The organism is Bradyrhizobium sp. 179, assembly GCF_023073535.1.
Lineage (GTDB): Bacteria > Pseudomonadota > Alphaproteobacteria > Rhizobiales > Xanthobacteraceae > Bradyrhizobium.
The window spans coordinates 57672-114001 of the sequence record NZ_JADPJR010000036.1 but is presented as its reverse complement, the minus strand read 5'-3'; the positions used below and the strand labels follow the sequence as shown (position 1 = coordinate 114001).

At 64.0% G+C, this 56330-nt stretch carries 54 protein-coding genes (2 of these 54 cut by a window edge); 27 read left to right on the top strand and 27 right to left on the bottom strand.

Annotation, left to right across the window (positions count from 1 at the left end; translation table 11 throughout):
* From IVB12_RS09155 to cobS, 4 genes are all read right to left on the bottom strand, one after another.
* Positions 1-4, bottom strand: the start of a protein-coding gene (locus IVB12_RS09155) for an NADH:flavin oxidoreductase/NADH oxidase (protein WP_247297879.1). The gene continues 1109 nt to the left of window position 1, outside the view; only the first 4 of its 1113 coding nucleotides appear in the window; the start codon lies at positions 2-4; its stop codon lies off the left edge, out of view.
* Between the two features lie 163 nt (positions 5-167).
* Positions 168-1265, bottom strand: a complete 1098-nt coding sequence (locus IVB12_RS09150) for an esterase-like activity of phytase family protein (protein WP_247297878.1) — start codon at positions 1263-1265, stop codon at positions 168-170.
* The gene (gene cobT, locus IVB12_RS09145) at positions 1262-3163 is read right to left on the bottom strand and encodes a cobaltochelatase subunit CobT (RefSeq protein ID WP_247297875.1); all 1902 of its coding nucleotides are present in this window, start codon (positions 3161-3163) and stop codon (positions 1262-1264) included. Before cobT ends, IVB12_RS09150 begins: the two co-directional genes overlap by 4 nt.
* A gap of 47 nt (positions 3164-3210) precedes the next feature.
* Positions 3211-4209 carry a cobaltochelatase subunit CobS gene (gene cobS / locus IVB12_RS09140; protein ID WP_247276300.1) on the bottom strand — a complete coding sequence of 333 codons (999 nt, stop codon included), beginning with the start codon at positions 4207-4209 and terminating at the stop codon, positions 3211-3213.
* A 296-nt stretch (positions 4210-4505) separates the two neighbouring features.
* Here cobS and IVB12_RS09135 point away from each other — a divergent pair, with 296 nt between their 5' ends.
* Positions 4506-5165, top strand: coding sequence for a DedA family protein (locus IVB12_RS09135; RefSeq protein ID WP_247297871.1), 660 nt, complete (start codon positions 4506-4508; stop codon positions 5163-5165).
* A 135-nt stretch (positions 5166-5300) separates the two neighbouring features.
* Here the strand turns inward: IVB12_RS09135 and IVB12_RS09130 are convergent, their stop codons facing one another.
* Entirely contained in the window at positions 5301-6527 is a 1227-nt protein-coding gene (locus IVB12_RS09130) for a citrate synthase family protein (protein ID WP_247297869.1), read from the bottom strand.
* A 76-nt stretch (positions 6528-6603) separates the two neighbouring features.
* On the opposite strand from IVB12_RS09130, the gene IVB12_RS09125 reads away from it, so the two are divergent.
* Complete coding sequence (locus tag IVB12_RS09125; RefSeq protein WP_247297867.1) at positions 6604-7713, top strand: citrate synthase/methylcitrate synthase; 1110 nt, start codon at positions 6604-6606, stop codon at positions 7711-7713.
* A 157-nt stretch (positions 7714-7870) separates the two neighbouring features.
* Positions 7871-8914, top strand: coding sequence for a sensor histidine kinase (locus IVB12_RS09120; RefSeq protein ID WP_247297864.1), 1044 nt, complete (start codon positions 7871-7873; stop codon positions 8912-8914).
* Between the two features lie 103 nt (positions 8915-9017).
* Here IVB12_RS09120 and IVB12_RS09115 read toward each other — a convergent pair whose 3' ends face one another.
* On the bottom strand, positions 9018-9653 hold the full coding sequence (locus IVB12_RS09115) for a DnaJ domain-containing protein (protein ID WP_247276295.1): 636 nt from the start codon (positions 9651-9653) through the stop codon (positions 9018-9020).
* A 157-nt stretch (positions 9654-9810) separates the two neighbouring features.
* On the opposite strand from IVB12_RS09115, the gene IVB12_RS09110 reads away from it, so the two are divergent.
* The gene (locus tag IVB12_RS09110) at positions 9811-10080 is read left to right on the top strand and encodes a BolA family protein (RefSeq protein ID WP_247298010.1); all 270 of its coding nucleotides are present in this window, start codon (positions 9811-9813) and stop codon (positions 10078-10080) included.
* 46 nt (positions 10081-10126) lie between these two features.
* Here IVB12_RS09110 and IVB12_RS09105 read toward each other — a convergent pair whose 3' ends face one another.
* The 3 genes from IVB12_RS09105 to IVB12_RS09095 all read right to left on the bottom strand — a co-directional run bounded on the left by IVB12_RS09105 (position 10127) and on the right by IVB12_RS09095 (position 13297).
* Positions 10127-11479, bottom strand: coding sequence for a hemolysin family protein (locus IVB12_RS09105; RefSeq protein ID WP_247297861.1), 1353 nt, complete (start codon positions 11477-11479; stop codon positions 10127-10129).
* Between the two features lie 67 nt (positions 11480-11546).
* The gene (gene aroB, locus IVB12_RS09100) at positions 11547-12689 is read right to left on the bottom strand and encodes a 3-dehydroquinate synthase (protein WP_247297858.1); all 1143 of its coding nucleotides are present in this window, start codon (positions 12687-12689) and stop codon (positions 11547-11549) included.
* Positions 12686-13297 (bottom strand): shikimate kinase, encoded by a 612-nt coding sequence (locus tag IVB12_RS09095; RefSeq protein WP_247297855.1) that lies wholly within the window; start codon positions 13295-13297, stop codon positions 12686-12688. The genes aroB and IVB12_RS09095 overlap by 4 nt, the downstream gene beginning before the upstream one ends.
* 158 nt (positions 13298-13455) lie before the next feature.
* Between IVB12_RS09095 and IVB12_RS09090 the strand changes: the two genes are divergently transcribed.
* The 5 genes from IVB12_RS09090 (at position 13456) to IVB12_RS09070 (ending at position 18988) form a co-directional block, all read left to right on the top strand.
* Entirely contained in the window at positions 13456-13602 is a 147-nt protein-coding gene (locus IVB12_RS09090; protein ID WP_247276291.1) for a histidine kinase, read from the top strand.
* A gap of 16 nt (positions 13603-13618) precedes the next feature.
* Entirely contained in the window at positions 13619-14575 is a 957-nt protein-coding gene (xerD, locus tag IVB12_RS09085; RefSeq protein ID WP_247297852.1) for a site-specific tyrosine recombinase XerD, read from the top strand.
* Between the two features lie 306 nt (positions 14576-14881).
* A complete protein-coding gene (locus IVB12_RS09080) occupies positions 14882-15844 on the top strand; it encodes an acetyl-CoA carboxylase carboxyltransferase subunit alpha (protein WP_247276289.1) in 963 nt (320 codons plus the stop codon).
* A 386-nt stretch (positions 15845-16230) separates the two neighbouring features.
* On the top strand, positions 16231-17748 hold the full coding sequence (locus tag IVB12_RS09075) for a murein L,D-transpeptidase family protein (RefSeq protein WP_247297843.1): 1518 nt from the start codon (positions 16231-16233) through the stop codon (positions 17746-17748).
* A gap of 79 nt (positions 17749-17827) precedes the next feature.
* Positions 17828-18988, top strand: coding sequence for a LuxR family transcriptional regulator (locus IVB12_RS09070; RefSeq protein WP_247297841.1), 1161 nt, complete (start codon positions 17828-17830; stop codon positions 18986-18988).
* A 549-nt stretch (positions 18989-19537) separates the two neighbouring features.
* Here the strand turns inward: IVB12_RS09070 and IVB12_RS09065 are convergent.
* From IVB12_RS09065 to IVB12_RS09035, 7 genes are all read right to left on the bottom strand, one after another.
* Complete coding sequence (locus IVB12_RS09065; RefSeq protein WP_247297838.1) at positions 19538-20233, bottom strand: ABC transporter ATP-binding protein; 696 nt, start codon at positions 20231-20233, stop codon at positions 19538-19540.
* Positions 20226-20960, bottom strand: a complete 735-nt coding sequence (locus tag IVB12_RS09060) for an ABC transporter ATP-binding protein (protein WP_247297836.1) — start codon at positions 20958-20960, stop codon at positions 20226-20228. Before IVB12_RS09060 ends, IVB12_RS09065 begins: the two co-directional genes overlap by 8 nt.
* Positions 20947-22032 (bottom strand): branched-chain amino acid ABC transporter permease, encoded by a 1086-nt coding sequence (locus IVB12_RS09055; RefSeq protein ID WP_247297834.1) that lies wholly within the window; start codon positions 22030-22032, stop codon positions 20947-20949. Before IVB12_RS09055 ends, IVB12_RS09060 begins: the two co-directional genes overlap by 14 nt.
* Positions 22033-22049: 17 nt before the next feature.
* Positions 22050-23267, bottom strand: coding sequence for a substrate-binding protein (locus IVB12_RS09050; protein ID WP_247297832.1), 1218 nt, complete (start codon positions 23265-23267; stop codon positions 22050-22052).
* 4 nt (positions 23268-23271) lie between these two features.
* Positions 23272-24129, bottom strand: coding sequence for a branched-chain amino acid ABC transporter permease (locus tag IVB12_RS09045; RefSeq protein ID WP_247297830.1), 858 nt, complete (start codon positions 24127-24129; stop codon positions 23272-23274).
* Positions 24130-24165: 36 nt separating this feature from the next.
* Entirely contained in the window at positions 24166-25680 is a 1515-nt protein-coding gene (locus IVB12_RS09040; RefSeq protein ID WP_247297828.1) for an amidase, read from the bottom strand.
* A gap of 167 nt (positions 25681-25847) precedes the next feature.
* Positions 25848-27032, bottom strand: a complete 1185-nt coding sequence (locus IVB12_RS09035) for a substrate-binding domain-containing protein (protein ID WP_247297826.1) — start codon at positions 27030-27032, stop codon at positions 25848-25850.
* A gap of 179 nt (positions 27033-27211) precedes the next feature.
* Here IVB12_RS09035 and IVB12_RS09030 point away from each other — a divergent pair, with 179 nt between their 5' ends.
* The 3 genes from IVB12_RS09030 to IVB12_RS09020 all read left to right on the top strand — a co-directional run bounded on the left by IVB12_RS09030 (position 27212) and on the right by IVB12_RS09020 (position 29365).
* On the top strand, positions 27212-27655 hold the full coding sequence (locus IVB12_RS09030; RefSeq protein WP_247276280.1) for a MarR family transcriptional regulator: 444 nt from the start codon (positions 27212-27214) through the stop codon (positions 27653-27655).
* Between the two features lie 780 nt (positions 27656-28435).
* Positions 28436-28822 (top strand): cupin domain-containing protein, encoded by a 387-nt coding sequence (locus tag IVB12_RS09025; protein WP_247297824.1) that lies wholly within the window; start codon positions 28436-28438, stop codon positions 28820-28822.
* Positions 28823-28996: 174 nt separating this feature from the next.
* Complete coding sequence (locus tag IVB12_RS09020) at positions 28997-29365, top strand: phospholipid-binding protein (protein WP_247297822.1); 369 nt, start codon at positions 28997-28999, stop codon at positions 29363-29365.
* 272 nt (positions 29366-29637) lie between these two features.
* On the opposite strand, the gene IVB12_RS09015 is transcribed toward IVB12_RS09020, so the two are convergent.
* Positions 29638-30120, bottom strand: coding sequence for a hypothetical protein (locus IVB12_RS09015; protein ID WP_247297820.1), 483 nt, complete (start codon positions 30118-30120; stop codon positions 29638-29640).
* Between the two features lie 165 nt (positions 30121-30285).
* On the opposite strand from IVB12_RS09015, the gene IVB12_RS09010 reads away from it, so the two are divergent.
* A complete protein-coding gene (locus IVB12_RS09010) occupies positions 30286-30723 on the top strand; it encodes a DUF4440 domain-containing protein (protein WP_247297818.1) in 438 nt (145 codons plus the stop codon).
* 675 nt (positions 30724-31398) lie between these two features.
* On the opposite strand, the gene secA is transcribed toward IVB12_RS09010, so the two are convergent.
* On the bottom strand, positions 31399-34239 hold the full coding sequence (gene secA, locus IVB12_RS09005) for a preprotein translocase subunit SecA (RefSeq protein WP_247297816.1): 2841 nt from the start codon (positions 34237-34239) through the stop codon (positions 31399-31401).
* A gap of 353 nt (positions 34240-34592) precedes the next feature.
* Between secA and IVB12_RS09000 the strand changes: the two genes are divergently transcribed.
* Both IVB12_RS09000 and argJ read left to right on the top strand, forming a co-directional pair.
* Positions 34593-35504 carry a peptidylprolyl isomerase gene (locus tag IVB12_RS09000; RefSeq protein ID WP_247297814.1) on the top strand — a complete coding sequence of 304 codons (912 nt, stop codon included), beginning with the start codon at positions 34593-34595 and terminating at the stop codon, positions 35502-35504.
* Between the two features lie 101 nt (positions 35505-35605).
* Positions 35606-36847: a bifunctional glutamate N-acetyltransferase/amino-acid acetyltransferase ArgJ gene (gene argJ, locus IVB12_RS08995; protein WP_247297812.1), complete on the top strand. Its 1242-nt coding sequence runs from the start codon at positions 35606-35608 to the stop codon at positions 36845-36847.
* A gap of 171 nt (positions 36848-37018) precedes the next feature.
* Here the strand turns inward: argJ and IVB12_RS08990 are convergent, their stop codons facing one another.
* Positions 37019-38344, bottom strand: a complete 1326-nt coding sequence (locus IVB12_RS08990) for a TadE/TadG family type IV pilus assembly protein (protein WP_247297810.1) — start codon at positions 38342-38344, stop codon at positions 37019-37021.
* Positions 38345-38479: 135 nt separating this feature from the next.
* Here IVB12_RS08990 and mutT point away from each other — a divergent pair, with 135 nt between their 5' ends.
* Entirely contained in the window at positions 38480-38890 is a 411-nt protein-coding gene (gene mutT, locus IVB12_RS08985; RefSeq protein ID WP_247276276.1) for an 8-oxo-dGTP diphosphatase MutT, read from the top strand.
* 121 nt (positions 38891-39011) lie between these two features.
* Here the strand turns inward: mutT and IVB12_RS08980 are convergent, their stop codons facing one another.
* Positions 39012-39881, bottom strand: coding sequence for a methyltransferase domain-containing protein (locus tag IVB12_RS08980; protein WP_247297808.1), 870 nt, complete (start codon positions 39879-39881; stop codon positions 39012-39014).
* Between the two features lie 190 nt (positions 39882-40071).
* Here IVB12_RS08980 and IVB12_RS08975 point away from each other — a divergent pair, with 190 nt between their 5' ends.
* Genes IVB12_RS08975 through IVB12_RS08960 form a run of 4 tightly spaced genes read left to right on the top strand, consistent with a single transcriptional unit; the run spans position 40072 to position 42552 of the window.
* Positions 40072-40881, top strand: a complete 810-nt coding sequence (locus IVB12_RS08975) for a ComF family protein (protein ID WP_247297807.1) — start codon at positions 40072-40074, stop codon at positions 40879-40881.
* 35 nt (positions 40882-40916) lie between these two features.
* Positions 40917-41192, top strand: a complete 276-nt coding sequence (gene grxC, locus IVB12_RS08970; protein WP_247276437.1) for a glutaredoxin 3 — start codon at positions 40917-40919, stop codon at positions 41190-41192.
* Positions 41189-42067 (top strand): carbon-nitrogen hydrolase family protein, encoded by an 879-nt coding sequence (locus tag IVB12_RS08965; protein WP_247297805.1) that lies wholly within the window; start codon positions 41189-41191, stop codon positions 42065-42067. The genes grxC and IVB12_RS08965 overlap by 4 nt, the downstream gene beginning before the upstream one ends.
* Positions 42064-42552, top strand: coding sequence for a DUF1178 family protein (locus tag IVB12_RS08960; protein ID WP_247276274.1), 489 nt, complete (start codon positions 42064-42066; stop codon positions 42550-42552). The genes IVB12_RS08965 and IVB12_RS08960 overlap by 4 nt, the downstream gene beginning before the upstream one ends.
* On the opposite strand, the gene IVB12_RS08955 is transcribed toward IVB12_RS08960, so the two are convergent.
* The 3 genes from IVB12_RS08955 to IVB12_RS08945 all read right to left on the bottom strand — a co-directional run bounded on the left by IVB12_RS08955 (position 42549) and on the right by IVB12_RS08945 (position 44965).
* A complete protein-coding gene (locus IVB12_RS08955; RefSeq protein WP_247297802.1) occupies positions 42549-43448 on the bottom strand; it encodes an EamA family transporter in 900 nt (299 codons plus the stop codon). The genes IVB12_RS08960 and IVB12_RS08955 overlap by 4 nt on opposite strands.
* A gap of 267 nt (positions 43449-43715) precedes the next feature.
* Positions 43716-44483, bottom strand: a complete 768-nt coding sequence (gene ubiG / locus IVB12_RS08950; RefSeq protein ID WP_247297800.1) for a bifunctional 2-polyprenyl-6-hydroxyphenol methylase/3-demethylubiquinol 3-O-methyltransferase UbiG — start codon at positions 44481-44483, stop codon at positions 43716-43718.
* Positions 44484-44497: 14 nt separating this feature from the next.
* Positions 44498-44965, bottom strand: a complete 468-nt coding sequence (locus IVB12_RS08945) for a PH domain-containing protein (RefSeq protein ID WP_247297798.1) — start codon at positions 44963-44965, stop codon at positions 44498-44500.
* A gap of 152 nt (positions 44966-45117) precedes the next feature.
* Here IVB12_RS08945 and IVB12_RS08940 point away from each other — a divergent pair, with 152 nt between their 5' ends.
* From IVB12_RS08940 to IVB12_RS08920, 5 genes are all read left to right on the top strand, one after another.
* On the top strand, positions 45118-46374 hold the full coding sequence (locus IVB12_RS08940) for an aspartate kinase (protein ID WP_247297796.1): 1257 nt from the start codon (positions 45118-45120) through the stop codon (positions 46372-46374).
* 286 nt (positions 46375-46660) lie between these two features.
* Positions 46661-48928: a phosphoenolpyruvate--protein phosphotransferase gene (gene ptsP / locus IVB12_RS08935; protein WP_247297795.1), complete on the top strand. Its 2268-nt coding sequence runs from the start codon at positions 46661-46663 to the stop codon at positions 48926-48928.
* 58 nt (positions 48929-48986) lie between these two features.
* Positions 48987-50072: a peptide chain release factor 1 gene (prfA, locus tag IVB12_RS08930; RefSeq protein ID WP_247297793.1), complete on the top strand. Its 1086-nt coding sequence runs from the start codon at positions 48987-48989 to the stop codon at positions 50070-50072.
* A gap of 3 nt (positions 50073-50075) precedes the next feature.
* Complete coding sequence (gene prmC / locus IVB12_RS08925; RefSeq protein WP_247297791.1) at positions 50076-50957, top strand: peptide chain release factor N(5)-glutamine methyltransferase; 882 nt, start codon at positions 50076-50078, stop codon at positions 50955-50957.
* A 460-nt stretch (positions 50958-51417) separates the two neighbouring features.
* The gene (locus IVB12_RS08920) at positions 51418-52179 is read left to right on the top strand and encodes a DUF4167 domain-containing protein (protein ID WP_247276266.1); all 762 of its coding nucleotides are present in this window, start codon (positions 51418-51420) and stop codon (positions 52177-52179) included.
* A gap of 54 nt (positions 52180-52233) precedes the next feature.
* Here the strand turns inward: IVB12_RS08920 and IVB12_RS08915 are convergent, their stop codons facing one another.
* Complete coding sequence (locus IVB12_RS08915) at positions 52234-52980, bottom strand: methyltransferase domain-containing protein (protein ID WP_247297789.1); 747 nt, start codon at positions 52978-52980, stop codon at positions 52234-52236.
* 108 nt (positions 52981-53088) lie between these two features.
* Here IVB12_RS08915 and gloB point away from each other — a divergent pair, with 108 nt between their 5' ends.
* Both gloB and IVB12_RS08905 read left to right on the top strand, forming a co-directional pair.
* A complete protein-coding gene (gloB, locus tag IVB12_RS08910; RefSeq protein WP_247297787.1) occupies positions 53089-53856 on the top strand; it encodes a hydroxyacylglutathione hydrolase in 768 nt (255 codons plus the stop codon).
* Between the two features lie 23 nt (positions 53857-53879).
* Positions 53880-54302 (top strand): cupin domain-containing protein, encoded by a 423-nt coding sequence (locus IVB12_RS08905; protein ID WP_247297785.1) that lies wholly within the window; start codon positions 53880-53882, stop codon positions 54300-54302.
* A gap of 6 nt (positions 54303-54308) precedes the next feature.
* On the opposite strand, the gene IVB12_RS08900 is transcribed toward IVB12_RS08905, so the two are convergent.
* The 3 genes from IVB12_RS08900 to IVB12_RS08890 all read right to left on the bottom strand — a co-directional run.
* Positions 54309-55178, bottom strand: a complete 870-nt coding sequence (locus IVB12_RS08900) for an EamA family transporter (RefSeq protein WP_247297784.1) — start codon at positions 55176-55178, stop codon at positions 54309-54311.
* Positions 55179-55292: 114 nt separating this feature from the next.
* A complete protein-coding gene (gene phbB, locus IVB12_RS08895) occupies positions 55293-56018 on the bottom strand; it encodes an acetoacetyl-CoA reductase (RefSeq protein ID WP_247276261.1) in 726 nt (241 codons plus the stop codon).
* 248 nt (positions 56019-56266) lie between these two features.
* On the bottom strand, positions 56267-56330 hold the final stretch of the coding sequence (locus IVB12_RS08890; RefSeq protein ID WP_247297782.1) for an acetyl-CoA C-acetyltransferase. It continues 1115 nt past the right edge of the window; only the last 64 of its 1179 coding nucleotides appear in the window; its start codon lies beyond the right edge, outside the window; its stop codon occupies positions 56267-56269.

Sequence of the window (56330 nt, the reverse complement as noted above, 5' to 3'; positions counted from 1 at the left end):
ACATGCGGGGAGGTTCCGAAGGATGGAGGGGCAATGGCAGGAGTGTAGTGACCGACGTGCGGATTGCTAGGCGCGCGGCGGAATGGCGGATAGTGATGCCACGCATTGCGCTGTTGGCTCGGTGCGAGCCCGCCTCCGCATCGGCAATGAGGGGGAGAGACCGCCGGCTACTCCACAAGCGTAAACTGCAGCAGCAGCGTCCGCTGGAGCATCGAGAAATTGTCGTCGGAGATCAGGGTCAGCACGGTCTCGCCCCCGGCCGTGACGTGGGCGTCGATGCCCTCCATGTTGTCGATCTCGTGGCCGAGATCGGCGGCGAACAGCGTGAGGCCGTCGACCAGCGCACCCGGCGCGATTGCCTTGAGCGGGATCGCGCGGATGCGGATGTTGACGCCGGTGAACCAGGAGAATTTGCGCTCGAGGATGAGGAGATCGCCCGAGGGCAGCAGCACGGCGTCGCTGATGTCAAAATTTTCGGAGCGCCGCACGCTGAACTGGCCCGGCGTCGGGCCGCCGATCAGGAAGGCTATGAGGTTGCCGTCGGCATCGAGCCCCCGCTCTGAGAAGGCGATCAGCGTGCCGGCGAGCGGCTGGCTCTGGCCTTGCCCTCTCGGCACCATGACCATCGCCTCCAGCCCCTTGTTGGAGGGCAGCTTGCGCAACGCCGGCGGCACCGCAATCACCTCGCCGCGGGCGCGGGTGCCGCCCTTGGCGAAATCGTAGCGCAGGATCTGGTTAACGCGCTCGAGGCCGACATAGACGAGGTTGCCGTCGCGCGCGAGCGCCTCGGTGTCGTACCAGAGCCGCTTGTCCGTGATCGGCCGCCCGTCCGCACCGAGCAGCGGCGCGGCCTCGACGTCTGCGAGCCCAACCATCTCGCGGCCGGAATAGCGGATGGCGCCGGTGAACCAGCCGCCCTGGTCGGAGATCGCGAGGAAGCGTTCACCTTTGTTGTCGAGGAAGCGGATACCGGACAGGCCGCCAAAACCGCGATAGGGCGAGGTCAGCACCAAGCCGCTGCGAAAATCCAGCGAGCCGAAGCGCGTGCGCGCGCGGTCGCGCGGCTCGAAATTGGGGATGGTGCGCGCGTTGACCTCGACGCTGACGGGCGCGGCGACGGCGTGATCGAGGTGGAGCGCGCGCGGCGGCGGCTCGGTCGCGGGCTGCAATTGCGCCTGCGCTCGCGCCAATCGCGGCATCGTCAGAATGGAAAATCCCGCCGCCGCGTGGCCGAGAAAGCTGCGGCGGGATGAAGCTGCGCTCACGAATGCAGTTTGCGGCGCAGCCGGCTGGCCGGCTGGCTTGGCGCGGTGTTGGTCTCGCTGAAGAGTTCGGCGAGCTTCTCGGTGATGGCGCCGCCGAGCTCCTCGGCGTCCACGATCGTCACCGCGCGGCGGTAATAGCGCGTCACATCATGGCCGATGCCGATCGCGATCAGCTCGACCGGTGAGCGGGTCTCGATCTCCTCGATGATGTGGCGCAGGTGCCGCTCGAGATAGTTGCCGGGATTGACCGACAGCGTGGAATCGTCGACCGGCGCGCCGTCCGAGATCATCATCAGGATCTTGCGCTGCTCGGCCCTCCCCAAGAGGCGCTTGTGCGCCCAGTCCAGCGCCTCGCCGTCGATGTTCTCCTTGAGGAGCCCCTCGCGCATCATCAGGCCGAGATTTTTCCGCGCACGACGCCAGGGGGCGTCGGCGGATTTGTAGATGATGTGGCGAAGATCGTTGAGGCGGCCGGGATTGGCGGGCTTGCCGGCGGCAAGCCAGGCCTCGCGCGATTGCCCGCCCTTCCAGGCGCGCGTGGTGAAGCCCAAAATCTCGACCTTGACGCCGCAACGCTCCAGCGTGCGGGCGAGGATGTCGGCGCAGGTGGCGGCGACCGTGATCGGACGTCCGCGCATCGAGCCGGAATTGTCGAGCAGCAGCGTCACCACGGTATCGCGGAACGTCGCCTCCTTCTCGTGCATGAAGGACAGCGGGTGATAGGGATCGGTGACCACGCGCGACAGCCGCGCGGGATCCAGGATGCCCTCTTCGAGATCGAACTCCCAGGCGCGGTTCTGCTGCGCCATCAGGCGGCGCTGCAGGCGGTTTGCGAGGCGGGCAACAATGCCTTGCAGGTGCGCGAGCTGCTTGTCGAGATAGGCGCGCAGCCGCTCCAGTTCGTCATGGTCGCAGAGGTCTTCGGCGGCGATGACCTCGTCGAATTTCGGCGCAAACGCATGGTATTCCGGCCCGCGCGGCTCGTTGGCTCCGCGCGAATTCGGCCGCGTCGCCTCGCCCGGCGTCTCATCGTCGCCGAGCTCGCCGTCGTCGAAGGTGTCCGAGGTCGAGGCCTGCGCGCTCTCCATCGCGCTCTCGCTCATCTCCTCCGACGTCGCCTCGGCCTGATCGGCGCTCATCTCCTGCGCGGCGTCGGAATCGGGCGAGCCTTCGGCGCCGGACTGGTCGTTGTCGCCGTCCTGGTTCTCGTCGTTCTCGTCATTGTCCTCGGGGTCGGCGTTGCGTTCGTCGCCGAGCTCGAGCGCCGACAAGAGATCGTGCACGGCATCGCCGAACCGGGTCTGGTCCTCGAGTACGCCGTCGAGCCGGTCGAGCCGCTTGCCGATCTTGTCTTCGAGAATGGGACGCCAGAGGTCGACCATCTTCCTGGCGGCCGCCGGCGGCGCCATGCCGGTCAGGCGCTCGCGTACCAGCATCGCCAGCGCGTCCGCCAGCGGTGCATCGGCGCGGTCGGTGATCTCGTCGAACTTGCCGCGATGGAAGTGATCGTCGAGCATCGCGGTGAGGTTTTTCGCAACGCCCGCCATGCGGCGCGCGCCGATTGCCTCGACCCGCGCCTGCTCCACCGCCTCGAACACGCCGCGCGCCTGCGGATTGCCGGGCATCAGCTTGCGATGCACTTTCGGATCGTGACAGGCGAGCTTGAGCGCGATGGAATCAGCGTGGCCGCGCACGACCGCGGCGTCCCGCTTGGTCATCTTGCGCGCAGGCTCGGGCAGCCGCGCCTTGCCGGGCGCAAGGCCCGGGCGCTCAGCGGCGAAGGAGACGTCGAGCTCGGGCGTCTTCGCGATCGCCTTGAGACAGGAGGCGACCGAGCGCTTGAACGGCTCGGTGGGCGCTTCCTTGCTGCTGCGGAATTTGGAGTTGGAGGTGGTCATCTCACCCTATCCGTCGTCCCGAAAGGCCGGGACGACATCTCAAACCTTTAGCTCAGCGCCACGTTCACCGCCGATTCCGGCAGCTCCGCATTGAAGCAGCGCTGGTAGAACTCGGCGACAAGCGGACGCTCGAGCTCATCACATTTGTTGAGGAAGGTGACGCGGAAGGCAAAGCCGATGTCGCCGAAGATGTCGGAGTTTTCCGCCCAGGTGATCACCGTGCGCGGGCTCATCACCGTCGACAGATCGCCGTTGGCGAAGGCGTTGCGGGTGAGGTCAGCGAGACGCACCATCTTGTTGACGATGTCGCGGCCCTCCTGGGAGCGATAGTGCTTGGCCTTGGCCAGCACGATCTCCACTTCCTCGTCGTGGCTGAGATAGTTCAGCGTGGTGACGATCGACCAGCGGTCCATCTGGCCCTGGTTGATCTGCTGGGTGCCGTGATAGAGGCCGGAGGTATCGCCGAGGCCGACGGTGTTCGCCGTGGCGAACAGCCGGAACGCCGGATGCGGCTTGATCACCTTGTTCTGGTCGAGCAGGGTCAGGCGCCCCGAGACCTCGAGCACGCGCTGGATCACGAACATCACGTCCGGGCGGCCTGCGTCGTATTCGTCGAACACCAGCGCGACGTTGTTCTGCAGCGCCCAGGGCAAAATGCCGTCGCGGAATTCGGTGACCTGCTTGCCGTCGCGGACCACGATGGAGTCCTTGCCGACCAGGTCGATACGGCTGATGTGGCTGTCGAGGTTGACGCGCACGCAGGGCCAGTTCAGCCGCGCGGCGACCTGCTCGATATGGGTGGATTTGCCGGTGCCATGATAGCCGGTCACCATCACGCGGCGGTTGCGGGCAAAGCCGGCGAGAATGGCAAGCGTGGTGGCGCGGTCGAAGCGGTAGTCGGAATCGACTTCGGGCACGTGAGGATCGACTTCGGAATAGGCCGGGACTTCGAGATCGCTGTCGATCCCGAACACCTGGCGCACCGACACCTTCATGTCGGGCAGACCGGAAACTTCCTCAACTTTGGACAGAGCGGCGGTCGTCATCAATCCTCCGAGGTCCCGGGCGGTCCCGAAACCGGTTATTTGCACGTTGGCTGCGGCTGGGTGCTGAAAATCAACCTATCAGAGACAACGAGCGGGCAGAAGCCCGCCCACTTATCAAAGTTCCATTGTCTTTTCATTTAGATAGGCAAGGAACGCAGTTTTTGGAGGGCTGCCTTGCGAATCATGCTCGAATTTCGGGCGGTTGACCCCTCTGCCGGCGCGGACGCCACTGTTGCCGCATGCACTGACCCATGTAGGGTCTGACTTCCAGTGCTCCAGTCCACCATCGAGACGACGTGACATCCTTCCTCGATCCCCTCATCGCCTTCGTCTCGGCCCATGCGTGGCTGGCCTATCTGACCCTGTTTCTCGCCGCGCTGCTCGAAGCGGTGCCGGTGGTGGGATCGGTGATCCCCGGCTCGACCATCATCCTGGCACTGAGCGCGCTGGTTCCGGGCGGCGAGCTGAAGCTGCCATGGGTGTTGCTGGCGGCCGCACTCGGGGCAGTGCTCGGCGACGGATCGGCCTATTGGATCGGGCACCGGCGGCAGCGCGAGATCCTCAACACCTGGCCGCTGACCAGCTACCCGCGCGTGGTCGAGCAGAGCGAGAATTTTTTCCATCGCTTCGGCACCTGGGCGGTGTTCTTCGCCCGTTTCGTGCCCCCGGTCCGCGCCTTCGTGCCTGTTACCGCCGGCGCGCTCGGCATGGCGCCGGCGAAATTCTACGCGGTCAACATCCCGGCGATCCTGGCCTGGGCGCCCGCGCATGTGCTGCCCGGCGTGCTGGCGGTCTCAGCGCTCCACGAATATGCCGGGCTGCATCATCACGGCCATATCGGCAAGCACATCTGGATTTTGACCGTAATGGCCGTGGCGATCGTGGTGGGCGTAACGGTGTGGTTCTCCCGCCGCCGGCACGGCGGCGGCGTCGCGAAGGCCAAGCCTCGGGAATAGGGGCCGCCAAGCTCTCCGCCCTCATCCTGAGGGCGCGCGAAGCGGGCGTCTCGAAGGATGGCCGCGGGCGAGAGGCGGGCCTTCATGGTTCGAGACGCGCGCGAAGGGCGCGCTCCTCAGCATGAGGGTCTAGATTTAGCTCCTGGGCTCAGCTCCCGCCCGCCGTCCCGGTGCCGGTCCCACATACCTTGCCCTTGGCCTGATCAGCTTGCCGAACTGCAATTGCTCGCTGGAATGGGCGATCCAGCCGACGCTGCGGGCCATGGCGAACAGAGCGAGCTCGCTGCCGGCGGGCAGGCGCAGGGCATGCACGAGCACGGCGAGTGCATAGTCGATGTTGACGAACTCGCCGGTCGCTTCCGCGATCCGCTCCGGCACCTCGCGGGTGAACTTCCGCGGTGCGCCTGCGCGCGACAAGGCATTGAGCAGCGATTGCGCGCGGGGATCGCCGCGCTTGTAGACGCCATGGCCGAAGCCGGCAAAGCGCTCGCCGAGCGCGACGCGCTCGCGCACCATCGGCTCGACGTCGCGATCGATCAGCGTTTTCACGAGCTGCGAGGCCAGCACGCCGGCGCCGCCATGCTTGGGCCCTTTGAGCGCGGCGAGCCCGGCGATCACCGAGTCGTAGAGATTGAGGCCGGTCGATGCGGCACAGCGCGCTGTGAAGGTGGAGGCGTTCAGTTCATGGTCGGCAAGCAGCACGAGCGCGCGGCGGATCAGATCGCTCGCGTGCTTGTTGTCCGCGGCCCACGCCTTCGCAACCTGCTGATGCAGCGGCTCGGCCGACGGCTCGGCATTGAGCATGGTCGCGACCAGCAGGCGGACGATGCGCGCGCCGACCATGGCACGGCCATCGGGCGCGCGGGTGAAGGCGCGGGGATCGGCGCTCGCGGCCAGCGCGAGCACCGCAATGGCGCGGTCGATCGGCGCGGCGCGACGCGCGGCTTGCCCGATCATGCGCATCTCCTCGGAGAGGAGCGGCTGATTCTCCTGATCGAACGGATCGACGCCGGAGACGTCCCACAGCAGCGTCGCCGTATGCTCGAGCGTGTCGTTCTCGGCGAGATCGACGCAATTCACCCCGCGGTAGATCGCGCCGTCCTCGGTGATGGTCGAGATCTCCGTGTCCATCACCGGCAAATCGGCGTCGAAGCTGCGCAGGCCCCTGGGCTCCGGCGACGGCACCCGGCGCTCCTTGAGCGCGCGGACGTCCTCGGCCCGGTAGCGATTTTTTCGCGAATCCTGCGTCGGCTCGGAGCGGATCAGACCGCGGCTGACATAGGCATAGAGCGTGGCCGGCGAGATCGCGAGCTCGGCGGCGGCTTCCCGGGCGGAGAGGTAGAGCTCGTTGGAATTTTTCATATTGATTTATGTAATCAAGATTGATCAATCTGTCGACAGGTCTGACCTTCCCCTGCATCAAACGGGAGATTGGGCCATGAACATCCACCTCACCAAAAGCCAGATCGGACTGGACGGCGTTCCCGCCGCTGAGACCGTGCTGAGCCATGTCGACGGCGAGCGCGGCGAGCTGATCATCGCCGGCGAGCATGTCGGCAGTCTCGCCGCCAGATCGAGTTTTGAGGGCGTCACCGCCCGGCTCTGGAACGGCGCCAACAAGACCAGCTTAAGCGAGGCCGATGTGCGGGCGAGCCTGGGGGCCGCGCGGGAGCGCGCCTTCGCGCGATTGCCGGACCTGTTGCCGGCAACCCGCGGCATGGGCATCGTCGACGGGTTTCGTGCGGCCGTCGCGGGCCTTCGCGCCGAACACGGCCTGGAGCATGAAGCAACTATCGTCGGCGCGTTTCCGGTGATTGCGGGCGCGCTGGCCCGCCGCGCCGGGGGGCTCGAGCCGGTGGCGCCCGATCCCAGCATGAGCCACGCCGCCGACACGCTGCGCATGCTGCACGGGCGGGCGCCTGCAACGCGCGAGGTCACCGCGCTCGATGCGTATCTCGTCACCGTCTGCGACCACGGCATGAATGCCTCGACCTTCACGACGCGCGTGGTGGCCTCGACGCAAGCCGATCTGTTCGCCGCCGTAACCGCGGGCTATTGCGCGCTCACCGGCCCCTTGCATGGCGGCGCGCCGGAGCCCGTGCTGGAAATGCTCGACGCGATCGGCTCGCGCGAACGCATCCAGAGCTGGGTCGACGCGGCACTGGCACGCGGCGAGCGGATGATGGGCTTTGGTCACCGCGTCTATCGCGTCCGCGACCCGCGTGCCGACGTGCTGAAGACCGCGATCGAGGCCCTGGCTTCCAACGGCGCCGACCTGCCCTTTGCCGGCGAGGTCGAAGCCTATATCCGCAGCGCGCTGCGCAAGAAGAATCCGGACCGGCCGCTGGAGACCAATGTCGAGTTCTTCACCGCCATCCTGCTCGATGCACTCGCGATTCCGAGGCAGGCCTTCACGCCGATCTTCGCGGTGGCGCGCGCGGCAGGATGGACCGCGCATGCGCGCGAGCAGCAGCGCACGGGACGGCTGATCCGGCCGAGTTCGTCCTATGTGGGCGCCATGCCGAAGGCTCCAGCGACTAAAGACTAAAAGACTAAGGGAAAGGCGACAGCGGAGCTCCCACTCCGCTGTCGTGCGGGCGAAGTCCTGATCTATGCTGGTTGACGAGATCTGCACGTCCCGGGCGAGCACTGTGGAACGTATACGCGGCCGGCGAATTAGCTGATCTGGCCCGTAGAGGAACGCGATGCTGGACTTGCTTGGACATTCGGACGAGGCCAGGATCGGCGAGATCGCGAGGCAAGCAGCGAGCAGGAGCGCTGCCGGCGGGGATTCCGAGAGGCGATTCCGGGACTTGCTCCAGGCGCTGCCCGCCGCGATCTACACCACCGACGCAGAGGGCCGCATCACCTTCTTCAATCAAGCCTGCATCGAGTTCGCCGGACGCACGCCAAAGATCGGCGAGATGTGGTGCGTGACATGGAAGCTCTATCTGCCGGACGGCACGCCGCTTCCCCACGATGAGTGCCCCATGGCCGTCGCGCTCAAGCAGAACCGGCCGGTGCGCGACGTCGAGGCTGTGGCCGAACGGCCGGACGGCTCAAGGATTTGCTTCATGCCGTATCCGACGCCGCTCCGCGACGAAGGCGGCCGCCTGGTCGGCGCGGTGAACATGCTGGTCGACATCACGGCTCGCAAGCAGGCCGAGCAGCGGATGATGCTCCTGGCTTACGAGGTCGATCATCGTTCGAACAATCTGCTGGCGGTGACCCAGGCGATGCTGCGGCTGACGAAGGCCGAGACCGCTGCAGAATTCCAGGCCGCGTTTCAAGGCCGGCTCAGCGCGCTTGCCAATGTGCAGAGGCTGTTCTCGGAATCGCGCTGGACCGGTGCGAGTCTGAAGACCATCGTCGAAGAGGAACTCCGGCCCTACGCAGGCGCAGACGGCGAACGTATCAGCATCGCTGGAGACGACCTCCGGCTGCCGGCGACGCTCGCCCAATCGATCGCGGTCGCCGTGCACGAACTTGCGACCAACGCCGCCAAATACGGGGCGCTGTCGACGCCTTCGGGCACGCTGGAGATCCGCTGGGAGACCAATGGTGCAGACCCTCTCGTACTGCACTGGTCAGAGCGCGGCGGTCCCCCGGTCAACGAACCGCCGACGCGCAAGGGCTTTGGCATCGGCGCGGTCGATGGCATCATCCGGACCTTGCGCGGGAGGATCACCCGGCGGTGGAAGCCGGAAGGGCTGGTGTGCCAGATGGCGTTCCCGGACGTCACCAAGTAAGCGCGACCAGATCCGGATGCATCGTCATCGCGCTTTGTCATCGCGCTTTAGACTGTCGCCAAAGCAAAGCCTCTGAAGGCCGATGCACGCATTCCTGAATGCACTAGGCCTCGCGGACCACCGTCTTCAGGTAATTATACGCCTTGATGATCTCGATCAAACGGTCTTCGGTAGAGCGGTCGCCGCCGTTGGCGTCGGGATGATGCTGCTTCACCAGCGCCTTGTACTTGCTCTTGACGTCGGCGAGGGTGGACTCGGGTCCGAGGCCCATGACCTGGAGCGCCTTGCGCTCAGCGTTCATGATCTTGCGCGTCTCGGCCTTGGGCGGGGCTTGCGGGCCGCCGCGCCAGTTGGCGCGGCCGTTGAGCTCCTGGAACATGCTGAACGGATCGAAGGCGCTGTCGATCTCCGCCTCCGCGCCTTTCTTGACGCCGCCATTAGCGCCCATCTTCCAAGTCGGGCGGTGGCCGGTCAGCGCATCCTTCTGGTAGCGCGCGACCGCGTCGGCATTCATGCCGGAGAAGAAATTGTAGTTCTGATTGTACTCGCGCACGTGGTTCAGGCAGAAGTGCCAGTACTCACGCTGATTGTCGCGACCCTTGGGCGCACGATGCGCGCCCTTGTTCTGACACCCGGTCCATTCGCAATTGACCACGGTGTCGCGCGGCTTCACTTCCGGCTGCTTGCCCCGCGGCTTGACCCGGATGGAGTCGAAGAACTTTGATGAATCGATCGGCATGGCTGACTTTGACTACGCAATGCAAAAACCTTCAAGTCTTGACATTGCAATTAGCTTGAAACCCGTAGCCGAAGTTTCACTTCGGCCTTTTCAGAACGGGCCACCAGAGGCGGCCTATGGTGTTGACGGAGTGCGATCGCGTCCCTTAATGGCTCACATGGCTATCAGAGACGTTATCAGCAACAAGTTGCAGGAAGCTTTCACGCCAGAGAGCCTGCAAGTCGTCGACGAGTCCCATTTGCATGAGGGCCACGCCGGCCATCGGCCGAGCGGCGAGACGCACTTCCGTGTGTATATCGTATCTGCCGCCTTCAAAGGGAAGGGCCGGGTCGATCGCCACCGCATGATAAATTCGGCGTTGGCCGCGGAACTCGCTGGCGGCGTGCATGCGCTCGCGATCCACGCGCAGGCGCCGGGGGAAGGGTGATTTGCTTACCCTCCCCTCCAGGGACCTCCAGGGAGGGTAAGCGAGGTCAAAACGAAGTTCCGGCCCTTCGCGGCTTGGCTTCCTCCAGCTCGGCCTCCCGCGGCACCGGTGAAATACGGAGCGCGGTGATGCGGTTGCGTTCGCGGCGGAGGACGCGGAAGCGGAAGCCGTGGAAGGTGAAGCTCTGGCCGCGGTCGGGGATCGAACGCGCCTCGTGGATGACGAGGCCCGCGACCGTGGTTGCCTCTTCGTCGGGGAGGTGCCAGTCAAGCGCGCGGTTGAGATCGCGGATCGGCACCGAGCCGTCGACCACGACAGAGCCGTCGGGCTGGCGGCGCACGCCCGCGACCACGACGTCATGCTCGTCGGCGATGTCGCCGACGATCTCCTCCAGGATGTCTTCCAGCGTCACGAGCCCTTCGACTTCGCCGTATTCGTCGACGACCAGCGCGAAATGGGTCTTGCGGCGGCGGAACGCCTTGAGCTGCTGGGATATCGGCCGCATTTCCGGCACGAACCAGGGCGGCAGCATGATGGTGGTGACGTCGATGCGCGAGGTATCGCCTTCCGACGCGCGGATTGCCCGCAACAGATCCTTGGCGTGCAGAATGCCGATAATGTTCTCCGACTTGTCGCGCCACAGCGGAATGCGGGTGTATTCGGTAGCCAGCACCTCCCGCACCAGCTCCTCCGGCGGGAGATCGGCATTGATCATCACCATCGCGGTGCGGTGAACCATCACGTCGGAGACGGTCAGCTCGCCGAGGCGGAAGACATTGTGAATGTACTCGGCTTCGCCGCTCTCGATCTTGCCGTGTACGGCCGATTCCTCAACCAGGCCCTCGATCTCGGAATCCGTCAGGATCTCGTGCTGCGAAAACTCCTGAACGCCGATCAGACGCAAGATCGCGCTCGAAGCCGTGTTGAGACACCAGCTCAGCGGGTAGAACACCAGGTAGGAGACATGAAGCGGATACGCAATCCACTGCGACACCGGCACCGGCTCCCTGATCGCAAGCGTCTTCGGCACCTGTTCGCCGATGATGATGTGCAGCGAGGAGAAAACCAGAAAACCCGCCACGAACGAGGTGAAGTGCAGCGTCGCCTCCGACAGTCCGAGCGGATGGAGGATCGGGCTCAGCAGCGCAGAAACGGTCGGCTCACCAATCCAGCCAAGACCAAGGGAGGCCATGGTAATGCCGAGCTGGCAGCAGGCGAGATAGGATTCGATATTCCCCATCATCGTCTGCAACAGGCGTGCGCCGAAGCGGTTCTGCTCGACCATTGCCTTGACGCGAAAGCCACGGCTCTTCACGAGGGCAAATTCGGCCGCCACGTAAAATGCGTTGGCAGCAAGCAGGAGGACAGCAAGCAGCAGATTGATGGAGATCGAACTCATGTTTGCCTCGCGACCGCCTCGGCGTTCCGCGCCGTTTCGCGGGCGGCAGATCCAATCGATCCCGCCATCACTGCGCTAATTTCGACTGCAGGAAATCGCGCACCAGCGTCGGCTCGACGTCCTTCGCAATCACGGCGCGCCCGACCGCCTCCAGCAGAATGAAGGTGAGCTTGCCGCGCTTGACTTTCTTGTCCTGCGCCATCAGCGCCATCAGCGCGTCGGCGTCGGCAAGGCCTTCCTGCGCAAAACCCGCGATGTCCTGCAAGCGCGTCGGCAGGCCGGCTTCGACCAGATGCCGCTCGACGCGCGCCGCATCGGCCTCTCCGATCTTGCCGAGCCGGGCCGAGAACTGCGCCGCCAGCGTCATGCCGATCGCGACGCCCTCGCCGTGGAACAGGCGGTCCGAGAAGCCGGTCGCCGCCTCCAGCGCATGACCGAAGGTATGGCCGAGATTGAGCAGCGCGCGTTCGCCGGTCTCGCGCTCGTCGCGCGCGACGATTGCGGCCTTGGCGCGGCACGACGTCGCGATCGCATGCTCGCGCGCCGAGCCGCCCCTGAAGATATCGGCATGGTTCTTCTCCAGCCAGGTGAAGAAGGCGTCGTCGCCGAGCACGCCATATTTGGCGACCTCGGCATAGCCGGCGCGGAATTGCCGCGGCGACAGCGTGTCGAGCACGGCGGTGTCGGCGATGACAAGGACCGGCTGGTGGAAGGCGCCGAGCAGATTCTTGCCCTGCGGCGAGTTGATGCCGGTCTTGCCGCCGACGCTGGAATCGACCTGCGCCAAGAGCGAGGTCGGCACCTGCACGAAATCGACGCCGCGGCGCAGGATCGCCGCGGCAAAGCCGGCGAGATCGCCCACCACGCCGCCGCCGAGCGCGATGACGAGATCGTTGCGCTCAATTTTTGCGGCGATCAGGGCCTCGCTGACCTTTTCCAGGCCCGCATAGGTTTTGGAGATCTCGCCTTCCTCGACCACGATGCGCGAGGTCGGAATGCCGGCTGCGGCAAGCGACGCCTCGGCGGGCTCGAGCCAGTGCTTTGCGACGGTGCGGTCGGTCACAACGGCGGTACGCACGCCGGGGCGCAAGCGCGCGACGCGCTCGCCGAGCGAGGCCAGCACGCCGCGGCCGATGACGATGCCATAGGCGCGGTCACCGAGCGCGACATCGACATTGACAGGATCGGAATGCTTCAAAGGCGCAGTCATCGTACGGCACTCGCAAGGTCTGCAGGTGGCACGCCGCAGAGATGGGCATGCAGGGTCTCGATGCATTCCTCGACGATCTTGTCGTGCGGCACGTCGCGCGAGGCGATGGTGAGGTCGGCATGGCGATAGACCGGTTCGCGTTCGGTGAGCAGGCGCGTCACGGTTCCTTCGGGATCGGCGGTCTGGAGCAGCGGGCGATCGGCACGGCGCCGCACGCGGCGCATGATGACGTCGTGGTCGGCCTTGAGCCAGATCGAGACCGCTTTCGCGGCGATGCGCGCGCGCGTCTCCTCGCGCATGAACGCGCCGCCACCGGTCGCGAGCACGATCGGTCCGCCGTCCAGCAGCCGCGCGATCACGCGGGCCTCGCCGTCGCGGAAATGCGGCTCGCCGTGGCGCTCGAAGATTTCCGGTATGCTCATGCCGGCCGCCGCCTCGATCTCGGTGTCGGCATCGACGAAGGGCAACTTGAGCCGCGCCGCCATGCGGCGGCCGATGGTGGATTTGCCCACCCCCATCATCCCGACAAGCACGATCGAGCGCGCCCCGAGCGCCGACAGGATGTCGGCCTCAGGCGAACCGGGTATCGGCAGCGCGGCGTCGGACATGGATCTCGCTCGATCTGCCGCCAAGGCGGCATGCTTTCGCCACCTATACGACCCCGCAGGGGGCCTCGCCAGAGGACTCTTGCCACGAAACGGCGAACATGTTGGATGATTTCATTGGTTAATTTGCCCGCCAAGACCGCTATCGAGACCCTTTGCCGATGCCCAGCCTGTTCCGCTTCCTGACGGTCCTCGCCGTGATCGCCGGCATCGTCTATGGCGCGGTCTTCGCGCTGGCAAACTTCGTCAGTCCGAAGCCGCGGGAAATGACGGTGACGATCCCGCCTGATAAGTTTCTCAAGAAATAGCAGCTAGGCTTTGGGCATGCGCACCAAACCCTCCGACACCCGGCTCACCGGCCTGTTCCTCGACATGCTCGCGGCGGAACAGGGCGCCGGGCCCAACACGCTCGACGCCTACCGCCGCGACCTCACCGATCTCTCGGAATTTCTGGGCCGCGTCGGCCACACTTTCGCGGATGCGGAGACGCAAACGCTGCGCGATTATCTCGCCGATCTCGATGCCCGCGGCTTCAAATCCACCAGCGTCGCGCGGCGGCTGTCGGCGATGCGGCATCTGTTCCGCTTTCTCCTCAACGAGCGCATCCGTACCGAGGATCCCGCAGCGATCCTGTCGGGGCCGAAGCGCGGCCGCGGCCTGCCGAAAGTGCTGTCGATTGCGGATGTCGACCGCATGCTCCGCCGCGCCAAGGAATTGAGCGAGGCGGCAGATGCCTCGCCCTCGAAACGGCTGCGCAGCTTGCGGCTCTATTGCCTGCTCGAGGTGCTCTACGCCACCGGCCTACGCGTCTCCGAGTTGGTGGCACTGCCGCGCTCGGCGGCCAAGCGCGATGCGCGCATGATCGTGGTGCGCGGCAAGGGCAATAAGGAGCGCCTGGCGCCGCTCAACGAAGCCTCGCGGCAGGCGATGGCGGATTATCTCGCGGCGATGGAAGCTGCAAAGGCTGACAAGAAGAACAGCGTGGCTGCTTCGAAATGGCTGTTCCCCTCATTCGGCGAGAGCGGACATCTGACCCGACAGCATTTCGCGCGCGACTTGAAGGAACTCGCGGTCGCCTCCGGGCTTCAGGCCCGTCTGGTCTCCCCGCACGTGCTGCGCCACGCCTTCGCCAGCCATCTCCTCCACAACGGCGCCGATTTGCGCATCGTGCAGACCCTGCTCGGCCACACCGACATCTCGACGACCCAGATCTACACCCACGTGGTCGAGGAGCGGCTGAAGAGCCTGGTGCGCGACCTGCATCCACTGGCGGAGAAGTAATCTTGCGTGCCCCCGCCGCGGCGCAGCGTGAAACGGTGCGCCGCTGAGCTGGGCCCCACGCCTCTTGCCGGGTCCCGGCTCAGCGCTACAGCGCGCTGCAGCGCGTCCGGGACACGAGAGTCCAACCCCGGCGATGGCGAAACCGCCTTGACTTCGGCCACATCTCCGCAGAAAGAGCCGGGGCTTCACGAGTGATTTGGCTTGCGGCCCACGAGCACACAAGCCAAGCCATTGAAGAATCTACAGTTCTTTCCGCGACCGCAACCTCGCTTCGCTTCTCCAGCCCCGTCCGCCTATATTGAGTTTATGCCAGACCAGATGCGCAGCTATCTCGACTTCGAAAAGCCCGTCGCCGAGCTCGACTCCAAGGTCGACGAGTTGCGCACGCTCGCAGCTTCCGGCACCGACATCGCCGAGGAGATCGGGCGGATCGAGGACAAGGCGTCGCAAGCGCTGGCCGACCTCTATGCGAACCTGACGCCGTGGCAGAAGACGCTGGTGGCGCGGCACCCGCAGCGGCCGCATTTCAACGACTTCATCAAGGGCCTGATCACCGAGTTCACGCCGCTAGCCGGCGACCGCAAATTCGGCGAGGACGAGGCGCTGGTCGCCGGCTTCGGCCGCTTCCGCGGCGAGCCGATCTGCGTGATGGGCCAGGAAAAAGGCGATTCAACCGAGAGCCGCATCCGGCACAATTTCGGCATGGCGCGGCCCGAAGGCTATCGCAAATGCGTGCGGCTGATGGAGATGGCCGAGCGGTTCGGTCTGCCGGTGCTGTCGCTCGCCGATTCCGCCGGCGCCTATCCCGGCATCGGCGCCGAAGAGCGGGGACAAGCCGAGGCGATCGCGCGCTCGACGGATGCCTGCCTGGCGCTGACCGTGCCGAACGTCGCCATCATCACCGGGGAGGGCATGTCGGGCGGCGCCATCGCCATCACCACCGCCAACAAGGTGCTGATGCTGGAGCACGCGATCTACAGCGTGATCTCGCCGGAAGCCGCCTCCTCGATCCTGTGGCGCGACGGCACCAAGGCGCAGGAAGCCGCCAACAACATGAAGATCACCGCCCAGGACATGCTCCGCTTCGGCGTGATCGACAGCATTTTGAAGGAGCCGGTCGGCGGCGCCCACCGCGACCCTGCCGCCATGATCGCCACCACCGGCGATGCCATCGCCAAGGCTTTCGACGAGCTCCGCGGCCTCGACGGCGACGCCATCCGCAAGCAGCGGCGGCAGAAATTCCTCGATATCGGCCGGAAACTGGGCTGATTCGGCCCGAGAGCCCGGATGGCCCTAGTAACCCCGCGTTAACCCTTTTTTTGCCCAAATCGGCGATCTCTGTTCCAATCCGGCCGAAAGGCCCAAGTAAGGCCCAAAGTCGCGTCCATTTAGTCTTCGTTGACCATGCCACTGGGCCAACGGGCTCGTGATCCCCGCTCGGGTTGCGACCACATGACCCAGAGGTTAGAATTTTAATCAATGGCTTCAGGGCATAAGCGCTGGGGCATGATCTGAAAAGCCCGTCACGACGGGTCTGGTTCGCCGGTCAGATCATGCTCCAAACGATTGGGGTCGCGCTTTCTGCCCGGCACGGTGTGGGGTCCATCTTGATTTCTCGTTCGCTTGCTCGGGCGCTCTTGGCTTCGGTTGCGCTGATGACGGCCGGCGTTCTGCTGACCGGGTGCGACACCGACCAGGTCTCGCTCGCGACCAACGCCAAGGCCAACCAGCCGGTGCCGCCAAAGCTGCTCGCCGCGATGACCGAGAAGGACATGGATCTGCAATCGCCGATCCTGGTCCGCCTGTTCAAGCAGGAGGCCGAGCTCGAAGTCTGGAAGCAGACCCGAAGCGGCCAGTTCGCGCTGCTCAAGACCTATCCGATCTGCCGCTGGTCGGGCGATCTCGGCCCCAAGGTGCGCGAAGGCGACCGCCAGGCGCCGGAAGGATTCTACTCGATCAATCCGAGCCAGATGAATCCGCAATCGGCCTATTACCTGTCCTTCAATACCGGTTACCCCAACGCGTTCGACAAGGCGCTCGGGCGCACCGGCTCGCAGCTGATGGTGCATGGCGATTGTTCTTCGCGCGGCTGTTACGCCATGACCGACGAGCAGATCGCCGAGATCTATTCGCTAGGGCGCGAATCCTTTTTCGGCGGCCAGAAGGCGTTCCAGCTCCAGGCCTATCCGTTCAAGATGACCCCGGTGAACATGGCCAAGCACCGGAACAATCCGAACATGCCGTTCTGGAAGATGATCAAGGAAGGCTATGATCATTTCGAGGTGACGCGGCAGGAGCCGAAGGTCGATTTCTGCGAGAAGAAGTACGTGTTCGATGCAGCCAAGCCGGCGGACGCCAAGCGCGACCCGGTGTTCGACGCCTCGGCAAAATGCCCGGCCTATGTCATCCCCGAGGACATCGCCGCCGCCGTGCGGGGGAAGCAAGCCAAGGACGAGGCGGAATACGCTAGGCTGGTCGCCAAGGGCACGCCGGTGGCGCGCATGAACACCGGCATCGACGGCGGCATGAACAAGGTCTTCGCCGCGAAGATTCCGGAAGGCTCCACGGGCCTGTCCGAGAGCGCCGAAGGCACCACGCTGCAGATGTTGGCGATGGCCAAGGCGCCGGGCACCATCCCCGGCCATGTCAATCCGCCCAAGCCGAATCTCGATGCGGCGGCATCCGCGCCTGCGCCGCAGGAAGAGCCGGTCACAGCTACCAGCGCGCCCGCGACCAGCACCCGCGTCGCCGCGGCCCAGCCTGCCGAGAAGACCCAAGAGAAATCCGGAGGCTTCTTCTCCAACCTCGGCCGCAAGATGGGCCTTGGCTCCGCCGACACCACGGCGACCACCCCGCCGCCGCAAGCCACCGCCTCCGTGGCCCCGGCCGCCACGACGCCGACGCCGCCCACCGCAGCGTCGCGGCTCAAGGCCGCCGTGACCCGGTTCGTGCCGGGGCACGACAAGTCCAAGGACGTTGCGAAGGACGCGCCGAAGCCGGCCGCGACCGTGGCCGCCAAGCCGGCAGAGCCCGCAAACACCCGCCTCGCCCAGACACGCCCGGCGCTGAAGCCGTCGGTGAGCGAAGGTGCAGGTGAGAGCGGTCAGATCGCCGGCGCCGCGCCGGTGGTGTCGTCGAACTCGTTCGACAGCCGCTTCGGAGCGATGAAGTAGGGACGATGCCGCGCCTTCCGGCATAAGCCAAGCACGACGTCGGGTTGGTTCCCTCCATAAATCCGGAACGCCTCTGGATGTGCCGGATTGCGTCGCCCGGTCACGCGGCTATAGTTGCGGCGTTTGCTCCTACGCGCTGCGCATGAGTGGATTTGGGCATCTCGATCACCTGATAGACCGCATTTACGAGGCCGGGCTGATACCGTCATTGTGGCCCGAGGTCCTCAATGAAATCGGTCACGCCATCGGCGGCAATGGCGGACTGCTTTTCGCGGTACGGGACGGCTATGTCAGCGGGATCAATTCCGTCAATCACGACCAGACCATGCATCTTTTCTTGGAAGAGGGATGGAGCGAGCGCGATCCGCTGCTGCCGCGTGCCGCCGCCCTCAACTACGCCGGCTTCCTCAACGATGGAGACCTTGTATCGGAAGAGGAGATCGCGACCAATGACGTGTACTGCAATTTCTACCGCAGGCACGGAATCGGCTACAGAGCCGGGACCATCATTTCAATACCGAGCGGCGATTCCATTGCGATCGTCATGCCGCGACACCAAAACAATGGACCGGTGCCGCGCGAGATCGTCTCGTTCCTCGATGGCCTGAGGCCGCATCTGGCTCGGGCGTCTCTGACTGCAAACCGGCTTGGCTTCGAGCGCGCACGCGCGCAAGCCGATGCATTGCAGGCCATCGGGCTGCCCGGAGCGATCTTGCGCGAACGGGGCAAATTACTCGCGGCGAACGGGCTGTTCGAAGCGCTGATGCCGTCGCTATTCCAAGACCGCGCAGAGCGGCTGACCCTGACCGATGTCAACGCGGACGGATTGTTCTCGGCGGCGCTGGGGAGCTCGTTCGTCGGCAACAGCCGGGGCGTCAAGTCCCTCGCCATCGCAGCGGCCATGGACCGCGTACCAATGGTCGTGCATGTCGTCCCGGTGCGCGGATCGGCGTGCGATATCTTCACGCAAGCCACCTTCATGCTCATCGTGACACCCGTCGATCGCGGCGCGGTCCCGAGCGCGGAAGTCCTGCAAGGGCTGTTCGACCTGACGCCGGCAGAGGCCCAGGTCGCACGTGGCGTTGCACAGGCCGGATCGGTTGATGCCCTCGCGGCAAGAATCGGCGTGACGCGAGAGACGGTGCGCACGCAGCTCAAAGCCGTGCTGTCGAAGACCGGCCTTTCCCGTCAGCAGGAGCTCGTCAGCTTACTCGCTGGCAAGGCGTTGCGCGGCGGCTAGAGTGCCATCCACCCGCAGAGACATCCCTCATCGCCCTTACGCCCGACGGCCCAGACCGGGACTTTGCCTCGGCACATGCCCCTTTCACCCAAATGGGTGAAGACAGGTATCGGACCTCCGCGTTCAAGTTTGTCGGGTTGGATCCAAGGTGAGAAGCGGCGACAATGGCTAGACCGGAGTTTCCCACATTCGAAATGACTTTGGTGCAGCGCAAGCGAAAAAGATGGGCCTGGAGCGTTTGCACCATCGGAGGAGCAGTCGTGGTGCAGGGGCGGGAATCAAGTCGACACGCCGCAAAATACCAGGCCGAGCGCGCACTTTTCATGCTGCTTCTGACGGCGCCCTATCGGTCGCGACTTCCCGCATAGCGAGGCTCTCAACGAGGTTGCGCTTGGCCCTGGTTCGAGCCGGAGCCACAGGTCGAGATTGTCGCCCTTCGTGGGTGAGTCACGGTGATCAACCGAGAGGCTGCGGCGTACTGCATGCCCTGCTTTCGCGGAGCATGAAAGCTGTGGTCGCTGTGGGTTCGGCGCGCCTCACGCGCATTCGCTACGGCGCCAGATAGCGCATCAGCTCCGGATTGCCCCGCACCTCACCCGCCTCACCCTCAAGCGCGACGCGGCCGCGATCGAGCACGTAGGCGTAATCGGCGACGCGCAGCGCGAGGTCGAGATGCTGCTCCACGATGATGACGGCGATGGTCTTCGCGAGCTCGATCAGGCGCTCGGTGATCTCCTCGATGACGCCGATCCAGACCCCTTCGGTGGGCTCGTCCAGCAGCAGCAGCTTTGGATCCCCCAGCATGGCGCGGCCGATCGCGAGCATCTTGCGCTCGCCGCCGGAAAGGGTCCCGGCAGGCTGGTCGAGACGCTGGCCGAGCTTGGGGAAGATGGTCAGCACGCGATCGACCGCGGAGGAATCCTTGTTCGCGAGCGAGCCGACGGCGAGATTGTCCCGCACCGACAGGCGCGCGAACACCGAATGCTCCTGCGGGACGTAGCCGATACCGGCGCGCACGCGCTGCTCGGTGGCGCGGCGGCTGATGTCGCGGCCGTCGAAGGCGACCTCGCCCTTCCAGGCCGGCAGCTCGCCGACGATGGTCTTCATCAGCGTGGTCTTGCCGGCGCCGTTGCGGCCGAGCACGGCGACGCCGCCGCGCCAGGGGATGCCGAGGCTGACGCCGAACAGCACCTGGCTGCGGCCATAGCCAGCATCGAGATGCTTGATGTCCAAAAATTCAGGCACGGCGCAGATAAATCTCCTGGACGGCTTTGTTGGCCTGGATCTCGGACACCGTGCCTGATGCCAGCACCCTGCCCTGGTCGAGCACGGTGAGGCGATCGCAGATGTCGCGGATGAAATCGAGGTCGTGCTCGACGATGACGAGCGAACAATGCTGCTTGATCGGCTCGAGCAGTTCGCCGGTGACGCGGCGCTCCTCGAGGCTCATGCCGCCGGTCGGCTCGTCCAGCAGCAGGAGTTTTGGCTTGCCCGCCAGCGCCATCGCGATCTCCAGCCATTGCTGCTGGCCATGCGACAGCGCGGCGGCCGCATCGAAGGCGCGGTTCGCCAGACGAAACTGCGTCAGCATGGTCATGACCTGGTCGTGCAGCAGCCTGCGCGTGCGCGAGCATACGAGATCGAACAGCGAAGACTGCGCCTGCAGCGCAAGCAGGATGTTGTCGTACAGGGTCAGCGACGGCAGCACGGACGTGATCTGGAATTTCAGGCTCATGCCGGCGCGGGCGCGCTCGGTCGGCGTGAGGGCGGTGATGTCGGTGTTGACGAAGCTCACCTTGCCCTGCGTCGGCACTTCGGCCCCGGCGATGCACTTCATCAGCGTGCTCTTGCCGGAGCCGTTCGGTCCTATCAGCCCGTGAAACTCGTTTTCGCCGACGCTGAGCGCCGCGCCGTCGAGCGCGGTGAGCTTGCCAAAGACCTTGCTGATGCCGGCGGCTTCAAGGAGCGGCATTGCGCTTCTCCTTGGGTTTGGCACCGAAGCTGCCGACGCGTTCACGCTCGCCGAGGACAAAACTGATCAAGCCGAGCGGCCGGAACAGGATCACGAGCAGCAGCAACAAGCCGAGAATGATTGGCCAGATATCGCGGTAATTGTCCGACAGCCAGAAGCTGACGCCTTCGACAATGACGGCGCCGATGACGGCGCCGATCAGCGTGCCGGAGCCGCCGAACAGCACGTAGAGCACCACCTGGGTCGACACCACGACGCCGACCATATTGGGCCAGACGAAGCCTTCATGGAAGGCATAGAGGCTGCCGGCGAGCCCGGCGATGGCGCCGCCGATGGTGAAGATGATGGCTTTGAGATGCTGCGCCTTGTAGCCGAAGAAGGCGATGCGTTGTTCGTTCTCGCGCAGGCCTGCCAGCGCAAGGCCGAACTGCGAACGCACCAGGAAGCGGCAGAGCAGGTAGACCACGACGAGGATGCCGAGCACGAGATAATAGAAGGCCGGCCCTTCCGAGAGTTCGTATGAACCAAGCGACAATGGCGCGATCGAGGGGATGCCGTTCTGACCGCCAAGATAGTACCAGCCGCGCGCCAGGCGGTCGGCCGCGTAGGAGCCCGTCAGCGTGCCCAGTGACACGAAGATCACGCTGGAGGGATGCCGCCCCAGCAACAGAAAGCCGCCGAGCAGCAGTGCGAAGGTCAGGCCGATCAGCGTGCCCGCCGGCAGCACCAGAAACATGTTGGTGATATCGAGGTCGCGCGCGAGCAGCGCGACGCCATAGCCGGCCGATCCGAAGAACAGGGCCTGACCGAAGCTCATGATCCCGGCATAACCCCAGACGAGGTCGAACGACAGCGCGAACAGCGCGAGGATGATCACGCGCGTCGCGAACACGGTGAGGTAGTCCTGGAGCACCAGCGGCGCGAGCAGTGCCGCGACGAGCACGACGCCTTCGACGATCGGCAGGACTTTTCGTCCTGCCTCGATTTGTTCCCTGGCCCGTCCCGCTGCCACGCGTTCAGCCATCGCGTCGTCCGCTTCGTCGCCGGCGATGGCTTCTCTTACCACGCTCATCGGCTTCCCATTCCGCCTCAGCATTCCTTGGGATCGACAAGCCCGTCGCTGCGGGCGACGATCTCATAATTTCCGCCCTTGGCCACCGCGGTATACATCTTCATCTTGCAGTGCCGCTTGCCCGGCACCATTTCGGCAGGTCCGCCGGGACCTTCGGCGATCTTGGCGTGGTCGAGCGCGGCGGCAACGGACTCGCGGTCGACCTTGCCCGCTTCCTTGACCGCCGCTTCCCACAGCTTCAGGCCGCGATAGGTGCCGGTGGCGGCGCTGCCGGCGGCGAACAGGAAGTTGCCCGGGAAGTCCTTCTCGTAGGCCGCCTGGATTTTTGCGTCGAAGGGGCTTTCCTTGGTCAGCACCTTGAAATAGTCGAGGCAGCTTGCGAGCCCCTCGATCTCGGCGGCCTGATTGATGTTGAGCGTGTTCTCATCATAGTAGACGCAGGCCAGGCGCCCGCCGTTCTTGAGGAATCCGGCTTCATAGAGCTGCTTGAAGAACGGCCCGACGCCAGGCGGAATGACGGTGTTGAAGACGACGTCGACCTTGTTGGAGATGATGCGGTTGACGGTCGCGGAGAAATCGACCTGGTCGAGCGGATAGTATTCCTCGAACACGATCTCGCCGCCGTTCGCCTCGATCACCTTGCGGGCATAGACGTTGAGCGTGTGCGGCCAGACATAATTGGCGCTCGGCAGCGCGAACTTCTTGCCGCCGTTCTTGATCAGCCAGGGGATGAACTCGTCGCATTGCTGCGCCGGCGTCGGTCCGGTGCAGAACAGATAGGGCGTGCACTCCTTGCCTTCATAGAGCTGCGGATAGATGTAGAGCGTCTTGCCGCGTGCCACGATCGGATCCTTGATCGCGTTGCGCATCGAGGAGGTGATGCCGCCCAAGACCATGTCGACCTTGTCGCGCTGGATCAGCTTGCGGACATTGCCGACGGCGACGGATTCGTTGGAAGCGGTGTCCTCGATATAGAGCTCGAGCGGCCGGCCGAGCAGGCCGCCGGCGGCGTTGATCTCCTTGATCACCATCTTGGCGACGTTGGCATCGGCATTGCCGGCATAGGCGATCGGACCGGTGAGGTCGGTGGCGATGCCGACCTTGATCGGGGCTTCGGCCGCATTGGCCCAGGGAGCCGGAATCACCCAGCTGCCGACGCTGGTTGCGACCGCACCGGAGGCAAAGGCAAGATTGGAGAGAAAGCGGCGCCGTGAGAGCTGAGTGCGATCGAACATGTGACTAAACCCCTTTTCCTGCGATGAGGCCCTGCGGACGGAATTTGATGAAGACAATGGCGAGCACGAAGACCAGCACGTCGGCGACGACGGGCGCCATCACCCACGGCAGCGCCGCGCTGAGCGTGCCGATGACGCCGGCGCCTGCGACCGGTCCGATGAAGGAGCCGACGCCGCCGACCATGACCGCGACAAAACCCTGGATCAGAAAGCGCAGGCCGAGATCGGCAAACAGGCTGAACACCGGCACGATCAGCGCACCGGCAAGGCCGGCAAGCGCGGCGCCGAACGCAAACGTAGCGCCGTAGATCAGCGGCGTGGAGATGCCCGACGCGCGTGCCAGCGACGGATTCTCCAGCGTGGCCCGCACGCGCAGGCCAAAACTCGTGCGCGACAGCAGCAGATAGCAACCGCCCATCACCAGGAGCGTGATCACGATGATGGTGAAACGCCAGGCCGAGATGTGCATGGCGCCGATGTCGAGCGAGCCGCCGATCGGCTCCGGCACGGTGAGGTAGAAGCCGCCGATCAGCCCGCGCACGGATTCCCGGATGATGAGGCCGAGCGCATAGGTGCCGAGCATGGCGACGATGGGCGCGGCATAGAACCGGCGGATGATCAGCGCCTCCAGCACGAAGCCGAGCGCGCCGACCGCGAAGGGCGCCGCAGCCATGCCCGCCCAGATCGGCAGCCCCTTGGCGTAGGCAAGATAGGTGATGTAAGCCCCGAGCAGGACGAACTCGCCTTGCGCGAAGTTGAAGATGCCCATCATGCTGGCGATGATCCCGAGCCCCAGCACGATCAGGACGATGATCGCGCCAAAGCTCAGGATCTCGAACGCCGCGACGAACGCGTTAGCCATGCGTTGCGTTTCCGTTCGCCTGCATCGAAGCCTCGCTCACATTTTCTTCCAGTCGCCGATCTGCTCGAAGGCATGGGCGGCGCGGTAGATCGTGGATTCCTCGAACATGCGGCCGACCAGCATCAGGCCGACGGGCAGGCCGTCGACCATGCCGCAGGGCAGCGACATCGCGGGATGATGGGTGATGTCGAACGGCGCGGTGTTGGAGATCATCTCGAGCGCGCGGGCTACGTATTCCTCGCGGCTGGCATTGGGCTCCGGCAGCTTGGTCGCCTTCATCGGTGTGGTCGGCATCAACAGCAGATCGTAATCGCTGAACGCCTTGTCATAGGCCGCGGTCAGCCGGCGGGAGATGTTGAGCGCCTTGCCGTAGAAGCGTGGCCCGAAATTGTTGTTGATGTAGGTGCCGAGCATCATGAACAACTTCGTGGTCTCGGACAGCGAGTCGGCCTGCCGGCGCCAGCCGCGGTGAAAATCCATCAGGGAGGTCGAATAGAGATCGCCGCGGCTGAGGCCGTAACCGTCGCCGAACATCATGGTCTGGGTCAGGCCTTCGGTGCCGATCGGGGTCCAGATCGCGCCGCCCAGGAGGTGCATCGGAATCGATACCGTCTCGACACTGGCTCCAAGATCCTTGAAGCGTTTTGCCGCCTCGCGCACACTTTCATTGACCGCCGCCTCTGCGACCGGCTGCTCAAAGCCTTCCTTGACGATACCGATCTTCATGCCCTTGACGCCCTGGCCGAGCGCCTTGGTGTATTCCTCGACCTTCGGCGCCTTGATGCGCGGATCATAGCCGTCGTCGCCGGCGAGCACTTCGAGCAGCAGCGCGTTGTCGGCGACCGTCGCAGTCATCGGTCCGGTATGATCGACGTAGATCTCGATCGGCATGATCCCGGTATAGGGCACGAGGCCCCAGGTCGGCTTCATGCCGTAGATGCCGCAGAACGAGGACGGCATGCGGATCGAGCCGCCCTGATCGCCGCCGATCGCCATGTGGACCTCGCCGAGTGCAACCACGACGCCAGAGCCTGACGACGAGCCGCCAGCCGAGTAGCCCATCTTGTGCGGATTATGCACTGGCCCGTACGAGCCGGTGTGGCTGCCGCCGGACAGGCAGAAGTGCTCGCAATGCACCTTGCCCTTGATTTCGGCGCCGGCATCCAGCATGCGCGTGACGATCGTGGCGTCGAAATCGGGCACATAGCCTTCCAGCGTCGACGACCCGTTGGTCATGGGAACGCCGGCCAGCATGATGTTGTCCTTCAGCGCGACGGTCTTGCCCTTGAGCTTGCCGCTGGCGGCGCCCTTCACGGTCGACTTGCGATACCAGGCATTGCGCGGGTTCTCTTCGGCCGAGGGTCGATATCCCGGCGTGCGCGGGTATTTGACCTCCGGCACCTCGTCCGGCATCGCGGCGACGAGATTGTAGGCTTCGATCGAGCCCTGCATCAGGCCGCGGAACGAGGCGACGTCGTCGTCGGTCAGCGAAAGGCCGCACTGCTTGGCGACGCTGCGAAGTTGGGCTGGCGTGGGAAGGACAACTGTCACGGCGCTCTCCTCAAAGGCTTCTTGATCCCTGGCGTGGACGGAAGCCGCATGGTCCCGCGCCTGCACAGCGCGGGACCAATCGGCATCGCGTCGATATTACAGACAGAAATATTTTCCTTTTCAAGTATTATTTCGAAAATCCGCCAGGACCACTCGACAATCTCGTTTCAGACCGGCTTGATCAGCTTGAAATCGAGACCGTCAGCCTCGGCGAGATACATCTGCATCCGGGCGTGACCGTTGCGAACGGTGACCGGGCCGCGCGCGCCGCCATAAACGATGTTGCGCCCCGCCGCGAGCATCGGAGCCATGGACAACGAACCTGCCTTATTCGCGACGGCTTCGAGGAAACGCAGTCCTTCGTAGCTGGACTGGCCGAGCGAGCCGATCGGCGGAGCGTTTGGTCCGAACATCGTGCGATAACGGATCTGGAAGTCGTCGTTGCTCCGCGAGCCGATGCCCGGGAAATAGCCGGAGGCGCAGAACATGTTCTCGCTGTTGTCGGCGCCGATGCCGAGCAGGACCGTCTCGTCCATCGCGCCGGCCAGCCGCAGCGTCGTCGCGGCAAGCCCGCATTCGCCGAAGGCACGGTTGAAGGTGATGCTGTCGGTGCCGATCAGCGAGATCAGCACGACATCCGGCCTCGCGGCGCGGATGCGCGCCAGATGAGGCTGGTGATTGTCCTCGCCGAGAGGAACGAACTCCTCGCCGACGACAAGGCCGCCGGTTTCCTTGATGTAATTCTTCACGGCGCGATGCGACTGCCAGGGCCAGACATAGTCGCTGCCGATCAGGTACCAGCGCGACGCCTTCTTGACCTCGGCGAGCCAGTGGATCGAGGGCCGGCTCTGCCAGCGCGGCGTCTCACCGATCGCCATCACGCCCGGCGTGCACTCGCCGCCTTCATAGACCGGCGTATAGATGTAGGGGATGCGATGACGCGTAGTGACGTCGCGCAAGCCGACACGGACCGCGCTGGTGTGCAGCCCGACGATGAGATCGACCTCGTCGAACGCGATCGCCTGCTCGGCGCGGTTCAGCACCTCGTCGAGCGGTCCGCCGGCGTCGTAAATGGAAAGCTCGATTTCGCGCTCGAGAATGCCGCCGCGCTTGTTGATCTCGGCAACGGCGAGCTTGGCGCTGTTGGTCGCACAGGGGCCCCAAACTCCAGGCGAGCCGGTGCAGCAGATGAAGCCGCCGATCCGTAGCTTGTTCGCGCGGCGCCGCTTGAAGAAGGCGTGATCCCTGGGCGACAAGACACCATCAGCCGCCGATGACGACAGATTCCTGAACAGCAAGGACGGCGGCAACGCCGGGCCGCCGTGAGCCGGGAAGTTTACCGTCGCGCGCACGCCAACTCCTGTCTGGGACCAGACTTGAAAGCACATTGAGCAGGCGGCCGCGGCTTCCGCCCTTTTGTTGGGCAATGATCCTATTTTGAAAATATTGAATATTCAACAATTGAAGTGCATATAGATGCGGCATTGATTGCAAGACATTCACTCATTTGGGTCAAGACGAAGTCTTAGCCGTGGCAAAATCCTCGAAAGAAAACTCCCCGATCACCGATCATCTCGCCTATCTGCTCGCGCAAGCCAACCGGGAGATCAACCGGCAGCTCGAACTACGGTTGAGCAAAGAGGGCGTGCCGGTCGAGCAATGGCGCATCCTGAAAGTGCTGTCGGATGGCAACGGGCATTCGATGGGCGAACTCGCCGATGCCGTGCTGCTCAACCATCCGACATTGACCAAGATGATCGACCGCATGGTCTCGGACACGTTGGTCTACCGCGTGCAGGATCCGAACGACCGCCGCAAGGTGCTGATGTTCATCTCCGACCGCGGCAAGGTGCTGAGCAAGAAGCTCAACTCGCTTGCGGTGGACCAGGAGGAGCACATCCTGGAGAGCTACGGCGACAAATCGACGAGTGAGCTCAAGCGGCTGCTGGAGAGCTTGATCGACAGCTCGAATTGAGGGCTGATTAAGTTCGGCTTCTCAAAGCACGTCGTCCTTGACAAGCGAAGTTCTTGGCAACGCGCAGCGTTGTCCGGGGCGGAGCGCTGATCCAGGGCCCATTACCACCGCATTTACTTGGCGACGACTGGCGGTTGCCTGCGTCGCGCCGCGACTTCCCCTGGGTAATTGGCTTCGCCAGGACGACGGTGGGGTGAGAGCTGGGCGCGTCACGCTCAACTGTCATCGCCCGCCTTGTGCGCACTTGCGCACTGCAACAGGCGATCCAGTATTCCGGAGACGGTCGCGATTGAGCCGAGAAGCCGTGGCGTAATGGATCGCCCGGTCAGTCGGGCGACGACACTCGAGAATGAGGCGCCGGTGTTGCGCCCCACTAATACATTCAAGCCTTACGCGTACCTGCCGCGGCAGTGCTTGTATTGCCATTGCAGATAATGATTTCAGCAACTTACGACCCCGGAAATTAGCCCTGTCAATTTTTTGTCGAGAACCCTGTCTCGTCTCCTGTGCATCGTAGGCTCCCGGTGCGCCCTAACTCGCTCAGAGCGTCTGATGCGTTTTGCTTTGCCCGAGTGTCTGGACCGCGCAGCTAGCCCGAACGCATCGTCGGGGCTCGTCTTGGGCTGCCGGGGTAGCTCTAGCGTTTTGGGCTGCTGTTAGCGACCGAAGTTTCCCCGGGATTGATGCGTTGCGGAAGCAGCTTGTGGGTGGCTGCAAACTGAACGATGCTGCCGTTTTACCGGTGAGCTTTCAACGTGAATTACACCAGGGAGGATTGCAATGAAGATGGTGCTGCTCGGCATTGCTTTGGCTTTCATCGTGGCCCCAGCCGCTGGTGCGCAGGACTCTCCCTTTCGTAAAGAGCTGAAGCGAGGTGACCTCACTGGCACGAACATGGAGATCATCACGAGCATTAGCGAGCTGAAGCCCGGGGATGTCTCGATGCGCCACATTCATCATGGCGACGAGTCATATTACTTCCTCGAAGGGGGTACGATCGAACTGCCCGATGGAAGGCAGATGCCGATCCCGACTGGCACTGTTGGCTTGAACGTACGAGACACGCCGCACGGTGCTTACAAGGTCGTCGGTGACAAGACGATCAAGCTCTTGACGGTGCACATCGTCGACAAGGGCAAGCCGCTCTACGATGCACCGCCGAAGTAGCGATGATGGGGTTGCGATAGCTGAGAAGTGCTTCGCCAAGCAGCAGAGTCGCTTGGAATGCCATTAGATGTAATGGCTGATTGGTGGCACTCTATTTGGAACGGGTCAGGTTGGTATTGTACGCGGACAACCAATCGATTGTCGTTGGCCTCTAGACGATTGGAGGAAATAGAAATGCGTATTCGGTTGGTAGTTTGTGCGGCCGCATTGCTAGCGATGAGCACGGCAGATGCATCGGCGTTCTCGATGAACTTTCGATGGTGCGGATTGAGTTCGCCAGTGTTCTCGTTGAGCGGCGTGCCGAAGGGGACGACGACGCTGCAATTCCACATGGTTGATCTTCAGGTACCGAGCTACAATCACGGTGGCGGAACGGTGCCGTACAAAGGGCAATCAACGGTAGCTTGTGGAGCTCTGAAGAACTACTCGCCACCAAGCCCGCCGAGCGGCAGCCATTCTTATCAGATCACCGTCACCGCTTTCGGCCCGGGTAATTCAAATTTGGGATCAGCGACCTTTACGAGGGAATTCCCAGAGAAGTGACCCTGCAAAGCTTGGCCGGTTTTTGCTGATCGGGGTTGACGAGCTTCGCTAAGCGGCTGGCGTCGCTTGAAATGTCAATAGAAGAATGACGTGGCTGGCTTGACGGACTCCAGGGATGCAGACTGGCATGGCAAGACTGTTCGTCTGCAGCGCCCCAGGCTACTTCATATTGGCTGGCCGGCGCCACTATTCCTGACGCCTAACTTGCTTGCAGACGCACCGCACCAGTGAAGCCAAGATCGCTGGTGCGGCGCTAAGGATTGAAACGCAATCTACTGCCGGTCGTAAACGGCTACGTTACTAATTGGCTGACCATTGGCACCGACGCCCTCGATAGTAACAGTAAAGGTTTTGCCGTCAGCTGATATCTCGTTCGAGCCGGTTTGAATGGGCTTATCAGCTTTGGATCGGACCCACTTCACGTGGTGATCATCGACTGGGGTGTAGGTCGTCGCATCAAACAAGGGATTGCCTGTCGTGGGGTGAGGCTTCCCATCATAGATGTGCATGAAGACTATTTTTGTGACCTGACCCTGTGCGTCGACCGTTTCGGCAGTATTCTGGAGATCTTGCCCTGCCCGTTGGAAATTGAGGGTTTGGCTCTTCGGTGGTGGGCCAGGACTAAATTTTGATTTTTCGAGGTTGAGCTTCCAGGTGCCTAGCAGAAGATTGCTCTGCGTGAGCCCCATCTGAGATCCTGCTGCGACGAATGCCGCTGACAGCAGCCCCATAGCGAGTATGGTTCGTCGATTCATGTTCTTCCTCCTCAAGGGATCATTGATTACCTCTGGCTCTTGAAGTCTGCGGTGTGAAAGTCGGCGGTAGCAGTAGAACGGCTACCACCAGCATCAATTCTAATCTGAAACGTGTAGCTTTGACCACTTTTCAAGTTTCTCCGGGTAAAATTGGGAGTCACATCGATGGTGCGTATGATCGTACTTGCCTTAGGCATGGCGGTGATCTCGGGTGTGGCTGCTGGACAGGAGCCGCAGGTCAGTGGCGACCAGTACGCCGAACTCCAAAAGAACTTTGCCGAGGCTTATAATCGCAAAGACGTCGATGCCATGGCGGGCGCCTTCACTGAGGATGCCATCAGAGTAACGCCGAGCGGGATGTTCGTGGGCCGAGAAGCCATTCGTCGGAATCTGCAGGATGTCGTCAATCTGGACCTGCACGATTACTCGGTAGAGCGGAACGTAACCCGGTCTGTTGGGAATTTTGTCTTCAATGCTGGCGAATGGCGAGCCAAGCTCGCGGACCAACCGCTGCGGGGCTACTACACCGCCATCATCGTCCGAGACGGCGATCAAGCCAAGATCATGGAAGAGACCGTGACCATAGCTGCGCCAGGGCAGTGATGGCCGAAATGCCAATAGAGAAATGGCTGGCTTGATGGGCTCCAGGGATGCAGACCTGCATGGCAAGACTTGTTCGTCTGCAGTACCGCACTGGACTAAATAGAAGCGACTATCCCTACAGCAGATCTCGGGTGCTAAACCTGTCGAGCTTGCACTAAGCGAGCGGAGTTCAGTGAGGGCATCACCTCAAAAACGAGATTGGATGGGTCACAAGCTGCCGACGCCCCAACATCGGTGGCATGATGAGGGCAACGCTGCACTGCGACCCTCGAGCTGCACAGCTTCGGCCAAATGGGGCTGTGCCTGCTAGCGCTGACGAACAGGACGTAAAAGGAAGACCGCTCAGCCACCCCGTACCAAAGTGTGTCTGCATTTGGCGTGTGACGGGGCTATATGCAAGCTTGCACGATCATGCTTTGGCCGTCGTCGGCTGAAGTGTGATTGACTTGATGGTAGGTTGGCCTAACACCCGAAACTTCAACCACGGCACACGAGCGTAGCGAGTATCGCCGCAGGCGATTGTTGGCGGTTAGACTTGGTGACCACGGTAGTGATGGTGACTGCCGGTGCCCCTGAAGTTCGGCAAGCACCACCAGGATCGAAATGCTTTCAAGAGTTGGACGGCCGAAAATTTACAGCAGGTGGTTCGTCCGTGTAACCGTTTGAAATCACTGGCTAAGCGTACCTGCCGTGGCAGTGCTTGTACTTCTTGCCCGAGCCGCACGGGCAGTCCTCGTTGCGGCCGATCTTGCCCCAGCTTGCCGGGTTCTTGGGATCGCGAAGGGCGGCATCAGTGGCCTGCGCTCCGAGCGAGACGCTGGCGATGGCCATTTCGTCCTCGCCGGTGTTCGGGTCGAACTTGTGCGCCTCCATCGGCGGCAGCAGCGGGGCTTCCTGCTCCGGCGGGACGATCTCGACGCGCATCAGCTGCGCGGTGACGGCCTCGCGCAAATGTGCGCTCATCTCCTGGAAGAGATTGAAGGCCTCAGTCTTGTACTCCTGCAAGGGATCGCGCTGGCCGTAACCGCGCAGACCGATGACCTGGCGCAGATGGTCGAGCATGATCAGGTGCTCGCGCCAGAGATGGTCGAGCGTCTGCAACAGAATGGTCTTCTCGACGTAACGCATCACGTCGGGCCCCCATTGCGCGACCTTGGCCGCCATGTGCTCGTCGGCTTTGGTCTCAATGCGGTTCAGCAGCTCCTCGTCGGCGATTCCCTCTTCCTTGGCCCATTCGTCGACCGGCAGGTCGAGATCGAGCACACGCTTCAGCTCGTCCTTCAGGCCCGCCACGTCCCACTGCTCGGCATAGGCATGCTCGGGCACGTGCTTGGCGACGAGATCGTCGATGAAAGCGTGGCGCATGTCGGTGACGGTCTCGACAACGCTCTCGTCCTTCATCAGCTCGACGCGCTGATCGAAGATCACCTTGCGCTGGTCATTCTGGACGTTGTCGAACTTGAGCAGGTTCTTGCGGATGTCGAAGTTGCGCGCCTCGACCTTCTGCTGCGCCTTCTCCAACGCCTTGTTGATCCAGGGATGGATGATGGCCTCGCCCTCTTGCAGGCCGAGACGCTGGAGCATGCTGTCGAGACGGTCCGAGCCGAAGATGCGCATCAGATCGTCTTCGAGCGACAGGAAGAATTTCGAGCGGCCGGGGTCGCCCTGACGGCCGGAACGGCCGCGGAGCTGGTTGTCGATGCGGCGGGATTCGTGCCGCTCCGAGCCGATGATATAAAGGCCGCCCGGCTTCTTCACGGTCTTGGCTGGCTTGCTCCCCTTCGCCGGCTCGATCTCGATGGTCTCCTCGGCCTTCAGCACGAGATCGCGGAAGTGCGCGATGTCGGCCTTGATCTGCTCGATCTTCTTGGCCTTCTCGGCCTCGTCCTCGATGCCTGCGGTCTCCTGCTGGATACGCATCTCGAGCGAGCCGCCGAGCTTGATGTCGGTGCCGCGGCCGGCCATGTTGGTCGCGATCGTGATCGCACCGGGCACGCCCGCTTCGGCGACGATATAGGCTTCCTGTTCGTGGAAGCGCGCGTTCAGCACCGCGAACAGCTTTGCCGGCTTGCCGGCGCGGGCCGCAGCATAGAGCTTGTCGAGCGCGTTCTCCTTGCCGAAATCGATCTGCTTGTAGCCGTTCTTCTTGAGGAATTCGGCGAGCACTTCCGACTTTTCGATCGAGGCGGTGCCGACGAGCACCGGCTGGAGCCGCGAATTGGCACGCTCGATCTCGGCGAGGATCGCGCCGTATTTTTCCTGCTGGGTGCGGTAGACCTCGTCGTCCTCGTCGAGGCGCGCGACCGGCAGGTTGGTCGGGATCTCCACGACCTCGAGCTTGTAGATGTCGAACAATTCGTCCGCTTCGGTCGCGGCCGTGCCGGTCATGCCCGCGAGCTTCTCGTACATGCGGAAATAGTTCTGGAAGGTGATCGAGGCCAGCGTCTGGTTCTCAGGCTGAACCTGGACGTGCTCCTTGGCTTCCAGCGCCTGATGCAGGCCCTCCGAATAGCGGCGGCCCGGCATCATGCGGCCGGTGAACTCGTCGATGATGACGACCTCGTTGTCGCGGACGATGTAGTCCTTGTCGCGCGTGAACAGGGTATGGGCGCGCAGCGCCTGGTTGATGTGGTGCACGACGGAGACGTTCTCGACGTCGTAGAGCGACTCGCCCTTGAGCTGGCCCGCGTCGCGCAGCAAGGTCTCGATCTTCTCCATGCCGGCTTCGGTGAGCGTCACCGTGCGCTGCTTCTCGTCGACGTCGTAATCGGTCTTGTCGAGCTTGGGCAGGAACGAATCGATGGTGTTGTAGAAGTCGGAGCGGTCGTCGAGCGGGCCGGAGATGATCAGCGGCGTGCGCGCTTCGTCGATCAGGATGGAGTCGACCTCGTCGACGATGGCGAAGAAGTGCGGCCGCTGGACCATGTCCTCGAGCCGGTACTTCATGTTGTCGCGCAGATAGTCGAAGCCATATTCGTTGTTGGTGCCATACGTAATGTCGCAGGCATAGGCCGCCTTGCGTTCGGCATCGTCGAGGCCGTGCACGATCACACCGGTGGTCATGCCAAGGAAGCCATAGATCTGACCCATCCAGCCGGAGTCGCGGCGGGCGAGATAATCGTTGACGGTGACGACGTGGACGCCCTTACCGGCGAGCGCGTTGAGGTAGACCGCGAGCGTCGCCACCAGCGTCTTGCCTTCGCCGGTCTTCATCTCGGCGATGTCGCCCTCGTGCAGCACCATGCCGCCGATCAGCTGGACGTCGAAATGGCGCTGGCCGAGCGTGCGCTTGGCCGCCTCGCGCACTGTGGCGAAGGCAGGCACCAGAAGGTCGTCGAGCGTCTTGCCCTCGGCGAGTTGCTTCTTGAACTCGGCGGTGCGGGCCTTGAGCGCTTCGTCAGAGAGTTTCGAGACTTCGGGCTCCAGCGCGTTGATCGCGTTGACGCGGGACTGATATCCCTTCACCCGCCGGTCGTTGGCGGAGCCGAAAAACTTGCGGGCGAGCGCGCCGATCATGCCTAGTTCCTGTGTTCGCGATTTAACCGCGTTGCAGCCAAGAAGTTGTCACCCGCCTGCCTATCAACTCACCGTGACGCCGATGGCGCCTTCAGCCCGGACTGCGGGGGTGGTCCGCCATATGGGTGGGAATTGAGCAAGTCTGGGTTCAACGGCCAAAAACGCAGCAAAATAAACGCTATCGCCATGGACGCGACCGGCCAGAGATATGGCCGGCCTCTAGCCTTGTCAACGGCGGCCGCATTGCGGCTAATTCATCATTTTGACAGACTTTTCGCGTTGCCAAGCCCCCCTGAATTGGGCGAGTGTCCGCCCCGCTCGAGCAGCCCCCTGCTTCAACATAAGGATTTTCCATGACCACCTCGTTCCCGGTAACCACCGGCCAGCGTTTCCGCCATGCGTCCGCCCTGGCCGGCTGCCTCGCTTTGGCGCTGTCCCTGGCGTGCGCTGGGCCGCTCCGCGCCGCCGACGATCCGGTGCTGGCGAAGGTCAATGGCGCGGAAATCAAGAAGAGCGACGTCGCCATGGCCGAGGAAGAACTCGGACCCAGCCTGGCCCAGATGGACCCGGCGACCAAGGACGAGAACGTCCTGTCCTTCCTGATCGACATGAAGATCGTCAGCAAGGCTGCCGAAGACAAGAAGGTCGCCGACAGCGAGGAGTTCAAGAAGCGCCTGGCATTCGCCCGCAACCGCCTCCTGATGGACAGCCTGCTTGCCGGCGAGGGCAAGGCCGCGACCACCCCCGACGCCATGAAGAAGGTCTATGACGAGGCCTCCAAGCAGATCACCGGCGAGCAGGAGGTGCGCGCCCGCCATATCCTGGTCGAGACCGAGGACGAGGCCAAGGCAGTGAAGGCCGAGCTCGACAAGGGCGCTGATTTCGCCGAGCTTGCCAAGAAGAAATCCAAGGACCCGGGCTCTGCCGACGGCGGCGACCTCGGCTTCTTCACCAAGGAGCAGATGGTGCCGGAATTCTCGGCCGTCGCCTTCACGCTCGAGCCGGGCAAGATCTCCGACCCCGTGAAGTCGCAGTTCGGCTGGCACATCATCAAGGTCGAGGAAAAGCGCAACCGCAAGGCGCCGGACTTCGAGCAGGTGAAGACCCAGATCGAGAACTACGTCACCCGCAAGGCCCAGGCCGACTACGTCGCCAAGCTGCGTGCCGAGGCCAAGGTCGAGCGGCTGGACCAGCCGGCAGCGGACGCCGCCAAGTCGGACGCCAAGCCGTCTGACAGCAAGATGGCGCCGCCGGCGAAGAAGTAAGAATTTGCTGTCACTTCGCTGACGCCAAGAGTATCTAAGCATCGCAATGGCCGGGCATCGCCCGGCCATCTGCATGTCAGATCCACCAAGGCGCCCCCGCGATGTCTTCAACCGTCTCCCCGCTCGCCCCAAAAACCGTTCCCGACATGCCCGTGATCGCGGGCGTCCGTCTTGCGACCGCCGAGGCCGGCATCCGTTACAAGAACCGCACCGACGTGCTGCTGGCGGTGATGGATCAGGGCACGGCCGTGGCCGGAGTCTTCACCAGGTCGAAATGCCCCTCCGCGCCGGTCGAATGGTGCCGCGCCAAATTGAAGGGCGGTAAGGCTCGCGCTCTGGTCGTCAACTCCGGCAACGCCAATGCCTTCACCGGCAAGACCGGCCGCGCCTCCACCGCGCTGACCGCGAAGATCGCGGCCAAGGCCGTTGGATGCAGCGAGAGCGAGATTTTTCTCGCCTCGACCGGCGTGATCGGCGAGCCGCTGGACGCGACCAAGTTCGACGGCGTGCTCGGCCGCCTCGCCGAGACCGCGGAGCCCGGCGATTATCTCGCCGCGGCCAAGGCGATCATGACCACCGACACCTTCCCGAAGGTCGCGACCGCGACCGTCAAGCTCGGCAAGGCCAAGGTCACCATCAACGGCATGGCTAAGGGCGCCGGCATGATCGCTCCCGACATGGCGACCATGCTGTCCTTCATCTTCACGGACGCGCCGATCGCGCCCGCCGCGCTGCAAGCCATGCTCAAGAGGGGCGTCGAGGACACCTTCAATGCAGTGACGATCGACGGCGACACCTCGACCTCGGACACGCTGCTCGCCTTCGCGACCGGCACCGCGGCGAAACATGGTGCGCCGAAGATCAGCCGGGCCGGCGATCCCAGGCTGAAGGCCTTCGTCAAGGCATTCAACCAGGTGCTCGCCAATCTGTCCGAGCAGGTGGCCCGCGACGGCGAAGGCGCACGCAAGCTGGTCGAGATCACCGTCGAGGGCGCCAAGACCAAGGCCTCGGCGCGCAAGATCGCGATGTCGATTGCCAACTCACCCCTGGTCAAGACCGCGATCGCCGGCGAGGACGCCAATTGGGGCCGCGTGGTGATGGCGGTCGGCAAGGCCGGCGAGCCGGCCGATCGCGACAAGCTCTCGATCTCCTTCAACGGCATTCGCGTCGCCAAGAGCGGCGCGCGCGATCCGTCCTATGACGAAGCGCAGGTCTCGGAAGCGATGAAGGCACCGGAGATCGCGATCAAAGTCTCGCTCGGCCTTGGCAAGGGCCGCGACCGCGTCATGACCTGCGACCTCACCAAGGAATATGTCGCGATCAACGGCGACTACAGGTCCTGAAGGCTCCATCATTGAGGTGCGAAGCGCGCAGCGCGCAGCGATGCACGCCTTCCCTCCAAGGACGAACGGCCGCGCTACCGCCGCACGGGGAGAACTGGGCCGCCGTTCTGCCGCGAGGGCCGCTGAAGAAGCGACCGTCTCAGGATGACGGCAATGGAGCTCTGCTTCATCTCACCCGGAGATCCGCGCGTCGGCGACCGCCTTCTTGAACAGCGCATTCATCGCTTCGGAGATGCCCTGCGTCGGGCTGACCTCGAAATACAGGCCCGGCGAGGCGCAGCTCTGCATGTTCTGCGCGATCTCGCTGTTCGGCGACGGACCATAGGGCCCAGCATTAAACGGATTGATCCATTTCATGTACCAGCTGTTGGTGGGCAGCGCGAGATACGTCGTGTACAAGACCGCAACCTTGACCCCGCGATCCCTCATGGCCTTGCACAGCAATGGGTTGAGCGGCGACTGGCATCGTGTGCTGCCTGAGAGCGGCTTCAGGCATGCGGTGTTGCTCTCGTCAGCAACCCCATCAGATACGAAGAACAGATATTTGAGCGGGCTGGATGACGTGCCGGGGCCGGGTGAACTGATCTCCTTGTCAATCGCAGGAAATATCGCGGTGAATGCCGTGTCCTGATCGCCGTTCTCGTTCTGGCCGTTCACCGACATCAAGTCGATCTTGCCGGTCGCCGACTTGGCGCTGGAGAGCGACGCCGACAGCGAGAACAGATTGCGCAGACCGAGCGTGCTTGCGGAGCCGCCGAAATCATAGATCGCCATTCTGAACTGGTTTGAATAGGTTTCGGTTGCGCTCGCCGTGTCCATTAGCGACTGCGTGGCACTCCGAAGCACGTCGATCCGGGTGGTCACGCCGAGCTTCCTGGCAAGGTCGTAATAATTGTTCTTGTCCTTGAGATCATGGCAGGCGAACGCGCACTTGTCCGACGTGTTGTTGACCATCGTCTGCACGTCGCCGGGCGTCGCGCCGACGCCCATCGAAGGCGAGTTGTCGAGTAGCAGGTAGAAGTCGATATAGAGCGGCATGCTGGCCGTCGCGGTCGACGTGCCGCTCACGGTCAGCGCGGTCTTGCCGATTACGCCGAGAAACATGGTGTTCAGCTCGGCGCTGAATGAGACCGTGGACTTGACGGTCGAGCCGCTCTTGACCACCGTCGGCGTGATGTTCTTGAGCGTGTAGCCGGTCAGGTTGGCGCGGTTGGCATCAAAAATGTTCTGGGCATCGGTAACGCCGACGGAAATCGGGCCGTCCGAGGTCATCGTGCCCGCGGCGGCAAAGGCCGGCGAGGACTTGGCCACCGAGCCGACGCTGGCCGCATCGGCCGCGCCCTGAAGCTTGGAGCGGATCTGCGTCGCACGAGAGTAGTCGACCGCACAGCCGACCACGGTGATCAGCGGCACGCAGCAGAGTGCGAAGATCAGCGCGATATTGCCGCGCCGGTCGTGGACGAATCGGCGGATGATGATGCCAATGGCAGCGCGCATGGAGCGAGACCCGGAATGGTTTCAGCGTTTCCACTCTAGGAACCGTCGATTAAATATGACTTATGAAGGCCGTAGAACGCGGCCCCAAGCCGGGTTAACGAACCGTTGCGAGCGATCCTTCAGCAAACGATGGGCATGGCCGATCTCAAACTCACATTGGTGGTGGCCTGCGCGCTGGTCGACGCCGACAAGCGCGTCCTGATCGCGCAACGCCCCGAGGGTAAGGCGCTGGCCGGCCTTTGGGAATTCCCGGGCGGCAAGCTCGAGCCCGGCGAGCGGCCCGAGCAGAGCCTGATCCGCGAGCTCCACGAGGAGCTCGGCATCACGGTCGCCGAGCCGTGCCTAGCCCCGCTCACCTTTGCGAGCTACGGCTACGAGACCTTTCACCTGTTGATGCCGCTCTACATCTGCCGGCGCTGGGAGGGGCAGGTTACGGCGCGCGAAGGCCAGGCTCTGGCCTGGGTCCGCGCCAACAAACTGCGCGATTACCCGATGCCGCCCGCCGACATCCCGTTGATCCCGCATTTGATCGATTTGCTGATGTGACCTCAGGGAGCCATCACGCTCTCAGCCTCACGGCTGGCTGTCTCCGGCATCCACGATCTTCGTGCCGAGCTGAATGATGTGGATGACCAGGTCAAGCACGGCCATGACGGGGAGAGACAGCCTATATTTCTCTCGCCTTCTTCACCGCCTCGGCGAGGCTCGCCTTGGCCGAGCCGGGCTTGAGCGGCTGCTGCTGGCTCGCATGCGGGGCCCAGCCGGAGAGCCAGATGATATCGAACGTCGCACGGACGCGGCCGTCGGCATCGGCGAAGCGTTCGGCATAGATCTCCGCCGTCCGCAACAGCGTCGTGCGACGGCTCGGCACGCGGCGACGCTCGATCAGCACATTGGCCGCACCCATGCGGCGAAGATCCTGCATCAAAGCGAACGCATTGCCATAGCGTACCACGACGCGGTCGACGTCGGTGACCGGCAGCGCGAAGTCAGCGCGCTGCAACAGCGCGCCGATGTCGCGCAAGTCCGCGAACGGCGCGACGCGCGGCGACACGCCGCCTTCGCATTCGGCTTCGGCGGCCGCAAACGCCTGACGCAGCTCGGTCAAGCTGTCGCCGCCGATCATGGCGGCGAGCAGCAACCCGTCCGGCCTCAGGGCGCGACGAATTTGCGCGAGCACACCCGGCAGGTCGTTGACGAATTGCAGCGCCAGCGCCGAGACGATGAGGTCGCGGCTCTCCGGCTCGAAGGGCAGCTTTTCCTCGCCGGCCGCACCCGACGCAATCCGCTCGATCGAAGGCAGGCACGTCCGCAACGCCGCGAGACCCTCGCCGGGCGTCCACAGATCCACCGCCGCATGAAATTCCCGCGTCACCGCAGCCAACCGGTCGGACATATCCTCGGCCACGCGGTCGAGCAGGAAGGTGACCGGGCCTTGCGCAAGTGCGCGTTGCTGCCGTGCATGCAGCAAGGCGCGGTCGAACAAAGCGGGCGGGGTTTGCGGAATTTGGGCCATGCCGCTGGTTACGCCGATCATGCTGGCTATTGCAATCGGTCTCGTGTCCCGAACACGGTGCGGCACGAAGTGACGCTGCGCAGAGCTGGGACCCACGCTTCTGCGCATGCGGCTTTTCTGGGCCCCGGCTCGGCAGCGCGCCGCAAGAGCGCTGCGTCCGCGGCCGAGAGGGTGGCTTGAGCAGATGATCCTGGAACGCTAGCCTTCCCTGATGGAAGCCGAAACCGCTCCCTCCCGATCCATCGCCGCACCATTGCGTGCCGCGTGGACGGCTGGCCGTCAGGTGCTGTCGCGCGCGGCACGGCTCGCCCTCGACATCGCACTGCCGACGCAGTGCGTGTCCTGCCGCGAGCCTGTCGACGGCGAGGGCGTTTGCGCTTCCTGCTGGGCGCGACTGTCGTTCATTGAACGGCCCTATTGCCCGCGGCTCGGCATTCCCTTTGTGTATGACCCCGGTCCCAACATGCTGTCGATGGAGGCCATCGCGAACCCGCCGGCTTACACGCGGGCACGCGCGGCGGTGCGCTATGACGATGTTGCGCGCACGCTGGTCCATGCGCTGAAATACCAGGACCGCACTGATTTGGCGCCCGCCATGGGCCGCTGGATGACGCGCGCGGGCGCAGAGCTGCTCTCTGGCACCGACATGCTGATTCCCGTCCCCCTGCATTGGCGGCGGGCCTGGCGGCGCCGCTACAACCAGTCCGGCGCGCTGGCGCGCATCATCGCGCGGCAGAGCGGCGTCGAGGTCCGGGGCGAAGTGTTGCGGCGGGTGCGCGCCACCGAGCAGCAGATCGGGCTATCGCGGGCCCAGCGCGCCACCAATGTGCAGGGCGCGTTCCAGGTATCCCCCGACCGCCAAGCCGAGATTCAGGGCCGTCGCATCGTCCTGGTCGATGATGTCCTGACATCGGGTGCCACGCTGGATGCCTGCGCGCGGGCCCTGCTGCGCGCCAAGGCCGCCCAGGTCGACGTGCTGGTCTTTGCCCGGGTTGTCGAAAGCGGCCCTCGTCCCATATAATTCAATGAATTCATGACATGAAAGCGCTGGACGCCATGACTGCTGCTGTCGAGATCTACACCCGGCCGGGCTGCGGCTATTGTTCCGCGGCAAGGTCGCTGTTGACCCGCAAAAAGGCGATCTTCACGGAATTCGATGTCGCCAAGAACCCGTCCTGGCGCCAGGACATGTACGACCGCGCCGGCGAGGGCTCGACGTTCCCGCAGATATGGATCGGTGGAACCCATGTCGGCGGTTGCGACGAGCTCTACGCGCTCGACCGTGAAGGCAAGCTCGACCGCATGCTCGACAGCGTCAAGGCCGTCTCATGAGCGAGGATCGGACCTTCACCGCCGCAATGGTGCAGATGCGCACCGGGCTCTTGCCCGAACCGAGCCTCGCGCAGGCTACCAAGCTGATCCGGCAGGCTGCGGCAAACGGCGCCGACTACGTGCAGACGCCCGAAGTCAGCAACATGATGCAGCTGAACCGTAAGGCATTGTTCGAGCATCTTCAGAGCGAAGAGGACGACACCTCTCTGAAGGCGTATCGGGCGCTCGCAGCGGAACTCGGGATCCACATCCATGTCGGCTCGCTGGCGCTGCGTTTCTCGCCGGAGAAAGCGGTCAACCGCTCCTTTCTGATCGGGCCCGAGGGCAACGTGCTCGCGAGTTACGACAAGATCCACATGTTCGACATCGAGCTGCCGGACGGCGAGAGCTATCGCGAATCCGCCAATTACCAGCCGGGCGAGACGGCGGTAATTTCCGACCTCCCCTGGGGCCGTGTCGGTCTGACGATCTGCTACGATGTCCGTTTCCCTGCGCTCTACCGCGCGCTGGCCGAGAGCGGCGCATCCTTCATCACTGTGCCCTCGGCCTTCACCCGCAAGACCGGGGAAGCGCACTGGCACGTGCTGCTGCGTTCGCGCGCGATCGAGACCGGCTGCTTCATCTTCGCCGCGGCGCAAGCCGGCCTACACGAGAACAAGCGCGAGACCTACGGCCACTCCCTTATCATCGACCCCTGGGGCGAGATCCTCGCCGAGGGTGGCGTCGAGCCCGGCGTCATCATGGCCAAGATCGACCCGGCCAAGGTCGAGACGGCGCGCCGGGCGATCCCCTCGCTGCAGCACGGCCGCCGCTTCGGCGTCTCCGATGCCAAGGCCGGGCCGGACTATCTGCATCTCGTGCGGGGATCGGTATGATCCGCTACGCACTGCACTGCGACCGGAACCATGCCTTCGAAAGCTGGTTTCAGAGCTCGTCGGCCTATGATTCCCAGGTGAAGCGCAAGCTCGTCACCTGTCCAATCTGCGGCTCGGCCAGGGTCGACAAGGCGATCATGGCCCCGCGCATCGTCGGCAAGAAGGGCCGCGGGCGCGCTACGCCGCCGCCGGAGCCCACGGCGTCCACTACGCCTGCACCCGAGGCAGCGCCGTCAGGACCGACCTCGCTGCTGATGGCGCAGGAGCGCGAGCTGCGCGCCAAGCTGAAGGAATTGCGCGACCACATCGTCAAGAACGCCGACAATGTCGGCGAGCGCTTTGCCAACGAAGCCCGCGCCATGCACTATGGCGACAAGGAGCACCGTCCGATCTATGGCGAGGCCTCGCCCGACGAAGCCAAGTCGCTGATCGACGAAGGCATCGAGGTGTCGCCGTTACCGGTGCTGCCGGAAGACCGGAATTAAGTCCCTACCAGAACAGCGACCCCGATCACGATCAACGCTATGCCTGCAAGCTCGCGCGGCGCGATCGGCTGCTTGAACGAGTAATACGCCACGCCTTGCGCGAACAGCACCTCGATCAAAGCGAGCGTGCGGACATTGGCGGCCGCGGTCAGCGCGAACGCAAGGAACCAGAATTGTGATGCGAAGGCGCCCGTGAAGCCTGCAAGCATCGACGGCCGCCATAGTCCCAGGATGCCCCGCAATACGTTCGGCGCGCGCCAGAGCAGATAGGTCGTCAGCACCAGCGTCTGCACGAACAGGCCGAGCACTAGCGTGAAGGACGACGCCGTCACGAACGACACGTTCGGCACCGTGATGATCGCGCCGCGAAAGCCGACCGCGGAGAGTGCGAAGGCTGCCGCGGCGACGAGGCCGGTGATGGTCGGCTTCAATTCGGCAAAACTCTTCTCGCCGCCTGGCCGGAGCGCGGTGATGACGACCCCGGCGGTCGCGATCACGATCGCGAGCACCTTCAGCCAAGTCAGGTGATCGCCGAGGAAGACGAAGCCGAAGATCGCGGTCTGGATTGCTTCGGTCTTGAGGTAGGCCGTCGTCACCACGAAGGAGCGGTCATTCATGGCGAGCAGCATCAACCCGGTGGCGACGATCTGGCTGAGTGCGCCGAGCAGGAGCCACGGCCAGAACGCGACCGGCGGCATGCTGAGATGATCGCCGGAGACGACGAGCACCACCGCGAGAAACAGCAGCGAGAATGGGAAGCCGAACAGGAAGCGGATGTTGGTCGCGCCCCAGGTCCCCAGCGGCTTCGTCAGCGACCGCTGCATCGCATTGCGTGCGACCTGCCCGAGCGCGGCAATGACGGTGAAGGGAATCCAGAGGCTGGCGATGGTGAACATGGGATGGGTTGGCGGGCTATATGACGGCTCGTGCAAACTGCCGGCGGCGCGACAACAGGTCAATCATGCCTGCGTCATAGGAGCGATGCTCTCGCCATACCCTCACGGTCATCCTCGACAAGCGTAGCGCAGATCCGAGACCCATGACCCAGGGAGTGGCTTTCCGAAGACTCGGAGTTGCCACCTCGCGCCACAACTTCTCCCTGGGATAATGGCTCCTTGGCGGCCCACGCCAGGACGACACCAAATGGTTGGGATGCAGCGGCCTTACACCATCCCTTCCGCCACGACCATGTAGTTCACGTCCATGTCGGAGGAGAGGGTCCATTTGTCGGCAAAGGGGCTGTAGACCACGCCGGTCTGCTCGGTGATGACGAGGCGGTTGTCGAGCAGGTATTTTGCGAGTTCGTCGGGGGTGACGAACTTGCTCCACTCGTGGGTACCGCGGGGCAGCCAGCGCAGGACGTATTCGGCGCCGACGATCGCGAGCGCAAAACTCTTCCAGTTCCGGTTCAGCGTCGAGACCACCATCAGGCCGTTCGGCTTCAGCATCGATGCGCAGCGCTTCAGGAAAACGCCGACGTCGGTGACGTGCTCGACCACCTCCATCGCCAGCACGATGTCGAAGCGCTCGCGCGGATCAATCTCTTCCACCGTGGTGCAGCGGTAGTCGATCGCGAGATGGCTTTTGTCGGCATGCAGCTTCGCGGCGGCGATGTTGCTCGCCGAAGGGTCGATGCCGATGACCTGCGCCCCCAGGCGCGACAGCGGCTCGCAGAGCAGGCCAGCGCCGCAGCCGATGTCGAGCACGCGCAGGCCGCCGAGGCAATTGAGACTGCGCACATTGCGCTCGAACTTGCGGCAAGCGGCATCGCGGATGTAGCCGAGCCGCAGCGGGTTGATCCGGTGCAGCGGCGCCATCTTGCCCTTGGGGTCCCACCACTCCGCCGAGAGTTTTGAGAATTTCGCGATCTCGGCGGCGTCGACGGTCGAACCCGGCGCGGTAGTTGCGGAAGTATTTTGCTGCATGCTCATGATTACGCGCGGTCCTACCGCGTGGTGATCGAACTACGGAAGGCGAGCGGCGAGGCGATGGTCTTGATCGTCTCGATTCCCTCGCCGACGCCGCGAATCGTCACGTCGCCATAGTTGAGAATCCGTCCAAGAATGGTCTGGTCGACGTCGACGCTCTCGACCTTGTCCAGCGCCATCTCGAAGGTACGGCGCTTGATGAACCCGGTCTTGTGCACGACCCGGAGATTGGTGACGTCGGTCTCGGTGGTGAAGCGATGGAACCAGCCCTTGATGGTCCAGTACAAGGCCGCCAGGGCCACGAGACCCGCGCCTCCCAGGCAAAGCAAGACGAGCCCGTCAACCGTGACCTGCCGCGACAGGATCAGCAGCACCAGCGCCACGATCCAGGCCACGATGGCCGGAAAATAGAAGATCCAATGCGCATTGGTCGAATACAGCACCCGCTCGCCCGGTTGCAGGATCTCGTCGATATAACGCGCCATGATCTGTGTTAACCCAATAGCCCCGCACCTGCCCCCGCAGGAACCCGCTTGCCCCCGGCCCCGCCGCTCTGTATACGCGCGGTCGGTATCCGCGAGGCACCCGTCCGGTGCGGTCACCATACTGATCCTTATGAGGGAATGCACGCGCCGTCATGAGCCGCCTCGTGATGAAATTCGGCGGCACATCCGTCGCCAACATCGAACGTATCCGCAACGTCGCGCGCCATGTGAAGCGCGAGGTCGACGCCGGCCATGAAGTAGCCGTTGTCGTCTCGGCGATGTCCGGCAAGACCAACGAGCTGGTGGCCTGGTGCACCGAGGCCTCGCCCATGCACGATGCGCGCGAGTACGACGCCGTCGTGGCCTCCGGCGAACAGGTGACGTCCGGCCTGCTTGCCATCGTGCTGCAGGGCATGGGCATCCAGGCCCGCTCCTGGCAGGGCTGGCAGATACCGATCAAGACCAGCGACGCCCATGCCTCGGCCCGAATCGAGGACATCGACGGCAGCGAGATCATCAAGCGCTTTAGGGAGCGCAAGGAGGTCGCGGTGATCGCCGGCTTCCAGGGCATCAACCCCGAGACTGGTCGCATCACCACGCTCGGCCGTGGCGGCTCCGACACCTCGGCCGTGGCGGTCGCCGCCGCCGTCAAGGCGGACCGTTGCGATATCTACACCGATGTCGACGGCGTCTACACGACCGATCCACGAATCGTGCCGAAGGCCAAGAGGCTCGACAAGATCGCATTCGAAGACATGCTGGAACTGGCCTCCCAGGGCGCCAAAGTGCTCCAGGTCCGCTCGGTGGAACTCGGCATGGTCCACAACATGCCGATTTTCGTCCGCTCAAGCTTCGACAAGCCCGAGGACATCGACCCGCATGCCAACCAGCCGCCCGGCACGCTGATCTGCGGCGAGGAGGAGATCATGGAAAGCCACGTCGTCACCGGTATCGCCTTCTCCAAGGACGAGGCCCAGATCTCGGTGCGCCAGATCGAGGACAAGCCGGGCGTCGCGGCCTCGATCTTCGGCCCGCTGGCGGACGCCAACATCAACGTCGACATGATCGTTCAGAACGTTTCTGAAGACGGCAAGACCACCGACCTCACCTTCACGGTGCCGGCCGCCGACTACACCCGCGCCAAGGACACAATTACCGCCGCCAAGGCCAAGATCGGCTATGCCCGGCTCGACACCGCCACCGACGTCGCCAAGATCTCGGTGATCGGCAGCGGTATGCGCAGCCATGCCGGCGTTGCTGCCCAGGCGTTCTCGGCCCTCGCCAGACGGAATATCAATATCCGGGCCATTACAACCTCCGAGATCAAATTCTCGGTTTTGATCGATGCGGCCTATACCGAGCTTGCAGTGCGCACCCTGCACACGCTCTACGGCCTCGATCAGACTTAGACGAATTTTCTCTTAGCGGTCGCAGCAAACGCGAAGGCGTCCACACATTCGCGTTTGGCAGGCGTTTTGCTTGGCAAAAGAAGCCCCAATTCGCTATACGGCGAACAGGGTTGGCTGCCGAAAACTGTGCCCCAGTTGAAGCGGTGTCGATTCGGCAAAAGCGTCAAGGCTCACTAGATTGAGCTTGGGCCGGCGCCGGACGAGCAGGCTTTGTTGCTTTTCTGCATTTCTGGGCCAGCCGCCGACGACCCTTTCGGGCTCGGCAGACGGAGGAGATTGACGGTTCATGCGGAGCGCGTCGGGAGGTCCCCGCGTCTTATTGAGACGGCTCCGCGAAACCATGGCGGAGCAGGTTTCGGCCCAGGAGCGGCTGGACAAGATCGTGGTGCTGATCGCCGCCAATATGGTGGCCGAGGTCTGCTCGGTCTATGTGCTGCGCGTCGACAACACGCTCGAGCTCTACGCCACCGAAGGTCTCAATCGCGAGGCGGTGCATCACACGGTGCTCAGCGCCCATGAGGGCCTGGTCGGCCTCGTCGCCAGCGAAGCGACGCCGCTCAATCTAAGCGATGCGCAGAGCCACCCGGCCTTTTCGTTCCGCCCCGAGACCGGCGAAGAAATCTACCACTCCTTCCTCGGCGTCCCGATCCTGCGGGCCGGCAACACGCTCGGCGTGCTGGTGGTGCAGAACCGCGCCAAGCGCAACTATGTCGAGGAGGAGCTCGAGGCGCTCCAGACCACCGCCATGGTGCTGGCGGAGCTGATTGCCTCCGGCGAACTATCCGCGCTGGCCCAGCCGGGCCAAGAGCCTGCCGCGCGCCATTCCGCGCAGAAGGTCGGCGCCATCCTGTCGGAAGGCATCGCGCTCGGCCATGTCGTGCTGCACGAGCCGCGCGTGGTCATCAAGGACTACATCGCCGAGGACCTGCCGAAAGAAATCAAGCGGCTCGACACCGCGCTCGCCAAGCTGCGCGCCGATCTCGACCGCATGCTTGAGCGCGGCGACGTCGCGGAGGGCGGCGAGCACCGCGAGGTGCTGGAAGCCTATCGCATGTTCGCCAACGACCAGGGCTGGTCGCACAAGCTGCATGAGGCGGTCGCCACCGGCCTCACCGCGGAGGCCGCCGTCGAGCGCGTCCAGTCCGACACCCGCGCGCGCATGCTGCGCTCGACCGATCCATATTTGCGCGACCGCCTGCACGACCTGGAAGATCTCGGCTACCGGCTGATGCGGCAGCTGGTCGGCCAGGACCACGCGCCCTCCCGCGAGCAATTGCCCGACAACGCCATCGTCATCGCGCGTGCGATGGGCCCGGCGGCGCTGCTCGACTACGACCGCAAGCGCCTGCGCGGCATCGTGCTGGAGGAAGGCACCGCCAATTCCCACGTCTCGATCGTGGCGCGCGCGCTCGGAATTCCTGCGGTCGGTGAAGTCCCGAACGCGCCGGGTATCGCCGATCCCGGCGACGCCATCATCGTCGACGGCACGTCGGGCTCGATCTATGTGCGCCCCTCGCAGGAAATCGAGGCCGCCTTCGCCGAGCGCGTGCGCTTCCGCGCCCGCCGCCAGGCGCAGTACCTCGCACTGCGCGACCGGCCTTGCGTGACCAAGGATGGCCAGAAGGTCGAGCTCATGATCAACGCAGGTCTCGCCATCGACCTGCCCCATATCGAGGACACCGGCAGCGCCGGCATCGGCCTGTTCCGCACCGAATTGCAATTCATGGTCGGCCAGAGCCTGCCGCGCACCAGTGACCAGCTCGCGCTCTATCGCACCGTGCTGGATGCGGCCGGCAGCAAGCCCGTCACCTTCCGCACCCTCGACATCGGCGGCGACAAGGCGCTGCCCTACATGGAAGCGGTGGTCGAGGAGAATCCCGCGCTCGGCTGGCGCGCGATCCGGCTCGGGCTCGATCGGCCCGGCCTGTTGCGCGGCCAAATCCGCGCGCTGTTGCGCGCCGGCGGCGGCCGCGCACTGCGCATCATGTTCCCGATGATCTCGGAAGTCGCCGAATTCGATGCGGCCAAGGCGCTGGTCGAGCGCGAACTCACATATTTACGCCAGCACGGCCACACGCTGCCGGAGCGGATCGACATCGGCACCATGGTCGAGGTGCCCGCCCTGCTCTACCAGCTCGACGAGCTCCTGAGGAAGGTCGACTTCATCTCGGTCGGCTCGAACGATCTGTTCCAGTTTCTGTTCGCTGTCGATCGTGGCAACCCAAAAGTGTCCGAGCGCTTCGACACCATGTCGGCGCCGATCTTGCGCGCGCTGCGCGACATCGCACGCAAGTCCCATGCGGCCAAGAAGTCGCTTTCGCTCTGCGGCGAAATGGCCTCGAAGCCGGTCGGCGCGCTGGCGCTGATCGCACTGGGTTATCGCTCGCTCTCGCTGTCGGCGACCGCCCTCGGCCCGGTCAAGGCCATGGTGCTCGACCTCGACGCCAGGAAGGCCGAAGCCATGCTCGGCCCGTTGCTGGACGCGCCCGCGGGCAGCGTCTCGATCCGGCAGAAGCTGACGGAATTTGCCGAGGCCGAAGGCCTGGCGTTGTAGCGGGCCTGGCGCCGCTTCCGCTCACCTCGCCTCCGCCCGCCCATTTGAGACTGAACCGATGTCGCCACTCCCCGAAGCCAAACTCGACGTCCTGCTCGCGCATCACGCCTCGCTCGAGGCCGAATCGCTCGGCCAGCTCGCCTCCGACCGTTATGTGCAGATCACCCGCGAGCTCGCCGAGATCACGCCGCTGATCGAGGCGGTGAAGACCTATCGTTCCGCAGTCAAGGAGCTCGCCGACACCGAGGCCCTGATCGCCGATCCCGCGACAGACGCCGAGATGCGCAGCATGGCGGAAGCCGAACGCGACGAGCTGACGGCCAGGATCGAGGACCTGGTCCAGAAGATCCGCGTCGCGCTACTGCCCAAAGACGCCATGGACGACCGCAACGTCGTGCTGGAAATCCGCGCCGGCACCGGCGGCGACGAGGCTTCGCTGTTCGCCGGCGATCTGTTCCGGATGTACGAGCGCTTCGCCAGCCTGCAGGGCTGGAAGGTCGAGGTGATCTCGGCCAGCGAAGGCACCGTTGGCGGCTACAAGGAGATCATCGCGGAGGTGCAGGGCCGCGGCGCGTTCTCCAAGCTGAAATTCGAATCCGGCGTGCACCGCGTGCAGCGCGTGCCCGATACCGAGACGCAAGGGCGTATTCACACCTCGGCGGCGACGGTCGCGGTGCTACCGGAGGTCGAGGATGTCGACGTCGACATCAAGAACGACGATCTGCGCATCGAGACCATGCGTGCGCAGGGCGCCGGCGGCCAGCACGTCAACAAGACCGAATCGGCGATCCGCATCACCCACATCCCGACCGGCATCGTGGTGATGATGCAGGACAGCCGCTCCCAGCACAAGAACCGCGCCTCCGCCATGAACATCCTGCGCTCGCGCATCTACGACGCCGAGCGCCAGCGCGTCGACGCCGCGCGGTCGGCCGAGCGCAAGGAGAAGGTCGGCTCCGGTGACCGCAGCGAGCGCATCCGCACCTATAACTTTCCACAGGGGCGCGTGACCGACCATCGCATCAATCTGACGCTCTACAAGCTGCCACAGGTGATCGCGGGGGAAGCACTCGGCGAGCTGATCGACGCTCTGACCACCGAGCACCAGGCCGCGCAGCTCGCCGCGCAAGGCGCGGCGGCCTGACGCGTGAGCAATCCCTTCACCGGACAATCGATCGAGAGTGCACGGCGCACGCTGGCCACACAATTGAGGTCGGCGCAGCGCGACGAAGCCGATCTCGATGCCCGCATCCTGCTCGGTGCGGTGCTCGGCCTCGACCTCACCGGCCTGATCGCGCAGGCCACCCGCTCGCTCACGGATGCCGAGGCGTCGCGGCTCGCGCAGCACGCACAGCGTCGCATCGCCGGCGAGCCGGTGGCGCGCATCCTCGGGACACGCGAATTCTGGGGACTGCCATTTCGTCTGTCCGAAGCAACCCTGGTCCCGCGTCCCGATACCGAGACCGTGGTCGAGCTTGCACTCGAAATCCTTCGCGAGCAGAAGGCAGCTTATCCACCTCGCATCGCCGACATCGGCACCGGATCCGGCGCGATCCTGCTGGCGCTGCTGCATGAGATCCCTGACGCTTTCGGCGTCGCCACCGATCTCAGCCTGACCGCGCTCACAACCGCCAGGGACAATGCCACAGCGCTCGGCCTTGCCGACCGCGCCGCCTTCATTGCCTGCTCCTATGCCGCCGCGCTCTCGGGTCCCTTCGATCTCATCGTGTCGAATCCGCCCTATATTCCATCCGCCGAAATCCCTAAATTGAGCATCGAGGTGCGCGAACACGATCCGCATCTGGCGCTCGACGGCGGCAATGACGGATACGACGCCTATCGCGCCCTGATCCCGCAGGCGAGCGAACGTCTCGCCCCCCGCGGCGCGCTGATCGTGGAGGCCGGACAGGGCCAGGCCGGAAATATTGAAACCTTGATGCTGGCTGCGGCGTTAGTGGTGGACAGGCCACCCAAGGCCGATCTGGCGGGTATTCCGCGGGCCGTTTCGGCCCGAAAAATGCCCCCATAAAAGCCGGAATGGCCTGTAAAAACCTCTTGGAATATCCCGTGGGAACGACTACGTTCCGGTCAACACATCGGTGCCGGCCCCGTAGACCTACGGGCGAAAGCCGGGCTCTCGGGCGAGAGCTTACTGATATAGGTTCCAAGCCGCAGGTCCTGTTGAGCGCGATGGCCAGTGGAGCTGCGCTGCACTCCGACCGCAACGTGAACGAAAGCCTGAATTTGCGCTTGAAGACTTACGCAAGAAAGCTGGGCTTGTTTCGGCAGGCGATATGAATGGGTTCGCTGGCAATGAATGCTGGCGGGTGGGGAACGCGTCTTTGTTGAACGCGACGGTCGACGAACATCGGCAGGGTTCAGGACCCTCTTGCGCGCGGTGCGTGCGAGAGTCGTGAACCGCTGTCACCAGGCCACTCCTAGCAATCAGTAACGCGTGCAACCTTTAGGGCTGGAATTAAAGGCAGGACATGAGAAACGGTCAGAACAAGCAGCGGATGCGCAACCGCAACAACAATAACAACAACAACCGGCGCGGCCAGAACCCGATGACCCGGGTCTACGAGTCCAACGGGCCCGACATCAAGATCCGCGGCACGGCTTCGCACATTGCTGAAAAGTATCTTCAGCTCGCGCGCGATGCGCGCTCCTCCGGCGACCCGGTTGCAGCCGAGAACTACTACCAGCATGCCGAGCATTATTTCCGCCTGATCGCCGCCGCCCAGGAGCAGTTCCGCCAGAACCAGCAGCAGCCGCGCGGTGACGAGCCGACCGCCAGTAACGACGACGGCGAGGACGATGGCGAGAATTTCTCGGCTTTCGGCCAGGAGCCGGGCTTCGTGCCGCAGCCGCCGCAGCAGCCTTTCATGCGCGACCGCGACGGCCAGCGTGATCAGCAGCGCGAGAACCAGCAGCCATATCACCGCGACCAGCAGCAGCCGCGCGAGCACCGCGAACGCGACCATCGTCCGCAACCGCAATACCAGCCGCCGCAACCGCCGAACCAGCCGCAGCCCGTCATTGCCGATGCCGGCAACGTCGATCGCCTGCCCTCCTTCATCACCGGCGCGCAGCCGCAAGTGAATGTCGGCGCGAATGGCGGCCAGGGCGGTTTCGAGGGCGGTGGCGGCAGCGAGCGTTATCCGCGGCGGCGGCGTCGGCCGCATGGCCCCCGCCCCGAGCGCGAAGCCGCGCCGGCGGCATCCAACGACGATCTCGCGCCCGGCGAATGAGCTGGTTGGTTTTCGTAAACTGAATCGTCCCGGCTCCGCCGGGACGATTTGCTTTCAGCTCCGGGTTACCGTCGTCGAGGACGGCACCAAGACGGGCTTCGCCAACGAGGGAATCAGCCGTGTCCGCTCGCGCTTGGCGGGAATCGCGCGGTAGACCTGCTTGGTGGCTTCGACGATGTGCACGCCGGCAAAGGGCAGTGACAGCGCCGCGCCGGCGCGCTCCCACATCTGCGCCGATTTCAAGACCCAGCCGCCGGCATAAGGCGGCATGAACAGCGCCTCGCCCCAGGCGGTCGGCGTGAACCAGGTCTGGCGCAGCAGCTCGGTGATCTGTGAGCGCGAATAGGGCCGGCCGTGGCCGAACGGCGTGCTGTCGGTGCGCGTCCACACCCCACGCCGATTCGGGATCACCGCAATGACGCGGCCGGACGGCGCCAGCACGCGCCAGACTTCGCGCAGCAGCGCAGCCGGGTCGTCCGACATCTCGAGCGCGTGGACCAGGAGAATGCGGTCGACCGCGGCGTCAGGAAGCGGCAGCGAGAATTCATCGACCAGCGAGGCCAGCGCCGGCCGCCCCGTCGGCCATTTCAGGACCCCCTGGGCCGCCGGCATGAACGCGAGGCAGCGCTCCGCGTCCTCGCGGAACAGTCCGAGATAGGGCGTGGGATAGCCGATGCCGAGTACGCGTTGACCCGCCGCGCCCGGCCAGCGCTGCCTGATGCCACGGTTGATCATTTGTCGCGCCACGATCCCGAGGCGGCGGGAATAGAACTCGCGGAGGTCGACGACGTCGATGGTCATGGCGGCAATGTAACATGCGCAAGGCCGCCGCCGCGCGCGGAATATTGCATTGCCTGCGCGACGTTAACGCCATATTTGTCTGGCGGGGCTGAGCGCGATGGAGATGTCATGGCCGCCGAAATTCGTACTTTCACCTGTTTAAGCGACAATTTCGGTTATCTGATCCACGATGAGGAAACCAAGGCGACGGCGTCGATCGACGCGCCGGAGGCAGGTCCCATCCTCAAGGCGCTGGAGCGCGAGGGCTGGCAACTCACCGACATCCTGATCACCCATCATCATGGCGATCATGTCGGCGGGGTCGCCGAACTCAAGCGGAAATTCAGTTGCCGCGTCGTCGCGCCGCACGACAAGACGACGAGAATTGCCGACGTCGATTTGCGTGTCGCCAATGCGGACGTGGTCAAGATCGGCAACCTGCTGGCGCGGGTCGTGGAGACGCCGGGCCACACGCTCGACCACATCTCTTACGTGTTCGACAATGAAAAGACCGTGTTCGCCGCCGATACGCTGTTCTCGATCGGCTGCGGCCGCGTGTTCGAGGGCACCTATCCGATGATGTGGGACTCGCTGTTGAAGCTGCGGGCCCTGCCCGACGACTTCAAGCTCTATTGCGGCCACGAATACACGGCGTCCAACGTCAAGTTCGCGCTCACCATCGAGCCGGACAACGCGGCGCTCCAGGCGCGCGCAGCGGAAGTTGCGAGGCTGCGGGCCGAGAACAAGCCGACCATTCCCGCCCTGCTCGGCGACGAGAAGCGGGCCAACGTGTTCCTGCGCGCCGATGAGCCATCGGTCGCAGCCAGGCTGCACATGAAGGGCGCGGATGCCGCCGCGGTGTTCGGCGAGCTACGCGAGCGCAAGAACAAATCCTGAAGCACAAGTCCTGACGGGGATCGATGCCGACTGCAGCCGAGATCATCGCCCGCCTCGAACTTCGCCCCCATCCCGAAGGCGGGCACTACCGCGAGACGTTTCGCGACCAGACCACGGATAGCAACGGGCGCTCGCGTTCGACCTTGATCTATTTCCTGCTCGCGCGCGGCGAGCGCTCGCACTGGCATCGCATCGATGCAGTCGAAGTTTGGCACTATTACGCCGGCAGTCCCTTGATGCTGCGCATCGCGCACGAGGGCTGCTCGCAGCACGAGGTGCAGCTCGGCACGGATCTCGTGAGCGGCGAGCGGCCGCAGGCCATCGTGCCGGCGAATGCCTGGCAGATGGCGGAAACGACCGGCGAATGGACGCTGGTCGGCTGCACCGTCGCGCCCGCATTCGAGTTCGCGAAATTCGAGCTCGCGCCGCCGGGCTGGGAGCCGTAGGCCCGTTCACTGCTTCCGCAGCACCATGTCCTTCGCCGCGATCAGGCCGCCACCGGCGATCAGGATGGCGGCGATGGCGATGTTGGTGCTGGCTTTCGCAAAGCCGGCAGCGATGAGGAAGCCGGTCGACAATAGCGGCGTCGCATAGGAGGCGGCGCCGAGCACGCGGATGTCGCCGCGCTTCATGCCGATGTCCCAGGCGTAGAAGGCAGCACCGACGGGACCGATGCCGAGCGCGGCCACGGAGAGCCATTGCAGCGCGGTCTCCGGCCAGACCGTGGTTTCGAGCAGAGCATGCATCAGCGCGGCAAGCGCGGCGGTGGCGAGGCAGAAGCCCGCGACCGCGTCGGTCGGAACCGCCTTGAGCCGGCGTGACAGCACCGAATAGCTCGCCCAGACGAAGGCGGCGATGAAGGCCGCGACCAGTCCCGGCACCGCGCCCGACGCGAAGCCCGAGGTGTTGCCGGCCAACAGCAGCACGGTGCCGACAAGTCCGAGCACGGCGCCGGCGATGTGATGCAGGGCGAGCCGCTCGCCCGGCAGGAAGGACGAGAACAGCACGATCAGCAGCGGCCAGAGATAATTCAAGAGGCCGGCTTCTGCCGGCGGGGCGAAGCGCAGAGCAAGGAAATAGAGCGCGTGATAGCCGAACAGGCCGCCGACGCCGACGACCCAGACGACGAGCGGCTGGCGCACGCTGCTTGCCGCCTCGCCGCGACCAATCCAGGTGAGCAGGCCGACGAGACCGCCGATCGCGAAGGTCATTGCGGCGAGCTGGAACGCCGGGATCTTTCCAGTCGCCACCGTCATCACTGACAGCAGCGACCACATCAGGATCGCGGTCAATCCGATCAGCGTCGCGGTGCGGGGAGTCATCGATCAAGGGCTCTGAGGACGCTTATGCCCGGCGCGGAGCCGGGCATTTGCGTCTTCACTATCGCCTTGTCGCGCCTGAGGCTACAGGCTTTTGGCTCAAAGCCTGCGGCCCTATCAGGCCTGATACTGGCCGCCATTGATGGTCATGGTCGACCCGGTGATGAAGCCGGCCTCGTCCGCCGCCAGGAACACGACTGCCCGCGCGATCTCCTCGGGCTCGCCGAGCCGGTTGACGGGAATCTGCGGAATCACGCTCTTTTCCAAAACGTCCTTCGGCACCGCCTGCACCATTTCGGTATTGATGTAGCCGGGGCAGATCGCGTTGACGGTGATGCCGCCCTTGGCGTTCTCGAGCGCGAGCGCCTTGGTGAAACCGATGTCGCCGGCCTTCGCCGCTGAATAGTTGACTTGCCCGAACTGCCCCTTCTGGCCGTTGATCGACGAGATCGAAATGATGCGGCCGAACTTGCGCGCACGCATGCCCTCGATCACCTGGCGCGTCATGTTGAACAGCGAGCCGAGATTGGTGTTGATGACAGCGTTCCACTGCTCGAGCGTCATCTTGTGGAACGCGGTGTCGCGGGTGATGCCGGCATTGTTGACCAGCACCTCGATCGGGCCGAGATCGGCCTCGACCTTCTTCACGCCCTCGGCGCAGGCGTCGAAACTGCTGACGTCCCATTTGTAGACCGCGATGCCGGTCTCGGCCTTGAACTTCTCCGCCGCAGCATCGTTGCCGGCATAGCTCGCCGCAACCTTGTAGCCCGCCGCCTTCAGCGCCTTGCTGATGGCAGCACCGATGCCCCGCGTACCACCCGTGACCAATGCAACACGTGCCATGTCGTATTCCTTCCCTTGGACTCTTCGGACGTTTCTGACGCGATCGTTTTTTAACTGCGGATTATGCGGGACGTTTGACGGACATCAAGAACAAAACGCCCGGCGTCGAGCCGGGCGTTTCTCTTTAGTCGAGACGTGCGCAGTTGCGAAGAATATTTGATTTGCAACCGCCGCCTTTTTAATCGCGTGCAACGCACTCATTGACGTGTGCAGCGCACGCGCAAGTTAAGGTACGTGTCAGGTTCTTCTCAGTCGCGTGCCAGACACATCGCAATGCCCATGCCGCCGCCGATGCACAGCGTGGCAAGGCCC

Coding starts and splice junctions, on each gene's coding strand:
- IVB12_RS09110 (WP_247298010.1), top strand. CDS start 9,811: ATGGCTATCAGAGACGTTATCAGCAACAAGTTGCAGGAAGCTTTCACG.
- IVB12_RS08990 (WP_247297810.1), bottom strand. CDS start 38,344: ATGCGCGCTGCCATTGGCATCATCATCCGCCGATTCGTCCACGACCGG.
- IVB12_RS08905 (WP_247297785.1), top strand. CDS start 53,880: ATGCCGACTGCAGCCGAGATCATCGCCCGCCTCGAACTTCGCCCCCAT.
- ubiG (WP_247297800.1), bottom strand. CDS start 44,483: ATGAGCATGCAGCAAAATACTTCCGCAACTACCGCGCCGGGTTCGACC.
- prfA (WP_247297793.1), top strand. CDS start 48,987: ATGTCGCCACTCCCCGAAGCCAAACTCGACGTCCTGCTCGCGCATCAC.
- IVB12_RS09075 (WP_247297843.1), top strand. CDS start 16,231: ATGACGGCCGGCGTTCTGCTGACCGGGTGCGACACCGACCAGGTCTCG.
- IVB12_RS09010 (WP_247297818.1), top strand. CDS start 30,286: ATGGTGCGTATGATCGTACTTGCCTTAGGCATGGCGGTGATCTCGGGT.
- secA (WP_247297816.1), bottom strand. CDS start 34,239: ATGATCGGCGCGCTCGCCCGCAAGTTTTTCGGCTCCGCCAACGACCGG.
- phbB (WP_247276261.1), bottom strand. CDS start 56,018: ATGGCACGTGTTGCATTGGTCACGGGTGGTACGCGGGGCATCGGTGCT.
- IVB12_RS09120 (WP_247297864.1), top strand. CDS start 7,871: ATGCTGGACTTGCTTGGACATTCGGACGAGGCCAGGATCGGCGAGATC.
- aroB (WP_247297858.1), bottom strand. CDS start 12,689: ATGACTGCGCCTTTGAAGCATTCCGATCCTGTCAATGTCGATGTCGCG.
- xerD (WP_247297852.1), top strand. CDS start 13,619: ATGCGCACCAAACCCTCCGACACCCGGCTCACCGGCCTGTTCCTCGAC.
- IVB12_RS08920 (WP_247276266.1), top strand. CDS start 51,418: ATGAGAAACGGTCAGAACAAGCAGCGGATGCGCAACCGCAACAACAAT.
- mutT (WP_247276276.1), top strand. CDS start 38,480: ATGGCCGATCTCAAACTCACATTGGTGGTGGCCTGCGCGCTGGTCGAC.
- IVB12_RS09015 (WP_247297820.1), bottom strand. CDS start 30,120: ATGAATCGACGAACCATACTCGCTATGGGGCTGCTGTCAGCGGCATTC.
- IVB12_RS08915 (WP_247297789.1), bottom strand. CDS start 52,980: ATGACCATCGACGTCGTCGACCTCCGCGAGTTCTATTCCCGCCGCCTC.
- ptsP (WP_247297795.1), top strand. CDS start 46,661: ATGCGGAGCGCGTCGGGAGGTCCCCGCGTCTTATTGAGACGGCTCCGC.
- IVB12_RS09020 (WP_247297822.1), top strand. CDS start 28,997: ATGCGTATTCGGTTGGTAGTTTGTGCGGCCGCATTGCTAGCGATGAGC.
- IVB12_RS08940 (WP_247297796.1), top strand. CDS start 45,118: ATGAGCCGCCTCGTGATGAAATTCGGCGGCACATCCGTCGCCAACATC.
- IVB12_RS08900 (WP_247297784.1), bottom strand. CDS start 55,178: ATGACTCCCCGCACCGCGACGCTGATCGGATTGACCGCGATCCTGATG.
- IVB12_RS09090 (WP_247276291.1), top strand. CDS start 13,456: ATGCCCAGCCTGTTCCGCTTCCTGACGGTCCTCGCCGTGATCGCCGGC.
- IVB12_RS08965 (WP_247297805.1), top strand. CDS start 41,189: ATGAGCGAGGATCGGACCTTCACCGCCGCAATGGTGCAGATGCGCACC.
- IVB12_RS08960 (WP_247276274.1), top strand. CDS start 42,064: ATGATCCGCTACGCACTGCACTGCGACCGGAACCATGCCTTCGAAAGC.
- argJ (WP_247297812.1), top strand. CDS start 35,606: ATGTCTTCAACCGTCTCCCCGCTCGCCCCAAAAACCGTTCCCGACATG.
- IVB12_RS09130 (WP_247297869.1), bottom strand. CDS start 6,527: ATGAAAAATTCCAACGAGCTCTACCTCTCCGCCCGGGAAGCCGCCGCC.
- IVB12_RS09050 (WP_247297832.1), bottom strand. CDS start 23,267: ATGTTCGATCGCACTCAGCTCTCACGGCGCCGCTTTCTCTCCAATCTT.
- IVB12_RS09125 (WP_247297867.1), top strand. CDS start 6,604: ATGAACATCCACCTCACCAAAAGCCAGATCGGACTGGACGGCGTTCCC.
- IVB12_RS09115 (WP_247276295.1), bottom strand. CDS start 9,653: ATGCCGATCGATTCATCAAAGTTCTTCGACTCCATCCGGGTCAAGCCG.
- gloB (WP_247297787.1), top strand. CDS start 53,089: ATGGCCGCCGAAATTCGTACTTTCACCTGTTTAAGCGACAATTTCGGT.
- cobS (WP_247276300.1), bottom strand. CDS start 4,209: ATGACGACCGCCGCTCTGTCCAAAGTTGAGGAAGTTTCCGGTCTGCCC.
- IVB12_RS09025 (WP_247297824.1), top strand. CDS start 28,436: ATGAAGATGGTGCTGCTCGGCATTGCTTTGGCTTTCATCGTGGCCCCA.
- cobT (WP_247297875.1), bottom strand. CDS start 3,163: ATGACCACCTCCAACTCCAAATTCCGCAGCAGCAAGGAAGCGCCCACC.
- IVB12_RS09095 (WP_247297855.1), bottom strand. CDS start 13,297: ATGTCCGACGCCGCGCTGCCGATACCCGGTTCGCCTGAGGCCGACATC.
- IVB12_RS09105 (WP_247297861.1), bottom strand. CDS start 11,479: ATGAGTTCGATCTCCATCAATCTGCTGCTTGCTGTCCTCCTGCTTGCT.
- grxC (WP_247276437.1), top strand. CDS start 40,917: ATGACTGCTGCTGTCGAGATCTACACCCGGCCGGGCTGCGGCTATTGT.
- IVB12_RS08945 (WP_247297798.1), bottom strand. CDS start 44,965: ATGGCGCGTTATATCGACGAGATCCTGCAACCGGGCGAGCGGGTGCTG.
- IVB12_RS09000 (WP_247297814.1), top strand. CDS start 34,593: ATGACCACCTCGTTCCCGGTAACCACCGGCCAGCGTTTCCGCCATGCG.
- IVB12_RS08955 (WP_247297802.1), bottom strand. CDS start 43,448: ATGTTCACCATCGCCAGCCTCTGGATTCCCTTCACCGTCATTGCCGCG.
- IVB12_RS09055 (WP_247297834.1), bottom strand. CDS start 22,032: ATGAGCGTGGTAAGAGAAGCCATCGCCGGCGACGAAGCGGACGACGCG.
- IVB12_RS09060 (WP_247297836.1), bottom strand. CDS start 20,960: ATGCCGCTCCTTGAAGCCGCCGGCATCAGCAAGGTCTTTGGCAAGCTC.
- IVB12_RS09045 (WP_247297830.1), bottom strand. CDS start 24,129: ATGGCTAACGCGTTCGTCGCGGCGTTCGAGATCCTGAGCTTTGGCGCG.
- IVB12_RS08980 (WP_247297808.1), bottom strand. CDS start 39,881: ATGATCGGCGTAACCAGCGGCATGGCCCAAATTCCGCAAACCCCGCCC.
- IVB12_RS09080 (WP_247276289.1), top strand. CDS start 14,882: ATGCCAGACCAGATGCGCAGCTATCTCGACTTCGAAAAGCCCGTCGCC.
- IVB12_RS08975 (WP_247297807.1), top strand. CDS start 40,072: ATGGAAGCCGAAACCGCTCCCTCCCGATCCATCGCCGCACCATTGCGT.